The 40,415-nt window shown below is 42.3% G+C and carries 31 protein-coding genes and 5 pseudogenes; all 36 read right to left on the bottom strand.

All coding sequences use genetic code 11. The annotated features are described in order from the left end of the window. Window positions 1-804: 804 nt before the first annotated feature. Entirely contained in the window at window positions 805-1,554 is a 750-nt protein-coding gene (locus MBEAL2_RS30605) for a tyrosine-type recombinase/integrase (protein WP_082130135.1), read from the bottom strand. A gap of 645 nt (window positions 1,555-2,199) precedes the next feature. Next, the gene (locus tag MBEAL2_RS23670) at window positions 2,200-3,408 is read right to left on the bottom strand and encodes a mandelate racemase/muconate lactonizing enzyme family protein (protein ID WP_047154699.1); all 1,209 of its coding nucleotides are present in this window, start codon (window positions 3,406-3,408) and stop codon (window positions 2,200-2,202) included. 80 nt (window positions 3,409-3,488) lie between these two features. Then, a complete protein-coding gene (locus tag MBEAL2_RS23665; protein WP_047154698.1) occupies window positions 3,489-4,550 on the bottom strand; it encodes a TRAP transporter substrate-binding protein in 1,062 nt (353 codons plus the stop codon). 159 nt (window positions 4,551-4,709) lie between these two features. After that, window positions 4,710-5,939: pseudogene (locus MBEAL2_RS23660) on the bottom strand (UxaA family hydrolase). Beyond that, on the bottom strand, window positions 5,878-6,183 hold the full coding sequence (locus tag MBEAL2_RS23655) for a UxaA family hydrolase (protein WP_047154697.1): 306 nt from the start codon (window positions 6,181-6,183) through the stop codon (window positions 5,878-5,880). Before MBEAL2_RS23655 ends, MBEAL2_RS23660 begins: the two are co-directional and overlap by 62 nt. Before the next feature lie 35 nt (window positions 6,184-6,218). Continuing rightward, a complete protein-coding gene (locus MBEAL2_RS23650; RefSeq protein WP_047154696.1) occupies window positions 6,219-7,622 on the bottom strand; it encodes an FAD-binding oxidoreductase in 1,404 nt (467 codons plus the stop codon). 21 nt (window positions 7,623-7,643) lie between these two features. Beyond that, window positions 7,644-8,621 carry an alpha-ketoacid dehydrogenase subunit beta gene (locus tag MBEAL2_RS23645; RefSeq protein ID WP_047154695.1) on the bottom strand — a complete coding sequence of 326 codons (978 nt, stop codon included), beginning with the start codon at window positions 8,619-8,621 and terminating at the stop codon, window positions 7,644-7,646. Next, a complete protein-coding gene (pdhA, locus tag MBEAL2_RS23640) occupies window positions 8,614-9,711 on the bottom strand; it encodes a pyruvate dehydrogenase (acetyl-transferring) E1 component subunit alpha (protein ID WP_047154694.1) in 1,098 nt (365 codons plus the stop codon). The genes MBEAL2_RS23645 and pdhA overlap by 8 nt, the downstream gene beginning before the upstream one ends. Window positions 9,712-9,732: 21 nt before the next feature. Next, a complete protein-coding gene (gene lpdA, locus MBEAL2_RS23635) occupies window positions 9,733-11,145 on the bottom strand; it encodes a dihydrolipoyl dehydrogenase (RefSeq protein WP_047154693.1) in 1,413 nt (470 codons plus the stop codon). After that, on the bottom strand, window positions 11,146-12,339 hold the full coding sequence (locus MBEAL2_RS23630) for a dihydrolipoamide acetyltransferase family protein (protein WP_047154692.1): 1,194 nt from the start codon (window positions 12,337-12,339) through the stop codon (window positions 11,146-11,148). 237 nt (window positions 12,340-12,576) lie between these two features. Further along, the gene (locus MBEAL2_RS23625) at window positions 12,577-13,854 is read right to left on the bottom strand and encodes a nickel pincer cofactor-dependent isomerase, group 22 (RefSeq protein WP_047154691.1); all 1,278 of its coding nucleotides are present in this window, start codon (window positions 13,852-13,854) and stop codon (window positions 12,577-12,579) included. 14 nt (window positions 13,855-13,868) lie between these two features. Then, complete coding sequence (locus MBEAL2_RS23620) at window positions 13,869-15,185, bottom strand: MFS transporter (protein WP_161798279.1); 1,317 nt, start codon at window positions 15,183-15,185, stop codon at window positions 13,869-13,871. Window positions 15,186-15,229: 44 nt separating this feature from the next. Further along, window positions 15,230-15,421: pseudogene (locus MBEAL2_RS34115) on the bottom strand (aldehyde dehydrogenase family protein). Then, entirely contained in the window at window positions 15,421-15,666 is a 246-nt protein-coding gene (locus MBEAL2_RS23615; protein WP_047154690.1) for an aldehyde dehydrogenase family protein, read from the bottom strand. Before MBEAL2_RS23615 ends, MBEAL2_RS34115 begins: the two are co-directional and overlap by 1 nt. A gap of 27 nt (window positions 15,667-15,693) precedes the next feature. After that, window positions 15,694-16,464 carry an SDR family oxidoreductase gene (locus tag MBEAL2_RS23610; RefSeq protein WP_047154689.1) on the bottom strand — a complete coding sequence of 257 codons (771 nt, stop codon included), beginning with the start codon at window positions 16,462-16,464 and terminating at the stop codon, window positions 15,694-15,696. 4 nt (window positions 16,465-16,468) lie between these two features. Beyond that, window positions 16,469-17,554 carry a tartrate dehydrogenase gene (locus MBEAL2_RS23605; protein ID WP_047154688.1) on the bottom strand — a complete coding sequence of 362 codons (1,086 nt, stop codon included), beginning with the start codon at window positions 17,552-17,554 and terminating at the stop codon, window positions 16,469-16,471. Window positions 17,555-17,724: 170 nt separating this feature from the next. After that, window positions 17,725-19,569 carry a sigma-54 interaction domain-containing protein gene (locus MBEAL2_RS23600; RefSeq protein WP_082130133.1) on the bottom strand — a complete coding sequence of 615 codons (1,845 nt, stop codon included), beginning with the start codon at window positions 19,567-19,569 and terminating at the stop codon, window positions 17,725-17,727. 36 nt (window positions 19,570-19,605) lie between these two features. Then, entirely contained in the window at window positions 19,606-20,511 is a 906-nt protein-coding gene (locus MBEAL2_RS23595) for a DMT family transporter (RefSeq protein ID WP_047154687.1), read from the bottom strand. 316 nt (window positions 20,512-20,827) lie between these two features. After that, window positions 20,828-21,832 carry an LLM class flavin-dependent oxidoreductase gene (locus tag MBEAL2_RS23590; protein WP_047154705.1) on the bottom strand — a complete coding sequence of 335 codons (1,005 nt, stop codon included), beginning with the start codon at window positions 21,830-21,832 and terminating at the stop codon, window positions 20,828-20,830. A gap of 342 nt (window positions 21,833-22,174) precedes the next feature. Continuing rightward, window positions 22,175-22,798, bottom strand: a complete 624-nt coding sequence (gene leuD, locus MBEAL2_RS23585; protein ID WP_047154686.1) for a 3-isopropylmalate dehydratase small subunit — start codon at window positions 22,796-22,798, stop codon at window positions 22,175-22,177. A gap of 22 nt (window positions 22,799-22,820) precedes the next feature. Continuing rightward, window positions 22,821-24,225 (bottom strand): annotated as a pseudogene (leuC, locus tag MBEAL2_RS23580) (3-isopropylmalate dehydratase large subunit). A 39-nt stretch (window positions 24,226-24,264) separates the two neighbouring features. Beyond that, on the bottom strand, window positions 24,265-25,161 hold the full coding sequence (locus MBEAL2_RS23575) for a hydroxymethylglutaryl-CoA lyase (protein ID WP_047154685.1): 897 nt from the start codon (window positions 25,159-25,161) through the stop codon (window positions 24,265-24,267). A 22-nt stretch (window positions 25,162-25,183) separates the two neighbouring features. Then, window positions 25,184-26,374, bottom strand: a complete 1,191-nt coding sequence (locus MBEAL2_RS23570) for a CaiB/BaiF CoA transferase family protein (RefSeq protein ID WP_047154684.1) — start codon at window positions 26,372-26,374, stop codon at window positions 25,184-25,186. A gap of 17 nt (window positions 26,375-26,391) precedes the next feature. Then, on the bottom strand, window positions 26,392-27,156 hold the full coding sequence (locus MBEAL2_RS23565) for an ABC transporter permease (RefSeq protein ID WP_052947955.1): 765 nt from the start codon (window positions 27,154-27,156) through the stop codon (window positions 26,392-26,394). 27 nt (window positions 27,157-27,183) lie between these two features. Then, window positions 27,184-27,939, bottom strand: a complete 756-nt coding sequence (locus MBEAL2_RS23560) for an ABC transporter permease (RefSeq protein ID WP_052947954.1) — start codon at window positions 27,937-27,939, stop codon at window positions 27,184-27,186. Next, on the bottom strand, window positions 27,939-28,634 hold the full coding sequence (locus MBEAL2_RS23555; RefSeq protein WP_201780848.1) for an ABC transporter ATP-binding protein: 696 nt from the start codon (window positions 28,632-28,634) through the stop codon (window positions 27,939-27,941). The genes MBEAL2_RS23560 and MBEAL2_RS23555 overlap by 1 nt, the downstream gene beginning before the upstream one ends. 166 nt (window positions 28,635-28,800) lie before the next feature. Continuing rightward, entirely contained in the window at window positions 28,801-29,898 is a 1,098-nt protein-coding gene (locus MBEAL2_RS23550; protein WP_047154681.1) for an ABC transporter substrate-binding protein, read from the bottom strand. 181 nt (window positions 29,899-30,079) lie between these two features. Next, the gene (locus MBEAL2_RS23545; RefSeq protein ID WP_052947953.1) at window positions 30,080-32,017 is read right to left on the bottom strand and encodes a sigma-54-dependent Fis family transcriptional regulator; all 1,938 of its coding nucleotides are present in this window, start codon (window positions 32,015-32,017) and stop codon (window positions 30,080-30,082) included. Between the two features lie 167 nt (window positions 32,018-32,184). Then, window positions 32,185-32,361: pseudogene (locus tag MBEAL2_RS34110) on the bottom strand (ATP-binding protein); the annotation flags it as partial. Window positions 32,362-32,553: 192 nt separating this feature from the next. Then, a pseudogene (locus MBEAL2_RS33205) lies at window positions 32,554-33,099 on the bottom strand (NAD(P)/FAD-dependent oxidoreductase); the annotation flags it as partial. Beyond that, window positions 33,081-33,881 carry an ADP-ribosylglycohydrolase family protein gene (locus tag MBEAL2_RS23535; protein WP_269082514.1) on the bottom strand — a complete coding sequence of 267 codons (801 nt, stop codon included), beginning with the start codon at window positions 33,879-33,881 and terminating at the stop codon, window positions 33,081-33,083. The gene MBEAL2_RS23535 and the pseudogene MBEAL2_RS33205, both read right to left, overlap by 19 nt. A 1,276-nt stretch (window positions 33,882-35,157) precedes the next feature. Next, entirely contained in the window at window positions 35,158-35,874 is a 717-nt protein-coding gene (locus tag MBEAL2_RS23520; RefSeq protein WP_047154678.1) for a 3-ketoacyl-ACP reductase, read from the bottom strand. Between the two features lie 165 nt (window positions 35,875-36,039). Beyond that, window positions 36,040-37,197, bottom strand: coding sequence for an iron-containing alcohol dehydrogenase (locus MBEAL2_RS23515; RefSeq protein WP_047154677.1), 1,158 nt, complete (start codon window positions 37,195-37,197; stop codon window positions 36,040-36,042). A gap of 36 nt (window positions 37,198-37,233) precedes the next feature. Beyond that, window positions 37,234-37,794: a flavin reductase family protein gene (locus MBEAL2_RS23510; protein ID WP_047154676.1), complete on the bottom strand. Its 561-nt coding sequence runs from the start codon at window positions 37,792-37,794 to the stop codon at window positions 37,234-37,236. 200 nt (window positions 37,795-37,994) lie between these two features. Then, on the bottom strand, window positions 37,995-39,116 hold the full coding sequence (locus tag MBEAL2_RS23505; RefSeq protein WP_047154675.1) for an NADH-dependent flavin oxidoreductase: 1,122 nt from the start codon (window positions 39,114-39,116) through the stop codon (window positions 37,995-37,997). A gap of 472 nt (window positions 39,117-39,588) precedes the next feature. After that, window positions 39,589-40,415, bottom strand: an 827-nt coding sequence (locus MBEAL2_RS23500; protein WP_052947951.1) for a transposase, incomplete at its 5' end; no start/stop codon positions are given.

Raw genomic sequence — 40,415 nt, 5'->3', positions numbered from 1 at the left:
AAATAAATATTTCTATACATAAATAATTTTTTAATCTCTACCCTTATAATCCTTGCCTGATGATATCGTCCATATGAAGAACACAGGAACAATGAAAAGGGCAGACACCAGGATACACACTGATGCAACCGCCCCGATTGCAACCAGCAGTTGTGGCATAAAAGTTAAAGTAATCAATACGAAGGAGAGTAGTTGAAAAAGATGGCGTATAACTTTCTTCTCAATATCAAAGGACAAGGATTTCACCCTTCCTAAAATGAAATGGTACTCCAAATCACAAATGTAAATAATTGTATACCCAATTATATGCTTATAATGCTAAAAAATCCAAGTATCAATTTTCTTTGTTTTATATATTCTTCCCCAACTATCCTGCTCACTAGTTGAACAAATAAAAAACGACTGCCGTAACAGCCGTATTGTGCTAACGATGCCCGTTAGTTCAATGAAATCCAATTACTCATTTAAATTTTAATGTTGATTTTTAACCAATAATTAGAGAAGCTCTAAAGTATAGGTAGAGCTTTTCAATTATTAGTAATTATGACCGAGGGGAATTTTGCTGAAAAGTGAATCTTCATATCGTTTTACAGGTTCGGTACAAAAAGAAACTGATGAAATTGAGCTTCTTCATAATGACCATCCTTTGTTTAACCTAGCGTTATCATTGACAGAAAAAGAAATAGAACAGACAGCTTTAGGACGTTATTCTGTCCAATATCCAGTACGTGAGAAGTTAGATATTGAGATTCACGAAGTAATAGTTGCGGATGGTACAGGTCGTGAGTTATCTCGTGAACTGCTTCATTTAGCTCGGAGAGACGATGGAACGTTTCTAACACTTAATCCATATTGGCTCTTCTTGAAACCATTTGAAGGTTCAATGCATACTGCTGACAAAGGCTCTCCCTCTGACTTTACCTTGCAGGTGATTGAAGAATGGACTTGGTATTCTAAAAGTTGTTCACGATATCGGCAGAATAAGGGGATAACCATTGGATGGAGGGGGAGGAGACGTTCTTTTTTTCCTTTTCCATATATCCGAATGGTATTATTACTTAAATCAACCTGTTCCCAATTTAAGTCAACGAGTTCTTGGCGCCTCATTCCCGTTGTAGCAAGCAGCTTAAATAACAAATGATTTCGAGCTGATAAACGAGAATCATTATTTTCTAGAAAAATAAAAAGTTTTTGAAGTTCTTGTAAAGTCATATAAACAGGTAGCTTTTTTTCCGTTTTTGGAGCCTGAATGCCCGCCATAAAATCAGTTTTTATATAATTTTCTTTTAAACAGAACTGGTTGAATGACTTTAAACAAGAAATACGGCGTTGCATGGTTTTGGGTTTAGCTCCATGGTTCATTACTTGATCTTGAATAAATCTTCTGCTCGTAGATGGTGTTAAATCATCAAGTTCTAATGAACGGTTCTGGTGCCGTAGAAAATCTTCGTAATTTTTTAAATTGAATGCATACCCGCGGAGCGTATTTTTTGAATAATTTTTTTCAACCTCTAAGGACATAAGATAATCATCGGCAGCTTGTGTAAATTTCAATTGTAATGACCTCCAGCAAAATGAATTATCAGGACGTACCTGCAAATTATGAGACGTTCCTGAAAGTTATTGGGACGGCCATGAATGTTATCAGAACAACCTTAATAATTATCGTCAACTTGGAGGAGAAAAGTTCCTGATCATAAATCTTATCGGAACTTGAGGAGATAACTTATAGGTACGTTTGGATTTTTTCTTAGTTAACATAATATATATTATCGGACGTCAATGGTTTGAGATCTCATTAACTGAGATTTTTCTTGTTTTTGAGAAATTAGAAGTTTTTTACTAAATATTTATTGGATTTTATATGTCTCATAAAAATGCTAAACCTATATTAACTACAAAGGCGCCGAACCAGATCTAATTCTTTAGTCAGCGCCTCAATAATTTGATTTACGATATTGTATACGTTAACGATGTTATATTGCTCACTTTATTCTTTTTAAATCCGTTCTATCATTGCACTTTTCCTAAATATATCATCGGAAGGTTTGGATTCATACTTACTAGTCTCACTAGCAACTCTTTGCTGAGTTTTTACCGATCCAGTTTTAAACCATTCGACAACTTACTATTAATTGTAAGTTTAAACAGACTAAACAATAACGTTATGTAAACAAAGCGAACAATTTAACTCTCTAACTAATCTAATTGCGATTCCCTCCGTTGAAGATCGGAACGTTTAAATACTTCAGGACGCAACATAGTTCCAAGACCCGGTCCATTTAATGGATAAACATATCCGTCTTTAACCAAAGGAACTTCGGTTACCAATTCTCTATACCAATCTGTATAAAATGCTCTTACTACTTCCTGAACCAGGACGTTTGGAGCATTAATAGATAAATGAACATCTACCGCAAAAGAAACCGGTCCCACACAGTCATGTGTTGCAATCGGCAATTGATAAGCCTCCGCCATGGAAATAATTTTCTTTGATTCTGAAATTCCCCCCGTCCACGTTGGATCAAAAATGATGACACCGGCTGCCTGTTTCTCCATTACTTCCCGAAATGCCCAGCGTGTTCCAAGAGTTTCACTGGCAGCGGTTGGAATTCGAGTCGATCGAGCAAATTCTTTTAAAGCATCCAGATTGTCCATCTTTATTGGATCTTCGTACCAGAACGGTTGGAAATCCTCTAATGCGTGAGCAATTTGTTTTGCTGTACGCAAATCCCATAGAGAGTGCAATTCAACCATGATTTCAATTTTATTACCAACCTGTTTTCTTATCTTTTCAAAAGGAATTAGGGCTTTTTTCAAATCTTCATTTGAGATATATCTTCCATTTGAAGCTTCCGCAAACGGATCGAAAGGCCATATTTTCATTCCCATAAAACCTTCTGAGACAAGGCTTTCTGCCAATTCATCCGCACGATATAAAAATGCCTCAAGATCTTCATAGGGCCCTTTCAGCTCTCCTTTTCCCCAATTATCAACAGGTAAATTTCCGTGTCTTGGCCGTTTTTGTGTATACTGGTATCCTGCACATGTATTATAAGCCCGGATACAGCCACGGGAAGCCCCGCCAAGGAGTTGATAAATAGGTTGATTAGTTACTTGGCCAAAGATGTCCCATAAAGCGATATCCAACGCCGAGCGCCCCCTATTTTCAATTCCTGTACTGCGGGCACCTACAAAACCTACAAGATTCCCCCAGTGCCGTTCAATAGTTAACGGATCCTTACCTAAAAGAACGGCGGCACCCATTTCATGAATCCACGCTTCTACCGCCTCAGCCGCAAAATAGGTTTCCCCTAATCCGATAATTCCTTCATCAGTATGCAATCTAACATAGCACAAATTCGGAAATTCCTCGATTCGAATGGTTTCGATTTTCGTTATCTTCACAAAATATCCCTCCTGATTTTCGGTTTTCTTTGAGAATTTCAAGATCCCCTGATCGACTGACCAGGGGAACTATCCATAAACTATTGACGAGCTTTACTTACTTCATCAAAAAACTCTTTCACTAAATCCTCTCCGATTTGCTTGGAGAATTGACCCATCAAAGGCTTTGCCAGTTCTTGCATTTTGGCTGTTGCCTCTGGTGATAATTCATTAACTTGCATACCGTCAGCCTTTAACTTTTCAATTGTTTCCTTTGTGCTGGCTCTAATCGTTTCACGCTGGAATTTACCAGCCTCATCAGCGGCTTCTTGCATGATTTTTTTCTCATCATCGGATAGCTCATTCCAAAGTTTCTTATTAACAAGGAAAATGAACGGCGCGTATACGTGCTTGGTTAAGCTTAAATACTTCTGTACTTCATTCATCTTAAGATTTTCGATAATTTGTACTGGGTTTTCTTGGCCATCAATGGCTTTGCTTTCTAAAGCAGTGAAAACTTCACTAATCGCCATTGGTGTTGGGTTTGCACCGAAGGTCTTAAAAACTTCCAAATGAATTGGGTTTTGCATTGTACGAATCTTCATCCCTTTGAAATCGTCTACCGATGTAATAGGATGTTTGGCGCTCGTTACATTACGGAATCCATTTTCCCAAAAACTAAGACCCACCAAATTATGCGGCGGCAGTGTCTCTAACATTTTTTTGCCAAATGCTCCCTGAAGGACAGTATCTACTTCTTTTTCATTATTAAATGTAAAAGGGAAATCGAACACACCGAATTCTTTCACTGTTCCAGTTAACGGAGCGGTCGTTATAACGGTCATATCTTGCAATCCGGCTTTTACTGCTTCCGCCATCTTCTTTTCATCGCCTAGAGTAGAATCATAGTAGTTCTGTACTTTTATCTTTCCGTCGCTCTTTTGTTTGACAATGTCCGCAAACTTATCAATCCCTTGTCCTAACGGATGGTCCTTACCAATACTAATGCCCATTTTCAGAGTACGTTCTTTGCTGCCGCTTGGGGCAGCCTGAGTTGGTGATGCTGCTGTACTCTTTTCACCGCTCCCTCCCCCACAGCCACCAAGAAGAAGCATGCTGGGTACAACAAAACTGATAGCTAAATTCTTAACCCACTTTTTCATAATATAACCCTCCTCTTTTTTTGTTTATATTCAACTAAACCTAGAAACCTATCGTTTTATTGGCTGACTAGATTAGTTGTCTATCATGAATGTTTTTACTATTCTGACAATAATGGTTACAATTCATTACCTAATTTACAACTGCTGTTCCGCATGTTTTTAGAAGGTTGGACCAATACGCCAAATACCAAAATCGTGCTGTTTTAAAATCTCTGATTTTGTCAGCTTGCCTGAGCTTACTTGTCCAATTTCAGCAAAGATTCTTTCACCTACAGATTGAATGGATTCAATGCCCTCAATAATCGTTCCGGCGTTAAGGTCCATGTTATCTCCCATTTTTTCAAACATTGGCGTATTCGTAGAGATCTTAATGACTGGGGCTATTGGAGAACCCGTTGGCGTGCCGCGGCCACTCGTAAATAAAACAACCTGAGCTCCTCCTGCAACCATGCCGGTCAACTGCTCAATGTCATGACCTGGCGTATCCATCCAAACCAGCCCTTTTTGGGTGGGTGGCTGTGCATAATCGATAAGTTCTTGGAGCGGACGACTGCCAGATTTGTTGGCCGCACCGAGTGACTTCTCCTCCAGTGAGCTGAGGCCGCCCTCGATATTTCCGGGACTCGGATTTCCAGTACGAATATCAACCCCCATCATCATCGCCCGGCTCTACATTTGACCAATCACTTCGTAGACACGTTGTGCAACTTTCTCGTTTGCGGCACGCTGGGCCAGGAGATGCTCTGCGCCAATTAATTCTGTTGTTTCGGCAAGAATGGCAGTACCACCGGCGTCTACAATGAGATCGCTTACAACTCCCACCGCTGGGTTAGCAGATAAACCCGAACATGCGTCTGAACCTCCACATTCTGTGCCAATAATGAGTTCACTGAAGTCGCATGGCTCGCGGAGAATTGAGGAGGCGTCTTGTACCATCTTGGCCGCAGCTTTTGCTCCCTGGGCGATCACCATAAGTGTTCCGCCATGATCCTGAATAGAGATAACCTCTACAGGTTTCCCGCTTTTCGCAATTTCCCCAGCCACACTTCTGGCCTGGTGTGTTTCGCAGCCAAGCCCCAGTACGACAACACCGTATACATTCGGATTGCATCCCATCCCCACATATGTCTGGAAGGTTTGCTCATAGTCCACCCCTACCTGGCCGCACCCATGCTGATGGATAAAACTGACCGTTCCTTGTACCAGTTGTGTAATCTGATGCGCGGCCTGTGTTGCACAGGTTATGGTCGGCAGAATGAGTACGTGATTCCGTACGCCAACTCTGCCGTCCGGGCGTCTGTACCCCCAGAATACGGGTTTGTTCTCGTTATTTAACACTAATTTTATCTCCCCTTCCTCTTTTTCCTTCCAGGTTGTGAACGTGAACATGCTCACCCACTGTAATCGAGCGGACAGCCATCCCAATAACTTCTCCGTATTTCAAAATATCTTCGCCTTCTTCTATTGGTTTGATTGCAAATTTATGGCCAAATCGGATCGAATCTTTCAATTCAATTTCGATGGTATGATCCCCGTTGGTTACTTTTACTTTTGCACCCGCCGGGATATCTATTAAGGCGACAGCCACGTGATCAACAGGCTTCATGACCACTGTTTTATAGGATGTTTCCATCATTAATCCCCCCTATAATAAACGCTTTATGAACTTTAAACTGTACTCGTAGATTCTGATTTATTATGCGTTTTATGATTCACTATTTTTCCAGGATTCAGAATAAAATGGGGATCAAAAAGCTGCTTTATATCTTCCATAACATCGACGGCTTCTCCATGCTCTAAGCGTAAATACTTGGTTTTCCCCATTCCAATTCCATGCTCGCCTGTACAAGTCCCGCCTTGTTCCAAAGCGTAATGGACCAGCTTTTCGTTCACAGTTTCAGCCCGTCTCAAGCTATCAGGGTTGTTAGGATCCACAGTAAGTGTTACGTGAAAATTCCCATCCCCGATATGGCCAAAAATAGCTGCCTGTATATTGTGCTCGTTTACTATTTCTCTTGCTTTATGGATGGCTTCAGGAAGTTTAGAAATAGGGACACATACATCAGTAGCCATAAGCAGTTCCCCCGGATAAGCGGCAATAACGGCTAGTCCTGCCTTGTGCCTGGCCTCCCAAAGCTGAGCTCGTTTTTTAGAATCCTTCTCCGTTTGGAAAGACCGAGAATTAGAAGAAGCAATACATTCTTTAATCATTTCAAGCTGGTACTCTACTTCATTTTCCGTTCCACTGCATTCTAAAAACAACGTTGGAGCTTCTTCGTATGATGTTTTCATATATTCATTGACTGCCTTAATAGTCAATGAATCAACAAGTTCAATTTTACCGATGTCGATGCCGGCAGAAAGAATATGAACGGCGGCCCTTCCCGCATCTTCTAGAGACTGAAAAGTGGCTCTTGCAGCAATGATGGCTTCAGGAATTCCACGGAGACGAAGCTTAATTTCCGTAATGATACCAAGCGTTCCTTCTGAACCGATAAACAAATCCTTTAAAGAATAGCCAGCAGAAGTTTTTATAGCCGAGCTTCCAGTCTGAATGATTCTTCCATCCGCAAGAACTACTTCCAGTTTTAAAATTTGGTTTCTCATAACGCCGTATTTTACCGCATTCGTGCCGCTTGCATTCGTTGCTGTCATCCCGCCAATCGTAGCATCTGCCCCGGGATCAATCGGAAAAAATAGACCATGTCTTTTTATGTGTTTATTTAATTGCTCACGTGTCACACCTGGTTGAACAGTGACTGAAAAATCTTGTGGGGAAACATCCAGGATTTGATTCATGAGTGAAAAACTAATCGTTATGCCGCCGTATTGCGGGACAATATGTCCTTCCAGGCTGCTGCCTACGCCAAAAGGAACAATCGGTATTTTATGTGTGGCAGCAAAATTTACAATCTGCACCACTTCTGTTTTATTAACAGGAAAAACAACAACATCAGGTAAGGTGCCGGTATGGTATGTGATGCCCTTGCTATGTTGTTCCAATACGGATTCATTGATGGAAACACGCTGCGGGTCACCAATCATCTCTAATAATTCTTCGTATATATTCATTTGCATCATTCCTTTTCTAGTTTAATAGGACATCATTTTTTCCAGACCTTCCTGAATCCGCTGCGCATTAGGCAGCCAATCGTCTTCGATAGAAGGCACAGGATACGGTGTATCATATCCGGTAATTCGCAAAATTGGCGCACATAAGGAGAATAAAGCGCGCTCACTTATGATGGCCGCAATTTCTCCGCCTACCCCTCCTGTTTTTACAGCTTCATGAACAATCATTAACCGTCCGGTTTTCTCTACTGATTCAATAATCGTATCGAAATCAAGGGGTTGGATGGTGCGTAAATCAATGACTTCGATATCGATGCCTTTGGCCTGGTATTCCTGGGCAATTTTTGTTACGAGAGGAACCGTAGGCCCATACGTAACAACCGTTGCATCCTGCCCTTCTTTTACTACCTTCGCTTTGCCCAACGGAATCGTATAGGGTTCTTCCGGCACTTCTTCCCGGAAAGCCCGGTATAACTTCATCGGCTCGATAAACAAAACCGGATTCTCATCCCGAATGGCTGAAATGAGCAGTCCCTTTGCATCATAAGGATTGGACGGCATTACGACTTTCAGGCCTGGTGTATGAAGAAAAAGGGCTTCCAGGCTGTCCGAATGAAGCTCAGGTGTACGCACGCCGCCGCCAAACGGACTGCGAATAACAAGGGGGACGGTAAACCTTCCGGCCGAGCGGAAACGAACCCGTGCGGCCTGGGCGCACACCTGATCCATCGTTTCGTAAATAAACCCAAGGAACTGAATTTCGGCAATCGGGCGCATCCCGTTCACCGCAAGCCCTACTGCGGTCCCTATGATCCCTGACTCCGCTAATGGTGTGTCAAACACCCGGTTTTCTCCAAAGCGATCCTGCAGCCCTTCTGTGGCCCGGAACACCCCTCCGTTAACGCCGACATCTTCCCCGAGAATAATTACACGTCCTTCTCTCTCCATTTCCTGTGCCATTGCTTCTCGAATTGCTTCCACCATCGTCAGATTAGCCATTGTCGCTCTCTCCTTTTCCTTGCCTCCGCTGTATAATTTCTTCTTTTTGCTCCTGCAGCAGCTTATGAGGCGAATCGTATACATGATCAAAGGCATCATAGACGGATGAAGGTTGAATCATCTCTGCTTCAGAAATAGCCTCTGCAACTTCTGTCTCCAATTTTGCTGTTAAAGCTCCTCTATCAGCTTCTGAAATTAATCCTCGCTTAAGCAGAAAAGCTTCGAAGCGAACAATCGGATCTTTTTCATTTGTCCAGGTGCTTACTTCTTCCGCATTACGGTATTTCGTTGGATCATCTGCCGTTGTATGCGGCCCTTGTCGGTACGTCACCGCTTCAATTAAGGTAGGGCCTTGTCCGTTCCGGGCCCGTTCTGCTGCCTCCCTTGTGACTTGATATACGGCAAGCACATCATTTCCGTCTACCTGCACTCCTTTCATACCGTAAGCCACCGCTTTTTGGGCGATCGATTCACTCGCCATTTGTTTATGAAGCGGAAGGCTGATGGCCCAATGGTTGTTCTGGCAGAAAAAGAGGACAGGGAGCTGGTAAACAGCGGCAAAATTCAGCCCTTCATGGAAATCGCCCTCTGAAGTGGCTCCGTCCCCGAAATAACTAACTGAAATATTGTTTTCCCCTTTCAGTTTTGATGCCCAGGCACAGCCCGCAGCCTGGGGAATCTGACCCGCAATGATAATTTGAATGGGAAATATGTTCAGATTATCAGGTGTCCTTCCGCCATGAAGGTGTCCTTTGAAATAGAGAATCGCCTGTTCAATCGAAAGCCCGTGTACCATACAGGCGGCAATCTCTCGATAGGTAGGGAAAATCCAGTCCAGTTTTTGCAGGGCTAACGCGCTGCCGACCTGGGCGGCTTCCTGTCCGCTAAATGGAGCATACGTTCCGATCCTTCCCTGCCGCTGCATTTTAAGCAGCCGGGCATCAAGGATTCTGGTTTTCAGCATCCATTCATACATCGATAGAAGCAAGCCATTGTTTACATCCATTTCGGAGAGGCGGGATTCATCGACGTCGCCATTGGGGTGGAGAATTTGATAGGAGTCCATTTTCATCATCTCGGATTTTAACATCGTATTTTCTCTCCTTTGAGGTTATGAATTCACCATATGAATCGCTTTTTTCAGTAGAATCTCTGATGCCTCGAGAATACCTTCTGCTAGGGTTGGATGAGGATAAATAGTGAGAGAAATATCTTCTACTTTCGCCCCCATCTCCATAGCCAGGACGGCGCCGCTAATCATATTGGAAGCCTGGGAGCCGATGATTTGGACCCCGAGTACTCGTTCATCTTCATCAGCCACAATTTTGGTAAAACCTTCTGTTTCATCACTGGTTAGGGCTCGCCCGTTTGCCGAAAACGGGAATTTGCCGACTTTCACCTGATATCCTTGCTCCTTAGCCTGAACCTCGTTCAATCCAACGGTTGCAATTTCCGGATCGGAAAAGACGACAGCTGGCAGTCCCACATAATCAATGACACTATGTACATTCGCAATGGCTTCTGCTGCTACCTTTCCTTCATAGGAAGCTTTATGGGCCAGAGCTGGACCAGGAACTGCATCCCCAATCGCAAAAATGTGTGGAACAGTGGTCCGGCATTGCTCATTAATTTGGATTAGGCCCTTTTCATCGACCTTAATTCCAATCTCCTTAAGCCCCAGGTGTTCTGTATTCGGGCGGCGTCCTACCGTTACGAGACAATAATCTGCCTGAAACATTTCCTCCTGTTCTTCCATGCGAGCGGTGATCGTTACATTGTGCTCAGCTGCTTCATTTCGAATGACAGTAGCCCCGGTATGAATATGTACGCCCAGTTTTTTTAAATTTTTCTTCAAGATGCGCGACATTTCGATATCAAAACCAGGCAAAATGTTAGAAGTCGCTTCGATTATCGTCACCTTTGTTCCGAATTTGGCAAATGCCGTTCCCAGTTCGATGCCGATATAGCCGCCACCTACTACAATCATGCTTCCTGGAATTTCATCAAGTGATAATGCTTCTGTTGAAGAGAGGATCCTACCACCAAAAGGAAGAGTAGAAATCTCAATCGGACGGGAACCCGTAGCAATGATACAGTGCCCAAAGCGAATACGTTGGGATGCATAGTCGGAGATAACACGAACCTCATTTTTATCCGTAAAATAGGCTTCTCCTTCCATGATATTCACGTTGTTGCTTTTGCAGAGGGCGGCGATCCCGCCAGAAAGCCTGGAGATGACCTGTTTATTCTTCCATTCCTGAAATTTAGAGAAATTAAGGGTTGCATGTTCTACTTCGATACCTCGCGCTGCCATTTTGCTTAATTTATGATAGTCTTCCGCCGCTGAAATCAACGCCTTGGACGGAATACAACCCTCATTGAGGCAAATTCCTCCCAACGCTTTTTTCTCTACGAGTGTTACTTCTTGTCCGAGTTGTGCTGCCCGGATGGCGGCCGTATATCCTCCCGGGCCTCCGCCAATGACAAGAACACCCGTTTCGGCAATGAAATCCCCGACAACCATCTATCTCACCTCCAAATACAAGGCCTGCGGGTTTTCAAGAATATGGGAGAAAGACTCCATAAATTTTCCGGCATGTTCTCCATCAATGACTCGATGGTCAAATGTCAGGGACATACCCATCATGCTCCGTATCGCAATCTGATGGTTGATAACGGCCGGCCGTTCTTTAATCGCATGCACGCCCAGAATAGCTACTTCCGGATAATTGATAATAGGTGTGGCGAACCAGCCTCCCTTCTTACCGGTACTGCTAATCGTAAAGGTTCCTCCCTGTAAATCTGCCGCATCGACTCTCCGCTGCCGTACTTTTTCTACTAGCTGCTCTAGTTCAAGTGCGATCTCCAGTATCGATTTTTGATCAGCATTTTTAATGACCGGTACAATGAGGCCGTCTTTCGTAGCCGTTGCAATTCCGATGTTATAGTATTTTTTAAGGATAATTTTTCCGCTTTCCGGCTTTAGTGAAGCATTAAAGTACGGTTGCTCTTTCAACGTTTTTGTAACCGCTTTAATAATAAACGGAAGATATGTAAGCTTGCAGCCATACGCTTCAGCATACGGCAAGAGGCTTTCCTTTAATTCTACCAATTGGGTGACATCAATCTCATCCATTCCAGTCGCTTGTGGTGCTGTATAAACAGACTGCACCATCTTTTCACTGATTCGCTTTCGTAATCCTTGAAACGGAATTTCTTCCTCCAGGTTTGCGCTTTCTACAGTATGTAAGACGGGGTCAGAATGTGATTCCCTATTAGAATTCTCGTTAGAAACAGGTTGGATAAATATACGGATATCTGTTTCCATAACTCGTCCACCCGGCCCTGTTCCCGTTACCTGCTCGATATCGATTCCAAGCTCTCTGGCTAGTTTGCGGACGGTGGGTGCGGCCAATGCACGTTTCTTTTTCTTTTGTTCCGGGCGGGCTTCTGGAAGGGCAGGTGCAGGCTCCATTTCCTTTTCTTCCTCTACAGTAATTAGCACTTCTCCAACATGAACGACACTTCCCTCATCTCCGGCAAGTGAACCGATTTTCCCGCCGACTGGGGAAGGAATTTCCACAACGGCTTTATCGGTTTGAATTTCTGCGACAACCTGGTCGGCCTCAATCCTATCTCCTGGTTTGACAAGCCAGCGGACAATCTCAGCTTCATGCAATCCTTCTCCAATATCCGGTAGTTTAAATTTAAAATGCATGATATCCCTCCTTTTTCTTCTAGTATTTGGTCTCATATATTTGTATCTGAAATCTGATATATTAATATTTTTGTTCTTTTATCTATTATTCAAAATAATTCGTCATATTACAATACATTTTAGAAAGTTTATTGTAAATGAAAAACTTTTTTTACAGGGATCGGAAAGAACCCACCTGCTTAGCTGGTGGGTATTTTTGTTGCACTGCAGCTATCCTGCCGCTTAAACTTTATAGAATCACCGGATAAGATTCCCTTCAGAATCAAATGCAAAGGGTCGCCTATCATCGCTTACAGTAAACTGAGGATTGTTATCGAGTTCTTTTGCTATAATTTCCGAAACCCAGAATTCCGAAAGGTGAAGAGTATCCCTTATGTGGACAACTCGAGCCCTGCTAGAAGGAACTTGTGTTGCAGCCTTTAGTCCAACTGCCAAAACCTGACGGTCATTTTCCAGCATGACAGGAATTTTTGCACTTTGAAACAATCCTGCTGTTAGTACGTTAGCATAAGTTACTTGTAAATCTACTTTTTCGAAACACCTTATCGTTGTTAAATCAGCCATCCCGATTCCAGTGGCATTTCCATGGGTTTCTTCTGTTAAGTCTAAAACAGCAATTCGGTGAATCGTAGAAGTCCCCTCAAAGAGCACGCCAGGTACAGGGGATCTTCCCGTCACATTAGGATCCATTCCTTCTCCGCTAATATCTTTACCTAGTTGATCGATAATCAATAAATCGATTGGATCCACGTTAATTCTTGGCAATAAACGTTTCGCCTTCTCAAGTAATACGGGTTCTTCAGCAGGAATCCGTTCTTTAGGAATCACGTAAACATTCTCTACCTCATCGTAACTATTCTCCACTACACAAACCGCAAGACCCACGGGCGCGTGATCAAGGACATACTGTCCAGCTGCCGGTATAAGCGTTGGAAAAGCAGCAAATCCGGCACTATGGATTGTGGAGGCGCCTTTATGTTTTCCTAAACCAATGCAAAGCATTTTAAAGACACCGCTTTCAATAGGTCCTTTAAAATCGGTATGTGGTTTAATCCGGCAAACCGGAACAATGAAATCGCTTTCTAAAGCGACTTTACTAAAATGGATAGGTACTCCATCGGCGTTACCTAATTCTACTGTTTCCATCGAAGGATTGATAGGAACACCCATTGTTTCCTCGGTAATACCATAGTTCGCCAGAACACTCCGCTGCCCCTCCGCTTCTCCTCCTCCATGGCTAGCCATTGCAGGAACAATAAACGGTTCGGCCCCCAATTCTCTAAACAAGTCGATCACTGTGCGAACGATAAAGGATATATGCCTTATTCCTCTGCTGCCAACAGCCACAGCAATTTTCATGTTAGGTTTTATTAAATTTTTAATTGCTTCGTTGTGAAATTGTTCTCTAAGAACATGTTCAATTTGAGTCTTATCCAGCATCCTATTATCAAAAGATTGTTGAACCTTGTACATGATTGGACTTTCAAAATCAAATCCACTTTCCAATACGGCCATTTTAATCAACACCTTTATATGGAGTGATTTACATCAATGGGGTTACCTGCACCGTTAGATTCACTATGGTCACCGATTAGTACGGGTTGCTCCTTCATCAAGAAGAGATAAGACAGGATAGCTACCAGTGCCAGGCCTCCTCCAATGGAAAGAGGAATAACAAATGAGCCTGTAGACTGCAATATAAACCCTGTAATAAGTGGAGCCAATGTACCCCCGATATTACCTGCAAAATTTTGGAGTGCTCCGATTCTTCCTACATAATTTGGTTTGGAGATGGCCGCTGGCAATGCCCAGATGACACCATTCGCTGCCATTACTCCGCCCAGAGCAAGACTTAAAAACAAAATGACCCAAGAGATGCTCTCAACTTGAACAGCCAATAGAATGGACATAGAAATGATCATCCCAATGACTGCCAATGTGCGGCATGCTTTCGTAGCAGACCAGCCTTTACGCACGAGGTGATCCGACAACAATCCAAAAACCCAGGTTAACACGAAGGCAACAATGTACGGAATCATGGCAACGAATCCTGTTTTTGAAAGTGTTAGATGTTTAGATTTGACCAGGAATGTCGGAAGCCAGGAAACAAAGATATATAAAACATAATCGATTGCAAACAAGCCAATCATTAAAGCCCATACATTACGGTACTTTAATAAGCTATACCATGGAATTTTGACGGGTGCGTATTTTTCATCCGTGTCGCCTATAACCGAAATCTCTTGTTGGGAGACATAGGGTGATTCTGCGGGACGATTTCTAAAATATTTCCACCAGAAGAAAGCCCAAATTATGCTGATTAAGCCTGTTACGAAAAATGCACTGGACCAGCCATAGTTTATCATGACAAATGTAACCAAAGGAGGAGTGAAGGCCGATCCGAACATTACCGCAGAAATAAAGGAGGCATTGGCCTTTCCTCTTTCGCTAGCCGGAAACCATTGAGCAACAACACGGCCAAAACCTGGAAAAGTAGGGGCTTCTCCTAACCCCATCAACATTCGACAGAGTAGAAGACTCATAAATCCAGTGGCCATTCCAGTTAACCCTGTCATGATGGACCATACCAAAACACCTACAAAAATGGCAACCCGTGTACCAAACTTGTCAATCAAAATTCCCATGGGAATCTGGGCGATCGTATAGGTCCACAATACACAAGATAGAATAATTCCCATTTGAGCGTCATTAAATTGAAAATGCTTGGCGATTAGCGGAGCTGCGATACCAATATTGGCACGGTCCATATAATTGATGGCTGCACCTAAAAACATTAGCAGGAGAATGGTCGAACGATAGCGAGAATCTACTCCAGAGTTCTTCATACTTTCAATCCTTCCCATTTTTATTCAAAAAGTCGTTATTCACTCTATTCGCCACCTGTTAAAATACGCAATCCTTCTTTTTTAGCCACATCCATATAGCCCAGCACTCTATCCAACTGTTTTTTCGAAACAATTGGTCCAATATCCGGATTGGACAGTCCTGGTCCAACGGTTAACTACTCCATTTTCTCAACCACTCTGCTGACGAAATTATCATGAATCGATTTTTCGACCACTAGCCTCGATCCTGCGGAACAGGTTTGACGCTATATCTTGCGGCTACTTCAACATCGGCATAAGCTTGATTCAAAGGTTTCCCGTTATCCAAAGTTTCCAATTCAGCCAGCTTATCTTTTCGCTCACGAATAAGTCCTGCCATTTTCAGGAGCATTCTGCCCCGTTCAGCGGGCAGTATACTGCTCCAGGCGGACTGTTCAAAAGCTTTTTTTGCAGCGGCTACGGCAAGATCAACATCTTCCAATGAACAATCTATATTGCTCCATAAATTTTAAATCCCCCGTCCGCCATCAACATTCAATATTTCACCGGTTACGATTTTCGCTAAATCAGAGGCCAGGTAAAGCGCAGCCTGGGCAATATCGTCGGGTTGTATTAAAGATCCTAATGGGACGCTGTCTAAAAAGATTTTTTTCTTATCGTCTTCCTTTTGCGCTCCGTCCCCTTTTAGAAATTGTCCAAGCATTGGCGTCTCGGCGGGTCCCGGGTTTATAGCGTTAACCCGGATTTTATATGGAGCCAGTTCAAGGGCAAGCGCCTTTGTCAGCATGATAGCTGCTCCTTTAGAAGCACAATAGGCGTTCAACCCCGGGCGGGCTCTAACCCCCGCTATAGAAGCTATATTTACAATGGCTCCTCTTTGCTGCTTTTTCATGACAGGAACAGCATACTTTGACGTCAAAAAAATAGACTTCAAATTTACGTCCATAATCTGATTCCATTGTTCCAAACTTAACTCCTCAATCGGTGTGAATACTTGGGGAACACCCGCACAATTGACTACGATGTCAAGTTGATCAAATGTTTTCAGTGTATCTTGAATCAGAGTTTCAACCTGCGAATCAATTGAAACGTTTACTTGAACAGCGTTGGCCTGTTCAGGCTGGTAAGAATCCACTGCCGCCTGTGCAGCTGCAAGATTCAAGTCCGCGAAGACAACATTGGCTCCTTGCTGTGTAAACAATTGGGCTATGGCTTTGCCCATCCCTGAACCTGCTCCTGTTACAATCGCCGTTTTTCCTTGTAATAAATCCTGTGTCATATATTCATCTCCTCCGTATACTTAATTGATGAATTTGTGAAACAATGGCATCGCCCATCTCCGTTGTTTTAGCTGTTCCACCAAGGTCCGAGGTTCTGATTTCCCCCTCGATTAGAACTTCTTCAATTGAATCGAGAATCAGTTTCCCTACCTCAGGCAACCCAAGATGATCCATCATAAGGCTGATGCTCCAAATTTGCGCGATTGGATTGGCAATCCCTTTCCCCGCGATATCCGGGGCTGATCCGTGAATGGCTTCAAACATAGAAGGATACTTGCGCTCCGGATTGATGTTACCTGAAGGAGCTAAACCCAATCCACCAACAACTGCAGCCCCTAAATCGGTTAAAATGTCCCCAAACAAATTGCTCCCTGCGACGACATCCAGGCTCTCAGGTCTGGAGACAAAATAAGCGGCGAGAGCATCTATATGGTAGAGATGTGTTTCGATGTGCGGGTGCTGACTTCCAATTTCTTTCACGATTTCATCCCAGAATGTCATGGAATAATTGATTGCATTCGACTTTGTTGCAACTGTTAACTTCTTCTTAGGTCTTTTCTCTGCCAGCGAAAAGGCATATTTTAGGATCCTTTCAGTACCATACCGGGTAAAAACATTGTTTTGTACGGCTATTTCATAAGGAGTTCCTTCATGCATGCGCCCCCCTATATTGGAGTACTCTCCCTCGGTGTTTTCCCGAACCACAACAAAATCAAGATGTTCATGGGACTTATAACGCAACGGACTCTCCAGCCCGCGAAGGAGCTTTATCGGACGTAAATTCACATACTGCTGGAAACTTCGGCGGATTGGCAGAATAAGCTCCCATACAGATATGTGATCCGGTACAGAAGGTGCACCCACGGCCCCAAATAAAATTGCATCATAGCCTTTCAAAATTTCTAAACCGTTTGCAGGCATCATCCTGCCATTCCGCAAATAATACTCGCAATTCCAGGCAAAAAAGTCACAGGCAAAATGCAGTCCCCCATATTCAACTTCAACCGCTTTTAAAACTTTAAGCCCCTCTTCCATCACCTCCGGTCCGATGCCATCACCGGGAATAACGGCTATTGAGTAGTGCTTCAACCTGTTCACCTCTTTTTCTTTAAATTGTATTTACTGCTATTAAAAGCAAAAACGATGCCAAATCAGGCACCGTTTCAAGCTTCTTTTATTTCAGATAAAACAGAATATTTAGTCAGAAAAAATAAGAGAAAATCGTTTTAAATTCCAACATGATGTTGAAATATTCAACGTTATAGGTTGTATTCCTTAATCTTTCTCCATAGCGTCGATCGATCTACACCGAGTGATTTTGCAGCCAATGTTTTGTTGTTAGCATATTTAGTTAATGCAGTAACAATCGCTTCCCTTTCCTTATCTTTAATGCTTAAAGAGAGATTTTCTATTTTACTCTTGTTTTCTTTGATTTTTTGGGAGAAAAATGCGGCTCCTTTAACTGACAAAGTCTGCCCCTGTTCCAGTACGACCATTCGTTCAACTACATTTCTCAACTCCCGGATATTTCCGGGCCAATTATACCCAGTGAATATTTCGTACAGCTCCTCGTCAATCTTTATGATTTTGGTTTTTCGTTTTTCATTTAATTGTTGAACAACCGATTCAACAACTGCGGGAATATCCGCCAACCTTTGACGAAGGGGAGGCAATTCAAGTGTCAGCACATTTAATCGATAATATAAATCTACTCTAAATTGCTTTGCGTCTATTTCCTCTTCCAAATCACGATTTGTGGCCGCAATGATTCGGACATCGACAGGGATAATCCGTTCCCCTCCGACACGCCGCACCGTTTTTTCTTGAAGAACCCGCAATAAAAGAGACTGTATTCGGAGCGGCATTTCGCCAATTTCATCAAGAAACAAAGTCCCGCCGTGGGCCAGTTCAAATAACCCTGTTTTTCCGCCCTTGCGAGCACCCGTAAAAGCACCTTCTTCGTAACCAAACAATTCGCTTTCCAGCAGGCTTTCCGGAAGTGCGGCACAATTAACAGCGAGAAAGGGACCTAACGCCCGCTGATTGGCCAAATGAATACCTTGCGCAAAAAGCTCTTTTCCCGTTCCTGACTCACCGGTAATCAAAACAGAGGCTTCGGTCTCTGCAAATCGGCTTGCGAGTTCTTTCGCTGCTACAATTAGTGATGATTCTCCAACAATGTCTTTAAGCATATATTTTGCTTCTAAGCCGTTTTGATGTAACATCTTCCGCAGCTTCAATTCCATTTTTTGAATATCTGTAATAACTTTAAAGTTAGAGACGGCACCAACAACATGGTTCATAACAATGACCGGAAAACGGTTAATGACAATTTGGCGGTCCATTACAGTTGCAATGTCCCCTGTTTCAATTTTTCCTGTTTGCAGAACGCGCATCATATCTGATTGAGGGATAAACTCCGTAATTTTACGGCCTTTAACGTCTTCCTGAAGACCCAGAATTGTTTTGGCATGTTGATTGACGACCGTAATGCTCCCCTCCCGATCAACGGCAATTACACCGTCATGAGCAGAATTGACAATCGCTTCGACTTGAAATCGTTCTCTTGTAACTTCATCTGCAAAGTGAACCAGGGAAGTCACAAGACGTAGAACTGGCAAGAGCGAAATAATGGATGGCATAACATAATAAATAGATGCCTGTATTATCGGATCACTATACAGTTCCTTCTCCCAAAAGGGGACTAAATAGACACGTTCCTGTTCCATATCTCGGTCAAGGAACTGTTCTTTGCTTACAAAACATAAAGAAATCTGCGGGTTCTGTTTATACTCCCATTTCAGCCATTCGACTTCTTCTTCTGAGCCAACAAACCAAAGCGAATCCCTTGATCGACTCAACAGATCACGTTCTTCAATTGTCTTAATAATATCTATAAGATGGATAGATAGCGGGATAACTGGAACTGGCAATGCTTCTACCTCTTTTTTGTAAATATCCAGGGCGAGAATAACCCTGGTGTTCATCACCTGATTCATTAAGGATTTAATAGAATAAAACCGTGCTGTTTGGTATCCCATTTCCTGAAGCAGCTTTTCCATTTGATCATCCAACGGTTGACTGATTTTATACAAGGCAATCATCAAGTTCTCCCCCTAAGTCCCTATGATTATGTATGCTCAGATGGATTGGCCCTTTGGTTCTTGTTCTATAGATGGTCTTTGTTTGGTAGAAGTCCAAATGCCGGCAGTAATGAATAAAAAACCGAGAAGATGTTGAACAAGCAGTGTTTCTCCCAAATAGACGACAGAACCAAAAACAGCGGTTATTGTAATCACATTCAAAAAAACCGATGCTCCGCCGGCTCCTAACCGGTGCAGGCACATATTCCACCCAATAAAACCAAGAGCGGTGAAGAAGGCGGAGGAAAGAATAATCTTTACCCAGATAAAGCCGCTGAAAGTAGTGATGGAAGACATGTCCTGACTCAATGGTATAACGGAAAGCATGAGACTTCCAAGGATATACGTATACATATTTACCTTAACAACGTGCATTGTATGAGCTAACTTTCTAAAATAAATGAAACTCAACGCCTGCGTTCCCATTGATATCAGCAGCCAAATGTCTCCAGGGGAAAAGGAAAATGAAGAAAAACCTTTAAAAACAATAGAAAAAATACCGATTAATCCGAGTAACAGACCTATATAGTGTCTTATGTAGAGCGTTTCTTTTAGTAGGATAGCGGCAAAGAATGTGGTCGTTAGTGGGTTTAAACCCATGATGAGTGCCCCATTTGCCGCTTGAGACAATTCTAAGCCGAGTGCGAGCGTAATTTGGTGGAGAAAAACACCAAAGAAACTGGTGATGAATAAATACTTCCATTCTTTGCCTTGCGGGAGGGCAAAGCCGTTGCCAATATAAGATAAGAGTAGTAACGTTAGCGCGGTTATCGTCATCCTGAGAAAGGTGAGGATTAGTGGTTCTACTTCAAAAAGAAGCGATTTAATCAATACCATATTATGTCCCATGAAGACTGTAACAAAGGTGGCGAACAGATAAGCGTTCCGTTTGGATTCTAACAAAGTAATCTCCTTTCAACTGAAAGTAAAAAGCCAGGCGAAAATAGCCTGAGCTTTGAGACAGTTATATAGCCCATATTACCGTAAACCAAATAATTGTCAATCTATTCTGAACAGTCGTTGCCATGTATTGAATGTTCAATATAGGAGTCTTTGGATTTTTTACCGATTATGGATTTGAAGGCGCATATTCTGCTACAACTTTACTACCGAAATTGTAAATTTTGATTGATGTATGTGAGTATGTTTAATTGTTATATTTTTTAATTTAATACGCAGAATTTTTAGACTGTAATTTGTGATAGCAGTATTGAAACAACTAAGCTAGTTGAAATGCTTCAGCCAATAAGGTATAGGATTGAATTTTTTCCTGAAAATCATAGATGTTTGTTATAATCATGAATTCCTCGGTTCGGTACAATTCGCTTACTCGAAGAATTTCGTCCCTTACCTTTTTAGGGGTTCCGATAATCATACGTTTTCGATTTTCCTGCACCCTTACTCTCTCTTCTGCTGTTAAAAGCCTGCTTTTTGCCTCCGCTACGGAAGGAATTCTCGTATCTTCTCTTACCTTATTTTCAACTGCCAACAGCCACAAATCTTGACTTAATGCTAATTCTTCTGCCTTTTCCTGTGAAGAAGCACACACAACAAAAATACATACATTCACTTTTGGTTTCGACAAAAACCGAGAAGGCTGGAAGTTAGTGAAGTAATACTCAATTGTTTCTTGACCTTCAACAGGGGTAATAAAATGCCCATATGTAAAAGCAGTTCCGTTCTCAGCAGCAATCCTCCCCCCTCTTTGTGTAACCCCTAAAATCCACATTTGCGGAACAGAATCTGTAAAGGGAGACGTCATTACATCATAATAAGAATGTTCTTTAGGTAAGTCGTTGTATAAAAATCCCTGGAGATCTTTTATCTGCCTTGGGAACTCATTTAGGCTTTTTTTTATTCCGTCGGTAAGCGCTAGCCGAGTGGGTAATGAACCACCTGGAGAACGCCCGACACCCAGGTCGATACGATTTGGAAATAGTGCTTCTAATACCTTGAAGTTCTCAGAAACTTTATAGGGACTATATTGCGGGAGTAAAATACCGCCAGAACCAACACGTATTCTTTTTGTATTGGATGCAATATGGGCAATGAGTACTTCTGGAGAAATTCCGGCCAAACCATTTGTATTATGGTGTTCGGCCACCCAAAAACGAGTGAATCCTAATTCTTCCGTAATTTGAGCTAATTGTACAGTTTCATGTAAGGTTCTACTCGCTTGGCCCCCTTTAGGAATAACCGATTGATCGAGTACACTTAGTTTCAATAAAACAACCTTCTTTCTGTCCGTTTCCTGTAAGGAGCCTATCACAAAGCTGGTATCAGTGTAGGGAAAAAAATGGGCTGCTAAACATGCTCTTTGAGATTTGCCATTTTTGATTTCCTTTAATGATAAATATTTCCCAGGTAATCGGAATATTTCGACAATTATTAGTGTTAGCAGAAGATTAAAGTAGAATTGTGTCGGTTTTATGTTATCAAAAAGAAACTGGCCGAACAAGGCCAGTTTCTTTTTATGCAATAATTCTATTCTTATTACATACCAGCTGTCCAAAATCATCCAGACAGATCGTGACGATATTTTACTTTTTCAATTTCCACGAATGACTTATGATGTTTCTTCTTTCCATTCGAGCCTATAAAATTCATTATATCGATTCTCATATTCCTCTATCTTATCTTTAAACTGAAGAATAACACCAATCTCATCCAATCCATTCAATAAAGAATTCCTTCGATGAGGATTAATAACAAAAGAAGCATAAAATCCGTCCGAATCAAATATACAGCATTTTTCTAAATCAACGGTTAACCGATAACCTTTCGTTTTCTCTGTTCGCATTAAAATTTCTTCCACTAGCTTTTCCTCTAAAACAATTGGCAAAATTCCGTTTTTAAAGCAATTATTAAAGAAGATATCAGCGAAGGAAGGTGCAATAATGACGCGAAAACCATAGTCCAAAAGAGCCCAAGGAGCATGTTCCCTTGATGATCCTGAGCCAAAGTTTCGGCCCGTAACAAGGATGGAAGCTTGCTGGTATTCTTTGTTATTAAGAACAAACTGCGGATCCGGTTCTCCTTGCTCATTATACCTCCAATCGAAAAATAAGTACTGTCCAAATCCTGTTCGTTCAATGCGCGTTAAAAATTGCTTGGGAAGTATCTGGTCCGTATCGACATTCGCACGATTGAGAGGCGCCACTTGACCCGTGTGCTTAATGAAAGCTTCCAAAACGTATTCCCCCTCTTTACTCTTAAAAGTACGAATTTCTAATATCGACAAAGTGTCCGGCTATAGCGGCTGCAGCTGCCATGGCCGGACTTACTAGGTGAGTCCGGCCACCGCGCCCCTGGCGCCCTTCAAAATTCCGATTGGATGTAGAGGCGCATCGTTGTCCCGCTCCCAAAAGATCTGCATTCATCCCGACACACATGCTGCATCCTCTCCCGCCATTCCAATCCTGCCTCCTTAAAAATCAGATCAAGCCCTTCACGTTCAGCTTGCAGCTTAACCTGCTGGGAACCGGCAACGACCATCCCTTTTACTCGGGAAGATATTGTTTTTCCTCTTAATAACTTGGCCGCAGCTCGAAGATCCTCGATTCTTGAATTGGTACATGATCCAATAAAGACCCGATCGATCGGTATATCGGTTATTGGTGTTCCCGGTGTAAGTCCCATATATTCAAGAGCACGCCGTGCAGCTGCCCGTTCCTCTTCTGTCGAGCAGGATTTCGGGTCTGGTACGTACCCGGTTACATCCATTCCCATTCCCGGGTTTGTTCCCCACGAGACTTGAGGAGCCAATGTAGCACCGTCGATGACTACCCGATAATCATAGACCGCCCCTTCATCAGTATGGAGCCCCCGCCACTCATTGATTGCCCGATCAAATGCATCACCTTTCGGAGCAAAAGGACGGTTCCGCAAATATTCAAAGGTGGTTTCATCAGGAGCGATCATTCCTGCACGGGCTCCGGCTTCAATTGACATATTACAAACCGTCATCCGCTCTTCCATGGTCAAAGCCCGAATAGCTTCACCCGTGTATTCGATGACAGTTCCGGTCGCTCCCCCGGTGCCAATTTGTGCAATAATAGCTAAAATCAAATCTTTGGACGTCACCCCATCTGATAATCTTCCATTGACATGGATTTGCATTGTTTTTGGCTTTAGTTGTTGTAGGCATTGGGTAGTCAGCACATGCTCCACTTCACTTGTTCCAATTCCAAAAGCTAAAGCCCCAAAGGCTCCATGTGTTGCCGTATGGCTATCGCCACAGACGATCGTTTTCCCTGGCAAAGTTAATCCTAACTCTGGTCCGATGACATGAACGATTCCTTGGTAGGAATGATTCATGTCAAACAAGGGAATTCCGAATTCTTTGCAGTTTTGAGCTAATGTTTCCACCTGCTTAGCAGCAATAGGATCACGAATCGGTACGGAACGGTCGGTCGTAGGAATGCTATGATCCATTGTAGCTACAGTTAAATGGGGACTGTGCACTCGACGCCCCGCTAATCTTAGCCCTTCGAACGCCTGTGGGGAGGATACCTCATGCAGTAAATGTAAATCAATATAGATAATATCCGGTCCCTCCGGATCATGGTGCACAACATGGCGGTCCCAAATCTTTTCAAATAGTGTACGCGGTTTCATTGAACCTCCTCCATTCTTCCAGCTTCATCTGATGATGTCTTAGCTGATTGTCCTCTCAACCGGACCCGCCTTCATTACATAGCCATCGAGTGGGTGCTCTACTTTCCCTTCGGTCCATTTGGCTATCTGGATGAGCTGGTCCAGATCAATACCTGTTGTTTCCCCCATTTGTTCAAACATGTGAACGATATCTTCTGTGCATACATTCCCTACAGATAAAGGGGCAAACGGACAACCCCCGATTCCTCCGATCGAAGCGTCGAATCGCCTCACTCCAGCCTGATAGCCCGCGTATACATTAGCGATCCCCAGTCCTCTTGTATTATGAAAGTGCAACCCTAGCTTAACTCTAGGGAAATGCTCCTTAAACTGCTCAACGATTTGAAAGACTTGCTTTGGATTCGCCATCCCCGTCGTATCGGCCAGGGTAATGGCATCTACACCGTTTTCCAGAAACGTATTAATAATGAAGCGAATATATGAAAAGGAAATACTTCCTTCAAAAGGACAACCAAAAGCTGTTCCAATCACCCCGCTAACATTATGTTTTTTCCCCTTGGCCTTATAAATAATGGGGGTCATTTCAGCCAGGGAATCTTCCGTGCTTCGCCGTGCATTTTTAAAATTGAAGGTATTGGAAGCAGCGAGCGCAACATTGATTTCATCCAACCCACTTGCCAAAGCGCGCTCCATCCCGCCTGAACTGAGAACTAAGCCAGCGTATCGGACGCCCTTTCGTCTTGGCACCTGTTCCATCACTCGTTCCGCAAAGGCCATCTGCGGAATGATCTTTGGATTAATGAAGGATACCGCCTCGATAAATTGAATCCCAGAATTTATTAGCTTAGTAATCATCTCAACGCGTTCGTCTACTGAAAGAATCACTTTTTCATTCTGAAGTCCATCCCGCGGGCCAACCTCACAAATTTCAACCACTCTCGTCACTTCCTTTATTGTTTTAGATAACCCCCATTTTATTTAAAGCATGTATTTCTAGGTCTGAATATTCCAATATCTCTTTGTAGATTTTATCGTTATGTTGACCCGGCCGTATGGCACCAACTTCCTTCACTTCGCCCGGTGTTCGGCTAAGCTTCGGAACAATTCCAGGCATTCTGAAATTACCGAGCGTCGGGTGCTGCATGGAAATGATCATTTCTCTAGCTGCGTAGTGCGGATCTTCTACAATGTCTTTGACATTGTAAATCTTTCCCGCAGGCACTCCGCTTTCGCCCAATAAGGTCAACAACTCCTCCGTCGATTTTGTCCTCGTCCATTCATTGACGATAGTGTCTAGTTCTTCCATGTTTTGACCTCTGGCAGTATGAGAGGAAAACCTCTCATCTTCCGCTATTTCCGGCATCCCCATTGCAGCTGCTAATCTTCTAAATACATTGTCCGCATTAGCTCCTAGCGCAATATAATTACCTTCTTTGGTTTCATAAATATTGGCCGGCGCTACACCGGGGAGAATATTTCCCGTCCTTTCCCTGACATAGCCCGCCATTTCATATTCGGGAACCAACCCTTCCATCATTGCAAAGACCGCCTCATAGATGGCTGTATCCACGACTTGACCTATACCGGATTTCTTTCGCTCATGAAGGGCAGTAAGGCATCCTATGGTAGCAAATAGAGCGGCAAGGGAATCTCCGATACTAATGCCAATTCTTGTCGGCGGACGATCCGGGAACCCGGTCACATAGCGCAGTCCTCCCATAGCTTCCCCAATACTGCCGAATCCTGCCCAATGACTGTACGGTCCCGTCTGTCCAAAGCCGCTGGTACGAAGTAAAATAATCTTAGGGTTAATTGCTTTTAATGTCTCATAGCCAAGTCCCCACTTCTCCAATGTTCCTGGGCGGAAGTTCTCCAGTACTATATCAGCTTTAGCCACCAGCTGCTTGAATATCTCCTGCCCTTCCTGCACCCGTAAATTTAAGGTGATTGATTTTTTGTTTCGGGACTGAATCGGCCATAAAAGTCCCTGGCCATCGATTTGCTTCCCCCAAATCCTCATCGTATCCGGTTTATCCGGAGGTTCTATTTTAATCACTTCCGCCCCGAAATCTCCGAGAAGTCTTCCTGTAAAAGGGCCGGCAAGCAATGAACCTAATTCCAGCACACGAATATCATTTAATGCACCCATGAACTCATCCCTTTCTTTTAAGAATCAAAATGAACGTTTGATTTTCCGATTTTTCGTTCGTTTTGTTCCTGCCATAGCAAGAAAAGATACGTGAAAAATAAGGCGATAAAGATAATAATCAAAAACAGCGCAAGGATATAAGAACTTCGGTTTAGCGATGTATAGTGCATTAACCGATAACCGATCCCTTCATAGGAAGCGAACATTTCCGCCAGGATTAGACCTAAAAAACACAAACTGAATGCCATTCTTAGCCCTACGACTAGCTGCGGCATAATAGACGGAATAAGAATGTAACGTGCCTTTTGCCAAAAGGTCATTCGGTAGGATTGAGCTAATTTCAAAAAGATTTTAGGCACGTTTTGCGTTGCTGAGATACAAATAATCGCAATGGGAAAAACCCCATGAAGAACGGAAAATGCGATTCTTCCTTCTAACGTCAAACCGAAAGCAAGAAGAAAAACAGGATAAATAGCTACCTTCGGAATGGAATATAAAGATAATAGAATGGGATTCATCGTTTGGGTCCAAAAGGAACTTAGGCCGATGAAAAAACCAATCAGGATCCCCATAAAAGCAGAAATTAGAAAAGAAATCAGCAAAGCCTGTAATGTAAACAAAATATCTTTCAACCATAGATGAATATTTGTAAATAAATCGAACCCGCTCTGCAATGGTGAAGACATCGCCGGTTCCCTTACGATTAGATAAACTCCCTGCCAGAGAAAGATAAGCAAAACGGGAAGTATATACCACCTTGAAATCTTAATAGCGCTAGACACGGACACCTCACCTCCCTATACAAATAATTAACTTCCCTTCGCATTCGAATGGTATAACCTTGATTCGATGTAGCCTAAAACCGCATTCACAACGATTACAATCAAAATGACAATTAAAATCGAACCATACATTCCATTCAAATCAAAGTTGTTATAGGAAAAGGCGATGCTGTGTCCAAGCCCCCTTGTTGACAGGATAAATTCTGTTGCAACGACTCCAATGATGGAATAGGCCAAGCCCAGTTTTAACCCGGTAAAAATATACGGCCATGCAGCGGGCAAGTAGATATAAAAAATCATTTTCCAGGGAGTAAGATTCATAGATTGCCCGACCTTAACTAGAACCTTCTTCGTTTCTCTTAATCCAACAGCGGTATTGGAAATAATCGCAACGATCGAAAAACACATGGCAATAATTATGACTGGTAAGGGCCCCATCCCAAATAAACTGATAAACACAGGATAAACTGCGAAAATGGGTATGGCATAAAACAGCATAAGATAAGGTTGAATCGTTTGGTACAGAAAATTGGAGCGCCACAGCAAGATACCGGTAACGATTCCAAGGACAGAGGAGAATAAAAAGCTTAAACCTATCTCTATAGAAGTAGGAAGAATATGTTCACTTAAGAACTCAGGATTTGTCAGCAAAGCAAACGCGCTGCTGACCATTTTAGAAAATGGAATAAAGGTGAATGGATCGAGAATTTTTAACTGAGCCAAAACCTCATAGACTAAGAAAGCGGTAGCAACAATTGCAGTTCGCAGTACAAGGTATCGCATTATTTCACCGCTTTAATTGAATCGTGGTATTTCAAAGAACCCTCACCACTATGCCGGGAGATGAGTCCTTCTTCCTCAACCAAATTGGACCAGATTTCCCGAGTAATAGAAGCATATTCCTCGGTGGTTAGCACCCTGGAATCTCTCGGTTTAGGGAGCATGCTTCGAATAATCGTTTTCATCCTGCCTGGCCGGGCTGAAAGAACGAGAATTTTATCGGACAATAGCGCGGCTTCTTGAATGCTGTGGGTCACGAGAATAATAGTTGCCTGGGTTTGCTCCACAATTTTCAGCAATTCACCTCCAAGCAGAATTCGCGTCTGTTCATCCAGGGCACCAAACGGTTCATCCATCACCACGATTTCAGGTTGGGTTACAAGCGTCCTGGCGATGGCCACCCTCTGCCTCATTCCTCCTGACAACTGATGGGGAAAAGACTGTTCGAAGCCTTCCAAACCAACCAAAGAAATCATTTTACGTGCTCTTTCTTTGCGTTCCTTCTTATTCACTCCATGCATCTGTAAACCAAACTCTACATTTTCCAGTACCGTTCGCCAGGGAAACGTGGACTCTTCTTGAAAAACAATCCCGATGGACGGTTGAGGACCTTTAACAGTTTTTCCGTTAATCTCAATGCTTCCCTCAGACGGTTCACGAAGACCTGACAGAATTTCCAATAACGTAGTTTTCCGCATCCACTTGGGCCGACAATGGAGATAAATTCTCCCCTGGTGACTGTTAACGTGATATCCTTTAGCGCTGTTACCTCATTCGCTTGACTTTTGTATACTTTAGATATTTGGTTGATACTCATTAAAGGAACTGCCATTAAGACTCCTCCTAAAAAAGTGTTTAATCATGTTATTTGTTCCCGAGAAGAGTACTTACATCCAGTTTTTGTTGAGTAGGAATGAAATCTTGATTTAAAAGTTCCTTCCAGGGAATTTCTGTTCCTTCTTTAAATGTCCCCAGATATTTCATGCCCTTTAACACGCTGTTAATGGCTTCCGCATCAATAGTGACACTCCAATGCTTACGTTTCGCAAGCTCACTCACGGCGCTGATGGAAGCCTTTTCATCAATTTCTGCATACTTCGCAAAAATTTTGCCTGCTTCTTCTTGATGTTCGTAAATCCATTTTACTGATTTATCATAGACACGAAGGAAACGCTTCACTAATTCAGGATTCTCCTTGATTAACTGCGGACTGGCAATAATAACACTTTGTTGAAATTTCGGTAAATAATCTCCAATTCGAAATAGCGTTTTATACTTATCTTTCTCAATTGTCAATAGGGGTTCAAGCTGCACTGTGGCATCAATTCCCCCTTTTTCAAGAAGGGTTTTCCCTTCGTTTAATCCACCTGAAGATACTGCTTTCAACTGGTTCGGGTCAATTCCTGCTTTCTCTAAAATCAAGTGAGAAGCGGCTTGTGTTGTTGATCCTGGATTCGTATAAGCCCATGTATGCCCAACTAAATCTTTAATATTGTTAAATGGAGCATCTTTCCGGGTAATATAAGCGGCATCATTGAATGTTTGAACGGAACCTCCGACGATTACAAGTGGAGCACCGGAGAGATAGGACTGAACAGCAGCTGATGTAGCAACATCCCCAAAAGGAAGCTTACCGGATAGAACATTTCTTACAGTTGTTCCTCCCCCTGTCCCTGGTATAATCCCTGCAATTTCAATGCTTTCTTCTTTAAAGAATCCTTGATCGATACCGACTTCATACGGTAGGCTATAAAATCCCGTTGGATAATGCGTAACAGTGATTTCAATCTTTTCCATCTTGCTTTTCGTTTCTTGAGAAGTCTGTCCTGTCGCTTGTGCCCCGTCTTTTGTTTTTGTTGCATCTGTACCCGTGGTGCTTTGGCTGCAGCCCATCAATAAGCAAAATAGGAGAATAAAACTCACAGATGTTGGATACCATTTTTTCCACTGAATTTTCTTCATGAAAACCCCTCCCCGCATAAATGGTTGCCTTTTTTACTACATTAAGGAATATTCTGAACATATTTGATTGCAAAAAAAATGCCAGGTCGTACGTGCCCATAAAACGGACGAATAAGAGTTTCAATGTTTCAAAAAACGAAACATTACTGTTCTAAAAAAAATACAGCGTTTCATATTTAGATCAAGCTTTTAATTTTCGCCAAAAAGTAGAGCGACTCATACCAAGAAAACGAGCAGCTTCTGATTTATTGCCATTACACTGTTTTAGCACTTTTAAAATCATTTCCTTTTCCGCTAACTTCTTTTGCTCTTCAAAGTTGTGCCTACCAGTGTTCAACAGCCCGGTATCTCTAATTCCTTCATCCAGTATCGAATGGTAACCGTACTTATTGTTTTTTTCCTTTACCAGTAAATCTTGAAAAATGTTTTGATTTAGCAGTTCATGATGTTCTTCTTTCTGATTCTGAAAAATGACAATGAGTCGCTCGATAATATTCTCCAACTCCCGAACATTACCTGGCCAGTGATAGCCGGATAACTTATTTTTAATAACGTTAGAGATCTTTTGGAAAAGTTCTGACGCCTGATGTTTTATACAAAAATAGTTAGCTAAGTGTTCTAAATCTTCTATTCGCTCCCTTAACGGAGGAATAGATAGGTGCAGAACGTTCAAGCGATAATACAGGTCTTGTCGGAACCCTCCTTCTTCCACCATTTTTTTTAGTTCACGATTGGTCGCTGCAATAATTCTAACATCCACATGAATTAAATCTTGTCCGCCTACACGCCGCATTTCTTTCTCCTGGAGAACTCGAAGGAGCCGCGCCTGCATATCAAGTGATATTTCCCCAATCTCGTCTAAGAATATCGTCCCTTTATGAGCCGCCTCAAACAGACCTTCTCTTCCGCCCTTTTTTGCACCGGTAAAAGCTCCATCTTCATATCCAAACAGTTCACTTTCTAATAAACTTTCCGGAAGAGCTGCACAATTAATAGCCACAAAAGGATTTAGCCGCCGCAGACTTTCTTTATGTATGCTCTGGGCGAACAACTCTTTTCCGGAGCCCGACTCTCCAGTAATAAGAACCGTAGACTCATTCTTGGAAAACACTTTGGCTAGGGTTACTGCATTGTGAATGGTCTTCGATTTGCCGACAATATCAGAGAAATCATGACGGGCAATGTGTCCCTTCTTATGAAGGTCTTTTCTGATTTTTTGTTCAGCCTTCTGAACGATAGCTATATCCTGGAAAGAGACAATGACTCCTGAAACACGCTCGTTCACCAAAGTAGGGATATAATCTACAAGAAATTTCCTTTGATTGACTTTTTCAATTACTTGCAACCTAGAATCTCCTGTTTCGAGACAAGACTTTAGTGTACCAACAGGCCAGAATTCATCAATAGATTTGTGCATAAAATAATCACGGGATAAATTTAGCATTTTCTCCGCCTGCGTATTCACCATGCTGCATATATTATTATCATTGATCGCAATAATGCCTTCCTGCGAATGCTCCAGGATGATTCTAAACTGTTCAGCCTTTTCGATTTCTGTTCTTCTCCCCAATGCAAGCTGCCATCCGTTCTCCAGCGCATTTGAAACGGAATCATTGGAGTAAATATAAATACCGTTGCCACCCTTCACATTTACCAGGTCATACATCAAACTAGTCCCTATGAAGGTCCGATATCCTTCTGATAAGTATTTTTCTATTTTTTCCTCGGCGTCCTGTTCATCCAGATAGAAAGAGGATACAATTTCCATATCAACTAAATTAGAATACCGTTCAATCACTTCGAATGGTGCACCATACCTCATGCAAACCACTTTTTGGCCCAATTTTTTTGCTTTGGTTAAAGCCTCTAGAATATCAAGTCCTGTAACTTTAAAAATGACAATCGGAATCCCTAACTCGTGAAGAAAAGTTCGATGTCCCCAGCCTGTAACAATGACATCAATATTCTTTTCGCTCTCGAGCTGGGATATAGTTGGCTTCAAATTTCCAAAAGTTGCTTCATAGTAAACAATGTAATCTTCCATTCCTTTCTCTTGTATATAATTTATACACATAGGACGAACTAGAGGATGTCCAACAATAGCTATTTTGGGTTTCAAATGTTGTCCTCCTTACCGTAAGTTGTAGAGTTGACATAAAAAAGGAGTACCTTCCTAAATCTCAAACAGAGTAGTTGCTTGAACAACTCAGTGAGAATGGTTGGTCTCCTAATATTGTATTCACCCTAGGGCATTTATTTTCCCTTGTCCATGGCGTACATGCTTCCTTAGGCTGGCAAAATGACACTAACTTCTGTACCTTCCCCAGCCTGACTTTGTATATTTATCGTTCCCCCATGATTTTCAATGATTCTATAGCTAACCGTTAATCCCAACCCTGTACCTTTTTCCTTTGTCGTATAAAATGGCTCTCCCAGCCTTGTTAACCGCTCCTCTGAAATTCCGCAGCCCTCATCAAGAAAATGGGTAACATCCTGCAGTAACGAAATAATACTTTTCTTTTTGAAATTCGCCACCTGCGGTTTTGCAAGCAGTAAAAATTCACCGACAATGGAATTTATGCGATCCAGCTCCGGCAGCATAATTTCATAATAGCTGCCATTCTCCTTGTTCTGCGATTTCAACAACTGAGTAAATCCCTTCAATGCTAATGATGCATTTCCTTGAACAACGACAGCACCATGCTTTCTGGCAGCATTTATAAGAGATTGACGGAGAGTTTTTCCGCTTACACGAGCCGCACCGCTTATATAGACAGAGCTATATTCTTCTGATAATGGCGGAAATAACCTTTTCGTTTCGGCCGGTGATAATCGGATAATTTCGCCGATTTCCGGGGATTCCTGATGCCGTTTATGCGCCCGTTCCTCCATCTTATCCAGCTTTTTATCATCCGTATGCAGACTAATTACGCCTACTCGTTTATACCCTGTATCTGTTTCCCCATCCGCTTCTAATTGCTTAATTAAAGCAGTATAGTATCTGGCCCCGCCTTTTGCCAGTCGGTACCAGGCCTGATTGCGCCGTTGTGAGAGCCATGGGCAGATAATTCCGGCTGCTGCATCAGTAGCCTGTCCCGCGTCGTGGCGATCGACCAATGTAACATGTGCTCCTGCCTTTGCCAGGTGGTAAGCGGTCGAGGCTCCAAGAATTCCAGCTCCAATTACAATATGCTTTTCCATTTCGAAAACACCTTTTCTGGTTTGGTTCTTTCATTATAATGCTTAAGTGAGGAAAGCCACCTTTCCGGTATTCCAACAACTCCATAATACGCCCCGGCAAGCTGACCATAAACCGCACCGGTCGTATCCGCATCATCTCCCCGATTTACTGCCAGCAACAACCCTTCTTCAAAGCTACTTCCATGGTAAAAGGCCCACAGAGCTGCTTCTAAGGACTCCACTACATAACCAGTTCCCTTAATATCCGGGGGTTGCTTTGCTTTAAATGAGCCACTTGCCACGTTATGTATTTTCTCTGATAGTGGATGCTTTGTCCACAAACCGGGTACGGGACTGTATAAAGAATCGAGTAATTCTTCTTTAGAGATACCCTGCAGCGCTCCCAAAATAAGCCCGCTTAAATAACGGCAAGCATCCACAGCTTCCTCCGCCCCATGGGTTACACGAGAACTTTCGGCTGCCATTTGGATAACCATTTGTGGGTTTTCCGCATAAAACAAAGGAACAGGAGAGAGCCTCATAATGCTTCCATTCCCAGCAGAAAACTTGTCGGTTGACCCGCTGAATGGCTCACCGGTTTGCTCAAAACGCTCAATCGCCTCTCTTGTTGTATTTCCTATGTCGAAGCAATGATTACGTGAGCTCATATAGCCTTCTCGATACCATTTTTGATAGCGTTTCATCTGATCCAGAGCATCAAAGCCGCTGCATTCAATTAAACTGGCCGCAAGACAAAGAGCCATGGATGTATCGTCCGTATATTCTCCTAATATAAAATCCAAAAGTATTGCCTTAACTGAAATTCTTCGCCTTATCTTTTCAGACGGAGTTTTTCATGAGCAGGAAAGAGAATCTGTCCGCCTAATAAAGACACACTTCGGATTTAATCCAAATTTAATAGAATCTTTAAACTATACATATAACATCCGATTTCTGATAGTTGCAAACCTCCAATCGCACAATAAAAATAAAACTCCACCACGGAATTAAACACCTTTAATAAAGATGCGTTATAGCACTAGGAATGATGGTGATTTGTGATAAATTTATGAACAAATAAATTCAACTTAACGATTTCTTAACGGTAACAAAACGCAGAGATAACGTTTTAGCTGTAACATAATACATGCGAAGGTGGTTCGCTGTCATGACCTCTTTTTATAGCGTAAATTCATTTCACTTTGCGGCCATAGATAAGGATGGCCACCTCTTTTTACCAAATTTCATCAGAAAATTTAAAAATCTATTCCGCTTTATTACGTCTCTATTCTTATTAAAGAAAAGCAGCGCCTTTCCCGCCAAAGAGAAGGGCCATTCCCGGAGCTTAACGCTAGTCTATTACGCAAACTTCCGAAAGCGAATCGCGTAAGGTTGCAGACTTACCGTTCACTAAATAGATGTAGTAGCCTAGTGCCCGTTAGGCCAACAATTTTGGAGCCGGTGAGGTGCTCTCAAATGCCTCCCCGCGCTTATCATCCAAAGGGTAATCGATGTGCCAGCCGGTTACCCTTCTCCCTTATTCCCCGTTAAATTAAAATCAGATGGTTCCCGAAAGTCATGTGCTTGTACTACATAATCTCGACAAATATGCCATGTTAACAATTTCTGTTAACAAAAGAAAAAGACCCTTAAAAATTAAGGCTCTTGATAAAACTTTTCCTTTATTCGTTTCTGTTAATTTCTTTTATCCGATTATTAATCAATTGTACTTTTTTATAAATAATCATACGTTGATTCCGATTGATATTTGGATTCGTTACCTGATTTTTAAATACTTCTTTCTTCAACAAGAGAATTTGAACATCTTGAATTAACGTAACTTCGTGATGAAGTTGATTTAATTCAAATAATAACATCTTTCATCACCCCAATTTAAAACTGTGGTATTAAATACCCTTATTAACTATAAGGTAACTATATTTAGGACGATTTAAAAATCAATTAATCGTAGATTAATTTTGAGTAAACCAGGATCTTATATTCAAACAACTATTTATTATCAACAAATTTATAAAATAAAAGCAGGAACCTACCTTAAGTTCCTGCTCTGCATGCGATTTAAGGATTAGTTGACCATAAACCAGCCGTTTTCACGAAGACTCTTGGATGAAGCTTTAACCCAGACACAATCAGTTCAGCAAGGTCTTCTGGATGCATGACTCTTTCCGCATCTCCCGAGATTAGATTGGTATCATAGGCTAAATCCGTAACTACTGTACTTGGTGTGAGAGCCGTTACCCGGATATTATGCTTTCTTACCTCGAGCATAAGGGATTCTGTCAGACCTAAGACGGCGAATTTTGAAGCACTGTAGGCACTTGTGACAGGTGCTCCTTTTTGACCGGCAGTCGAAGAGATATTGACAATATCCCCTGATTTTCTTTCGATCATGTCGGGCAAAATTGCTCTTGTCACATTGTAAACACCCATGAGGTTAACACGGACAATATTCTCCCATTCCTCAGGTGACAAGTCCAGGAAACCGCCAAATTTAGCAACACCAGCATTGTTGATTAAGATATCCGGGGCACCTAACTCTGATTTAATCTGCCCCACTGCTTCTTCAACGGATTTAAGATCGGCTACGTCTGCGGCTGCCGTTGAAACTTTGATACCCATGGGAGCCAATTCAGCTTTGACTTTTTCTAGATTTGAGGGATTCAATCCGATGAGTCCCAGGTTTACGCCTTCTTTTGCTAAAGCAAGGGCAGTAGCCCGTCCAATCCCTCTACCTGCACCCGTAATTAAAGCGGTCTTTCCGTTTAGTGAAATCATACAAACACTCCTTCAAGAAAAAATTGCTAAAAGATAGACGAGCCTTTAAAATCACTTCAAAGACTCGTTTGACATATAGGGGAATATTTTTTGTCCCCTTGCATTGACTCGTTTCTCTCAACCATCGATTTCTATAAGGTTCTCTAAAACAGGTTCCATTTCAAATCAAAGAGACATCTTTAAAATTTGGTACACATCATCTTTGTTTAATTTTTTAAAATTCCCGATGGGACCAAACGGGACGGCTTTTTCAGCCATGATGTCTAATTTTTCATCTGTGATGTTATAATCAGCTAGTCGACTAGGGGCACCAATTTTATTAAAGAAGGAACGAACCGCCTCAATCCCTTCTAATGCGATTTCATTGTCTGACTTATCTATCGCATCAACACCCCATACCTCTGCAGCAAACCTGGCAAAACGCGCCACATCTTCTTCGTAAACATATTTCATCCAATTAGGAAAGATGATAGCAAGGCCGCCGCCATGTGGAATATCGTAAACAGCACTAACCGCATGTTCAATAGAATGGGTTGCCCAATCTGTTTCAACACCAGTTGAAAGAATTCCATTCAAGGCGAACGTTCCACACATGAGTAAGTTTGCACGTGCATCATAATCGTTTGGATTGGTAATTGCCAGCTCCACATTTTCAATGACCGTTTTCAGGATGGATTCCGCAAAACGTGTTTGGAGTGGGATATTAGAGGTATGTGAGAAATATTGTTCAAATACATGTGACATTATATCGCAAGAGCCATAAATCGTCTGGTCCTTTGGAACAGAAAAGGTGTTTTCCGGATCCAAAATAGAGAAGGTTGGATATGTAGTGTATCCCCCGTGTTTTTCCTGGGTTTCCCAATTGGTAACCACACTCATCGGATTCATCTCTGAACCGGTTGCAGCTAAGGTTAAGATGGTTCCTAACGGAAGAGCCGCTGTAGGAAATGCTTTTCGGTTGTAAAAATCCCATACATCTCCCTCATATTTAGCACCAATGGCAATGGCCTTTGAAGCATCAATAACACTACCGCCACCAATAGCCAGAATCCAATCAATTTCATTTTGCTTACAGATATCGATTCCTTTTTTGACGGTGGTTAACCGCGGGTTGGGCTCTATACCCGGTAGTTCAGAAATCGTTGCTCCATTGGATTTTAAAATCGTCACCACTTTATCATATAAGCCTGTTTTTTTAATACTTCCTCCACCATAAACAACAAGGATTTTTTGTCCGAGTTTGTGGACTTTTTCTTCAAGCTTTTCAATTTGACCTTTACCAAAAATAAGTTCAGTAGGATTGTGAAAAACAAAGTTGTTCATTGTGCACCTCTTTCTTAAATTAAAGTACTTTCTATGTCAATCTTTATTATAATGCTTTTTCACTTTTGCGGTGTCATCCGCGATTAAATATGCGGCACGTCCAAAATAAAGTGGGATTTGAAGCTTCGACAAATCAGGAATTTGGTTCTCTTTAAATAGTTCCGCATCCTTGTAGGTTTGTAGGATTTCACCCGAAAACAATTCATGATCACCATGGGTTCGAACATCCGTAACTTTACATTCGTAGGCGAAATATGCATCTTTTAGAATGGGCACGTCCACCTTTAATCCATCCTCGTAAGAAATCCTGAACGCTTCAAACTTATCTATATCTCTCCCGCTCGTCGTGCCAATAAGCTGGATCCATTCTGACAAGTGAGCTGGAAGAAAATTGACGGCAAAAACGCCGCTTTTCTCAATCAGTTGAAACGTATACCTTGCCCTGCCAATAGATACGCCATACGTTGGCGGTTCCATCCCTAAATAGGTATGCCATGCAGCCGCCATTATATTTTGCTTCCCTTCACTTCGAGAAGTGACGATGGCGACTAGACCAGGATAAGTGTATATAAGTGATTTGTCTGTTGGTGTTCTCAAGAAATGTCCCTCATTTCACAAGTTTTGAACCTTAACTAGCCAATAAACTGCTTATTCCATTTCTCGCTCATTTAGCATCTTCCTTTCTAATAAACTCATGGTTTGTCTTATGTTTGTCTTGTTAGTGGTCGTTATGTTCAATTAACAAAGGAAAAACCCGAAATTTAGTCTTCCCGGACTAAATTTCGAGTCGTTATTCATTACACAATGGGAAGCCACCCAGGAATATGTTGATAGTATTCCATCATTTGATCTGACAGGACAAGCTCTTTTTGGTCTTTTTTAGCTAAAGTGGTACGAATCGTTTCTTCTTGACCTGCTTTTACTTTTTGTATCCAGTGAGGTTCCATGATGAGTTCACGACCTAACGCGATTAAAGGTATTCCTGTATCCAATGCTTCAACTACTTCATCCGGTGTACGCAGCATACCAACACCGATAATTGGAATGCGGTTCCCAACGCGTTCTTGAATCATAACCACACGCGATGTTTTATCCTCTGCGTCACGAATCGAGCCATTTAAAAATGCTCCAACCGAAATATGGAGATAATCCAGCCCTTGGTCAGCTAGTTTGTCCACTAGTTGTAAAGTATCTTCCATGGTAATCCCAGGGTTTTCCCGTTCTTCAGGTGACAGACGATACCCTATGACAAAAGGTTTTTTGGCATGTGTCTCGACCACCTTTTTAACAGCATCCACAACAGCAAGAGGGAAAGCCATACGTTTTTCCAGCGTCCCTCCCCATTTATCCGTTCTTCGGTTTGAATGCGGAGAGAAAAATTGCTGAATCAAGTATGTATTAGCCCCATGAATTTCAACCCCATCATAACCCGCTTCAATGGCTCTACGAGTGGTTTCTCCGAAGGCTTTAATCATATGAACAATTTCCTCTTCCGTCATCTCACGTGGTACGACAGCGTCCTCACGCTCGGCTGCAACTGCACTTGCGCTAATGGGCTGACCATCTGGTAAAAGCTCTGGCGGAGCCATTCTACCAGCATGAAAAATTTGTAAAATGGCCTTAGCTCCTTCTTCTTGAATGGTGGATGCTAGTCGTTTCAGACTCGGAATTAATGTATCAGAATCTGCACCGAATTCACCGGGGAACCCCTTGCCGCTTTCTGTAACATACGTGCAAGCTGTTATCACAGCACTCACACCACCAGCTCGCTCACGATAATAAGCAAGTTCTTCATCTGAAACTTCACCATTGTCAAGGGCGGATGTGTTGGTCATAGGTGCCATCACAATACGGTTTTTTAGTTCAACTCCAGAAGGAAATGTAAAAGGTTTAAAAAGAGCTTCGTATTTGGGATTCATTGTTATTTTCTCCTTTGTCGTTATGATTTTATAGGCTTCTGGTGCTAGTAGAGCCCCTTGGCTAAAAAAGGAGGAGTACTCTTTTTCCACATCAGAAAGAAATAAAGTCTCTGAATAGAATGACCTGGAAGGCTGACGCCTATTCAAACCTTGGCAGGCATTAGCTACATAGTTTATAATATATACTAAGTATTAATTATATAAGTAGGCACTTTTTGGTATCATAGTATCATAAAGGATACCATTATATCAGATATCTGGATAGAAGCGAAAACCTTTTTACAGGTAAAATATGGTGTTTCTTCGTTATTTCCGAAGTATAAAAAAGGGTAGTCACCAAGACTCCCCACTGCAGTAACGCTATACAAAGTCCAAAATCGCCAAACATTTGCTTATTTAACTTGACTCTTGCAGATTTTCATTAAAACCCTAAAAAAGGGCATACGGATAGTAATTCAGAAAAACCACTTTTTTAAGCGATTAGTTTTAGGGTTTTCAGCACTTCTTTCAAAGGCGTTTTTGCTAGTCCTTCTTGATAAACATAAACGACGAGCTGCCCTAAAGATTCGGTTCGGATCCGCCTGACGGTGTCTCCGAGAGTAAGTGGCGAGCTCATAGACCACTCCTGTCTCTGGTGCTCAAGAAAGTTCTGTGTCAGGTACTGGATCACCCAGTATCGCTCAATGGCTTTGAAAGAAAGTAATTGATACTGATCAAACCCTAGTAGTTCCTTGAAATAACGGTAGCTCGTTTCTATCTCCCATCGTACATGGTAATACTCCAGGATGGTCACGACATCCAGAGTCAGATCGGTACACAGGAGGCAAAACGGAGTTTTACCCTGAACGAATTTCTTCTCCCAGGATAGAAGAATTTTGACATTTTCCATCTCTGCCAGTGGACTTTCACATGAATAGACCCGAAATCTTCCTTTATCCTTCACGGTCACGGAGTGAAGGTCAGAATTTTCAATATACCGGTTTGCAAATTCAGCCATGGATACACGGATGCCCTGCGGGCAAATCTTGCGATTTGATTTTACGGCCGCGATGACATGAAACCCTTTAGCGTTACAGGTATCCATCATCTTTTTACTTGAGTACCAGCTGTCCATTAGCACATACACTTGTTCATCTTCATAGGCAGGAAAGTTTCTGATCATTTCCATAGCCAGCTCGTTTTTACTTTTAAAGGGTAAATGGTGTTCCTGACAGTAAGCCTCACGAAAATAAGGACGGAAATCCCAGGAGAAGGAGAACCCTTCTGCGACCACATGGGAGGTCACAAGGCAATGGGACC

This window comes from Aneurinibacillus tyrosinisolvens (assembly GCF_001015055.1).
GTDB lineage: Bacteria > Bacillota > Bacilli > Aneurinibacillales > Aneurinibacillaceae > Aneurinibacillus_A > Aneurinibacillus_A tyrosinisolvens.
The sequence above is the reverse complement of the archived record's forward strand: the minus strand, read 5'-3'. Positions and strand labels throughout refer to the sequence as shown.

Coding starts and splice junctions, on each gene's coding strand:
- MBEAL2_RS23665 (WP_047154698.1), bottom strand. CDS start 4,550: ATGAAAAAGTGGGTTAAGAATTTAGCTATCAGTTTTGTTGTACCCAGC.
- MBEAL2_RS23655 (WP_047154697.1), bottom strand. CDS start 6,183: ATGGAAACATCCTATAAAACAGTGGTCATGAAGCCTGTTGATCACGTG.
- MBEAL2_RS23650 (WP_047154696.1), bottom strand. CDS start 7,622: ATGAATATATACGAAGAATTATTAGAGATGATTGGTGACCCGCAGCGT.
- MBEAL2_RS23645 (WP_047154695.1), bottom strand. CDS start 8,621: ATGGCTAATCTGACGATGGTGGAAGCAATTCGAGAAGCAATGGCACAG.
- pdhA (WP_047154694.1), bottom strand. CDS start 9,711: ATGTTAAAATCCGAGATGATGAAAATGGACTCCTATCAAATTCTCCAC.
- lpdA (WP_047154693.1), bottom strand. CDS start 11,145: ATGGTTGTCGGGGATTTCATTGCCGAAACGGGTGTTCTTGTCATTGGC.
- MBEAL2_RS23630 (WP_047154692.1), bottom strand. CDS start 12,339: ATGCATTTTAAATTTAAACTACCGGATATTGGAGAAGGATTGCATGAA.
- MBEAL2_RS23625 (WP_047154691.1), bottom strand. CDS start 13,854: ATGGCCGTATTGGAAAGTGGATTTGATTTTGAAAGTCCAATCATGTAC.
- MBEAL2_RS23620 (WP_161798279.1), bottom strand. CDS start 15,185: ATGAAGAACTCTGGAGTAGATTCTCGCTATCGTTCGACCATTCTCCTG.
- MBEAL2_RS23610 (WP_047154689.1), bottom strand. CDS start 16,464: ATGACACAGGATTTATTACAAGGAAAAACGGCGATTGTAACAGGAGCA.
- MBEAL2_RS23600 (WP_082130133.1), bottom strand. CDS start 19,569: ATGATTGCCTTGTATAAAATCAGTCAACCGTTGGATGATCAAATGGAA.
- MBEAL2_RS23570 (WP_047154684.1), bottom strand. CDS start 26,374: ATGGGTGCATTAAATGATATTCGTGTGCTGGAATTAGGTTCATTGCTT.
- MBEAL2_RS23560 (WP_052947954.1), bottom strand. CDS start 27,939: ATGCGATACCTTGTACTGCGAACTGCAATTGTTGCTACCGCTTTCTTA.
- MBEAL2_RS23555 (WP_201780848.1), bottom strand. CDS start 28,634: ATGCGGAAAACTACGTTATTGGAAATTCTGTCAGGTCTTCGTGAACCG.
- MBEAL2_RS23550 (WP_047154681.1), bottom strand. CDS start 29,898: ATGAAGAAAATTCAGTGGAAAAAATGGTATCCAACATCTGTGAGTTTT.
- MBEAL2_RS23520 (WP_047154678.1), bottom strand. CDS start 35,874: ATGATTTCACTAAACGGAAAGACCGCTTTAATTACGGGTGCAGGTAGA.
- MBEAL2_RS23515 (WP_047154677.1), bottom strand. CDS start 37,197: ATGAACAACTTTGTTTTTCACAATCCTACTGAACTTATTTTTGGTAAA.
- MBEAL2_RS23505 (WP_047154675.1), bottom strand. CDS start 39,116: ATGAATCCCAAATACGAAGCTCTTTTTAAACCTTTTACATTTCCTTCT.